Origin of the sequence: Lentibacillus sp. L22 (assembly GCF_040812445.1) — a bacterium.
In the GTDB taxonomy this organism is placed as follows: domain Bacteria; phylum Bacillota; class Bacilli; order Bacillales; family Amphibacillaceae; genus Lentibacillus_C; species Lentibacillus_C daqui.
In genome coordinates, this window is the sequence record NZ_JBFNXI010000016.1 from 1 (window position 1) to 57,671 (window position 57,671).

General features: G+C 42.1%; 49 protein-coding genes (1 of these 49 running past the window's edge). 41 read left to right on the forward strand and 8 right to left on the reverse strand.

Annotation, left to right across the window (positions count from 1 at the left end; translation table 11 throughout):
• Window positions 1-426: 426 nt before the first annotated feature.
• From ABRT01_RS09190 to ABRT01_RS09205, 4 genes are all read left to right on the forward strand, one after another.
• On the forward strand, window positions 427-2,151 hold the full coding sequence (locus tag ABRT01_RS09190; protein WP_269410592.1) for a phospho-sugar mutase: 1,725 nt from the start codon (window positions 427-429) through the stop codon (window positions 2,149-2,151).
• Between the two features lie 316 nt (window positions 2,152-2,467).
• On the forward strand, window positions 2,468-2,827 hold the full coding sequence (locus ABRT01_RS09195; RefSeq protein ID WP_269410591.1) for a DUF488 domain-containing protein: 360 nt from the start codon (window positions 2,468-2,470) through the stop codon (window positions 2,825-2,827).
• Window positions 2,828-2,866: 39 nt separating this feature from the next.
• Window positions 2,867-3,307, forward strand: coding sequence for an OsmC family protein (locus tag ABRT01_RS09200; protein WP_269410590.1), 441 nt, complete (start codon window positions 2,867-2,869; stop codon window positions 3,305-3,307).
• A 367-nt stretch (window positions 3,308-3,674) separates the two neighbouring features.
• The gene (locus ABRT01_RS09205; RefSeq protein WP_269410589.1) at window positions 3,675-5,069 is read left to right on the forward strand and encodes an L-cystine transporter; all 1,395 of its coding nucleotides are present in this window, start codon (window positions 3,675-3,677) and stop codon (window positions 5,067-5,069) included.
• A gap of 197 nt (window positions 5,070-5,266) precedes the next feature.
• Here ABRT01_RS09205 and ABRT01_RS09210 read toward each other — a convergent pair whose 3' ends face one another.
• A complete protein-coding gene (locus ABRT01_RS09210; RefSeq protein WP_367746872.1) occupies window positions 5,267-7,084 on the reverse strand; it encodes a DNA ligase D in 1,818 nt (605 codons plus the stop codon).
• Window positions 7,085-7,218: 134 nt separating this feature from the next.
• Between ABRT01_RS09210 and ku the strand changes: the two genes are divergently transcribed.
• The 3 genes from ku (at window position 7,219) to ABRT01_RS09225 (ending at window position 10,154) form a co-directional block, all read left to right on the forward strand.
• On the forward strand, window positions 7,219-8,070 hold the full coding sequence (gene ku / locus ABRT01_RS09215; RefSeq protein WP_269410587.1) for a non-homologous end joining protein Ku: 852 nt from the start codon (window positions 7,219-7,221) through the stop codon (window positions 8,068-8,070).
• A 208-nt stretch (window positions 8,071-8,278) separates the two neighbouring features.
• On the forward strand, window positions 8,279-9,289 hold the full coding sequence (locus ABRT01_RS09220) for an acyltransferase family protein (protein WP_269410586.1): 1,011 nt from the start codon (window positions 8,279-8,281) through the stop codon (window positions 9,287-9,289).
• A gap of 40 nt (window positions 9,290-9,329) precedes the next feature.
• Complete coding sequence (locus ABRT01_RS09225; RefSeq protein WP_269410585.1) at window positions 9,330-10,154, forward strand: sugar nucleotide-binding protein; 825 nt, start codon at window positions 9,330-9,332, stop codon at window positions 10,152-10,154.
• A 79-nt stretch (window positions 10,155-10,233) separates the two neighbouring features.
• On the opposite strand, the gene ABRT01_RS09230 is transcribed toward ABRT01_RS09225, so the two are convergent.
• Window positions 10,234-11,577 carry a YjiH family protein gene (locus tag ABRT01_RS09230; protein WP_269410584.1) on the reverse strand — a complete coding sequence of 448 codons (1,344 nt, stop codon included), beginning with the start codon at window positions 11,575-11,577 and terminating at the stop codon, window positions 10,234-10,236.
• Between the two features lie 243 nt (window positions 11,578-11,820).
• On the opposite strand from ABRT01_RS09230, the gene ABRT01_RS09235 reads away from it, so the two are divergent.
• The 5 genes from ABRT01_RS09235 to ABRT01_RS09255 all read left to right on the forward strand — a co-directional run bounded on the left by ABRT01_RS09235 (window position 11,821) and on the right by ABRT01_RS09255 (window position 15,241).
• On the forward strand, window positions 11,821-13,464 hold the full coding sequence (locus ABRT01_RS09235; RefSeq protein ID WP_269410583.1) for an ABC1 kinase family protein: 1,644 nt from the start codon (window positions 11,821-11,823) through the stop codon (window positions 13,462-13,464).
• A gap of 11 nt (window positions 13,465-13,475) precedes the next feature.
• Entirely contained in the window at window positions 13,476-13,772 is a 297-nt protein-coding gene (locus ABRT01_RS09240; protein WP_269410582.1) for a phasin family protein, read from the forward strand.
• 410 nt (window positions 13,773-14,182) lie between these two features.
• Entirely contained in the window at window positions 14,183-14,332 is a 150-nt protein-coding gene (locus tag ABRT01_RS09245; RefSeq protein ID WP_269410580.1) for a hypothetical protein, read from the forward strand.
• 195 nt (window positions 14,333-14,527) lie between these two features.
• A complete protein-coding gene (locus ABRT01_RS09250) occupies window positions 14,528-14,821 on the forward strand; it encodes a YwdI family protein (protein ID WP_367746873.1) in 294 nt (97 codons plus the stop codon).
• A 51-nt stretch (window positions 14,822-14,872) separates the two neighbouring features.
• Complete coding sequence (locus ABRT01_RS09255; protein WP_269410578.1) at window positions 14,873-15,241, forward strand: DUF423 domain-containing protein; 369 nt, start codon at window positions 14,873-14,875, stop codon at window positions 15,239-15,241.
• 232 nt (window positions 15,242-15,473) lie between these two features.
• On the opposite strand, the gene ABRT01_RS09260 is transcribed toward ABRT01_RS09255, so the two are convergent.
• The 3 genes from ABRT01_RS09260 to hemQ form a co-directional block, all read right to left on the reverse strand.
• Window positions 15,474-15,725: a hypothetical protein gene (locus tag ABRT01_RS09260; protein WP_269410577.1), complete on the reverse strand. Its 252-nt coding sequence runs from the start codon at window positions 15,723-15,725 to the stop codon at window positions 15,474-15,476.
• A 121-nt stretch (window positions 15,726-15,846) separates the two neighbouring features.
• Window positions 15,847-16,428 carry a spore coat protein GerQ gene (gene gerQ, locus ABRT01_RS09265; RefSeq protein WP_269410576.1) on the reverse strand — a complete coding sequence of 194 codons (582 nt, stop codon included), beginning with the start codon at window positions 16,426-16,428 and terminating at the stop codon, window positions 15,847-15,849.
• 334 nt (window positions 16,429-16,762) lie between these two features.
• A complete protein-coding gene (gene hemQ, locus ABRT01_RS09270) occupies window positions 16,763-17,512 on the reverse strand; it encodes a hydrogen peroxide-dependent heme synthase (RefSeq protein WP_269410575.1) in 750 nt (249 codons plus the stop codon).
• 246 nt (window positions 17,513-17,758) lie between these two features.
• Here hemQ and pta point away from each other — a divergent pair, with 246 nt between their 5' ends.
• The gene (gene pta / locus ABRT01_RS09275; protein WP_367746874.1) at window positions 17,759-18,727 is read left to right on the forward strand and encodes a phosphate acetyltransferase; all 969 of its coding nucleotides are present in this window, start codon (window positions 17,759-17,761) and stop codon (window positions 18,725-18,727) included.
• A 338-nt stretch (window positions 18,728-19,065) separates the two neighbouring features.
• Here the strand turns inward: pta and ABRT01_RS09280 are convergent, their stop codons facing one another.
• A complete protein-coding gene (locus tag ABRT01_RS09280; RefSeq protein WP_269410573.1) occupies window positions 19,066-19,917 on the reverse strand; it encodes a lipoate--protein ligase family protein in 852 nt (283 codons plus the stop codon).
• Between the two features lie 162 nt (window positions 19,918-20,079).
• Between ABRT01_RS09280 and ABRT01_RS09285 the strand changes: the two genes are divergently transcribed.
• The 5 genes from ABRT01_RS09285 to ABRT01_RS09305 all read left to right on the forward strand — a co-directional run bounded on the left by ABRT01_RS09285 (window position 20,080) and on the right by ABRT01_RS09305 (window position 23,918).
• Window positions 20,080-21,390 carry an HD domain-containing protein gene (locus ABRT01_RS09285; protein WP_269410572.1) on the forward strand — a complete coding sequence of 437 codons (1,311 nt, stop codon included), beginning with the start codon at window positions 20,080-20,082 and terminating at the stop codon, window positions 21,388-21,390.
• Window positions 21,380-21,886, forward strand: coding sequence for a YwgA family protein (locus ABRT01_RS09290; RefSeq protein WP_269410571.1), 507 nt, complete (start codon window positions 21,380-21,382; stop codon window positions 21,884-21,886). Before ABRT01_RS09285 ends, ABRT01_RS09290 begins: the two co-directional genes overlap by 11 nt.
• A 272-nt stretch (window positions 21,887-22,158) precedes the next feature.
• Window positions 22,159-22,446, forward strand: a complete 288-nt coding sequence (locus ABRT01_RS09295) for a DUF3784 domain-containing protein (RefSeq protein ID WP_367746896.1) — start codon at window positions 22,159-22,161, stop codon at window positions 22,444-22,446.
• Between the two features lie 33 nt (window positions 22,447-22,479).
• Window positions 22,480-23,268 (forward strand): YhfC family intramembrane metalloprotease, encoded by a 789-nt coding sequence (locus tag ABRT01_RS09300; RefSeq protein WP_269412635.1) that lies wholly within the window; start codon window positions 22,480-22,482, stop codon window positions 23,266-23,268.
• A gap of 122 nt (window positions 23,269-23,390) precedes the next feature.
• Window positions 23,391-23,918: a YwhD family protein gene (locus tag ABRT01_RS09305; protein WP_269410569.1), complete on the forward strand. Its 528-nt coding sequence runs from the start codon at window positions 23,391-23,393 to the stop codon at window positions 23,916-23,918.
• Window positions 23,919-24,091: 173 nt separating this feature from the next.
• Here ABRT01_RS09305 and ABRT01_RS09310 read toward each other — a convergent pair whose 3' ends face one another.
• Entirely contained in the window at window positions 24,092-26,137 is a 2,046-nt protein-coding gene (locus tag ABRT01_RS09310) for a transglycosylase domain-containing protein (protein WP_269410568.1), read from the reverse strand.
• A gap of 373 nt (window positions 26,138-26,510) precedes the next feature.
• On the opposite strand from ABRT01_RS09310, the gene ABRT01_RS09315 reads away from it, so the two are divergent.
• The 14 genes from ABRT01_RS09315 to ABRT01_RS09380 all read left to right on the forward strand — a co-directional run bounded on the left by ABRT01_RS09315 (window position 26,511) and on the right by ABRT01_RS09380 (window position 45,752).
• A complete protein-coding gene (locus ABRT01_RS09315; protein WP_269410567.1) occupies window positions 26,511-26,948 on the forward strand; it encodes a YwiB family protein in 438 nt (145 codons plus the stop codon).
• A gap of 51 nt (window positions 26,949-26,999) precedes the next feature.
• Window positions 27,000-28,667 carry an arginine--tRNA ligase gene (argS, locus tag ABRT01_RS09320; protein WP_269410566.1) on the forward strand — a complete coding sequence of 556 codons (1,668 nt, stop codon included), beginning with the start codon at window positions 27,000-27,002 and terminating at the stop codon, window positions 28,665-28,667.
• Between the two features lie 449 nt (window positions 28,668-29,116).
• A complete protein-coding gene (locus ABRT01_RS09325) occupies window positions 29,117-31,222 on the forward strand; it encodes a (Fe-S)-binding protein (protein ID WP_269410565.1) in 2,106 nt (701 codons plus the stop codon).
• A gap of 161 nt (window positions 31,223-31,383) precedes the next feature.
• Complete coding sequence (locus tag ABRT01_RS09330; protein WP_269410564.1) at window positions 31,384-32,562, forward strand: acetyl-CoA C-acetyltransferase; 1,179 nt, start codon at window positions 31,384-31,386, stop codon at window positions 32,560-32,562.
• Window positions 32,563-32,714: 152 nt separating this feature from the next.
• Entirely contained in the window at window positions 32,715-33,566 is an 852-nt protein-coding gene (locus ABRT01_RS09335) for a 3-hydroxybutyryl-CoA dehydrogenase (protein ID WP_269410563.1), read from the forward strand.
• 34 nt (window positions 33,567-33,600) lie between these two features.
• Window positions 33,601-34,743: an acyl-CoA dehydrogenase gene (locus ABRT01_RS09340; protein ID WP_367746875.1), complete on the forward strand. Its 1,143-nt coding sequence runs from the start codon at window positions 33,601-33,603 to the stop codon at window positions 34,741-34,743.
• Window positions 34,744-34,785: 42 nt separating this feature from the next.
• Entirely contained in the window at window positions 34,786-35,925 is a 1,140-nt protein-coding gene (locus ABRT01_RS09345) for an acyl-CoA dehydrogenase (protein ID WP_269410561.1), read from the forward strand.
• A 239-nt stretch (window positions 35,926-36,164) separates the two neighbouring features.
• A complete protein-coding gene (locus tag ABRT01_RS09350; protein ID WP_367746877.1) occupies window positions 36,165-36,809 on the forward strand; it encodes a TetR/AcrR family transcriptional regulator in 645 nt (214 codons plus the stop codon).
• 2 nt (window positions 36,810-36,811) lie between these two features.
• Window positions 36,812-40,057 (forward strand): fused isobutyryl-CoA mutase/GTPase IcmF, encoded by a 3,246-nt coding sequence (icmF, locus tag ABRT01_RS09355; RefSeq protein WP_367746879.1) that lies wholly within the window; start codon window positions 36,812-36,814, stop codon window positions 40,055-40,057.
• Window positions 40,058-40,527: 470 nt separating this feature from the next.
• Window positions 40,528-41,025 carry a DNA-directed RNA polymerase subunit delta gene (rpoE, locus tag ABRT01_RS09360; RefSeq protein ID WP_367746881.1) on the forward strand — a complete coding sequence of 166 codons (498 nt, stop codon included), beginning with the start codon at window positions 40,528-40,530 and terminating at the stop codon, window positions 41,023-41,025.
• Window positions 41,026-41,336: 311 nt separating this feature from the next.
• Window positions 41,337-42,944: a CTP synthase gene (locus tag ABRT01_RS09365; RefSeq protein WP_269410557.1), complete on the forward strand. Its 1,608-nt coding sequence runs from the start codon at window positions 41,337-41,339 to the stop codon at window positions 42,942-42,944.
• A gap of 186 nt (window positions 42,945-43,130) precedes the next feature.
• On the forward strand, window positions 43,131-43,499 hold the full coding sequence (locus ABRT01_RS09370; RefSeq protein ID WP_269410556.1) for a response regulator: 369 nt from the start codon (window positions 43,131-43,133) through the stop codon (window positions 43,497-43,499).
• 170 nt (window positions 43,500-43,669) lie between these two features.
• A complete protein-coding gene (gene fsa, locus ABRT01_RS09375) occupies window positions 43,670-44,311 on the forward strand; it encodes a fructose-6-phosphate aldolase (protein WP_269410555.1) in 642 nt (213 codons plus the stop codon).
• 154 nt (window positions 44,312-44,465) lie between these two features.
• Window positions 44,466-45,752: a UDP-N-acetylglucosamine 1-carboxyvinyltransferase gene (locus ABRT01_RS09380; RefSeq protein ID WP_269410554.1), complete on the forward strand. Its 1,287-nt coding sequence runs from the start codon at window positions 44,466-44,468 to the stop codon at window positions 45,750-45,752.
• Window positions 45,753-45,795: 43 nt separating this feature from the next.
• Here the strand turns inward: ABRT01_RS09380 and ABRT01_RS09385 are convergent, their stop codons facing one another.
• Entirely contained in the window at window positions 45,796-46,248 is a 453-nt protein-coding gene (locus tag ABRT01_RS09385; RefSeq protein ID WP_367746885.1) for a hypothetical protein, read from the reverse strand.
• 245 nt (window positions 46,249-46,493) lie between these two features.
• Between ABRT01_RS09385 and rho the strand changes: the two genes are divergently transcribed.
• From rho to essC, 9 genes are all read left to right on the forward strand, one after another.
• A complete protein-coding gene (gene rho / locus ABRT01_RS09390) occupies window positions 46,494-47,774 on the forward strand; it encodes a transcription termination factor Rho (protein ID WP_269410552.1) in 1,281 nt (426 codons plus the stop codon).
• A 200-nt stretch (window positions 47,775-47,974) separates the two neighbouring features.
• Complete coding sequence (locus ABRT01_RS09395; protein WP_269410551.1) at window positions 47,975-48,220, forward strand: type B 50S ribosomal protein L31; 246 nt, start codon at window positions 47,975-47,977, stop codon at window positions 48,218-48,220.
• A 187-nt stretch (window positions 48,221-48,407) separates the two neighbouring features.
• Window positions 48,408-49,028: a thymidine kinase gene (locus tag ABRT01_RS09400; RefSeq protein WP_269410550.1), complete on the forward strand. Its 621-nt coding sequence runs from the start codon at window positions 48,408-48,410 to the stop codon at window positions 49,026-49,028.
• A gap of 430 nt (window positions 49,029-49,458) precedes the next feature.
• Entirely contained in the window at window positions 49,459-49,755 is a 297-nt protein-coding gene (locus tag ABRT01_RS09405) for a WXG100 family type VII secretion target (RefSeq protein WP_269410549.1), read from the forward strand.
• A gap of 186 nt (window positions 49,756-49,941) precedes the next feature.
• The gene (gene esaA / locus ABRT01_RS09410) at window positions 49,942-53,529 is read left to right on the forward strand and encodes a type VII secretion protein EsaA (RefSeq protein ID WP_269410548.1); all 3,588 of its coding nucleotides are present in this window, start codon (window positions 49,942-49,944) and stop codon (window positions 53,527-53,529) included.
• A complete protein-coding gene (essA, locus tag ABRT01_RS09415) occupies window positions 53,510-54,001 on the forward strand; it encodes a type VII secretion protein EssA (protein ID WP_269410547.1) in 492 nt (163 codons plus the stop codon). Before esaA ends, essA begins: the two co-directional genes overlap by 20 nt.
• Window positions 54,002-54,013: 12 nt before the next feature.
• Window positions 54,014-54,268 carry an EsaB/YukD family protein gene (locus tag ABRT01_RS09420; protein WP_269410546.1) on the forward strand — a complete coding sequence of 85 codons (255 nt, stop codon included), beginning with the start codon at window positions 54,014-54,016 and terminating at the stop codon, window positions 54,266-54,268.
• A gap of 402 nt (window positions 54,269-54,670) precedes the next feature.
• Complete coding sequence (essB, locus tag ABRT01_RS09425; protein WP_269410545.1) at window positions 54,671-56,011, forward strand: type VII secretion protein EssB; 1,341 nt, start codon at window positions 54,671-54,673, stop codon at window positions 56,009-56,011.
• 48 nt (window positions 56,012-56,059) lie between these two features.
• Window positions 56,060-57,671 carry the 5' end (the start) of a type VII secretion protein EssC gene (essC, locus tag ABRT01_RS09430; RefSeq protein WP_269410544.1) on the forward strand. The gene runs 2,840 nt beyond the window's last position, so the window shows 1,612 of its 4,452 coding nt (coding positions 1-1,612); the start codon lies at window positions 56,060-56,062; the stop codon falls past the right edge of the window.

Consider the following 57,671-nt stretch of genomic DNA (forward strand, 5'->3'; position numbering starts at 1 on the left):
CCTGCAAAAGGGGTATGCCGACGCCTGAGCGCAAGCCCGTTTTTAGTCGGCCTTCCTTTGAAGAAGCTCGTTGGCTTGCTTTTCCGCTCCTCATGTACCTTTTATGTACACTCCGGTGCTCAAAGCTACGCCGCCTAGAACTTCTCGGTCCTTTTTATCCTCCTGTTGAACACGCACTTCTAATAAAAAGGAGGACGAAATTTTGAACATCCTCCAATATAGTATTATTTTATCTTCAAATGAATAAAATAGAAAGAGACACTTTCTTATTATTTCCGGAAATAATAGAAATTAAACAAATAAAGCTCTTCCGCAAATAGAATTCCGTTTAATAGTATGCTAAAATTTGAACAAATAGACTGGTGGGTCGGCTAATCGTTTGAAATAGGATAATGGCCCATTAAAAAGGGTAAAGGAGATGCTGCAATGAAGCAATGGGAAATTGTTTTTAACAAGTGGCAGTCATTTGAGGGTCTGGAACCAGTACTAAAAGCAGAGGTACTCGAAATGGAACATGATCAGGCTGAGGACGCTTTTTATAAGGAGTTAACCTTTGGTACAGGCGGAATGCGCGGGGTTTTAGGGGCAGGAATCAACCGGATGAATATTTATACCGTTCGTAAAGCGGTAAATGGACTAGCTAATTATTTACAAGCAACATTTACAAATGCTGATCAACGGGGAGTGGCTATCTCCTACGATTCCCGGCATATGTCACAGGAATTTGCTTTGGAAACGGCTAAAGTGTTGGGAGCTTATGGGATCAAAGCGTACGTATTTGCCTCTTTACACCCGACGCCATTATTATCATTTGCGGTCAGACATTTGGGAGCCTGTGCCGGGGTCATGATTACAGCCAGTCATAATCCACCTGAATATAACGGGTTCAAGGTATATAACGATGATGGCGGACAGGTCATTCCGGAAGAAGCAGACAAGATTATTACGTTTATCAACCAAACGGAAAATGAGCTGACCGTTCCAGTTCTTGATCAAAAGCAATTGGAGGAACATGAACTATTACATTGGATAGGTGATGAGATTGATCAGGCCTATCTGGATCAGTTAAAGCAAATCTCAAGGTTACCTGATGACGAAAAACAGGCATATAAGGATTTATCCATTGTTTTTACGCCGTTGCATGGGACAGCCTATGATCTAGTGTTAAAAGGGTTGAAGCAATTAAATTTCCCAAATGTCCATGTCGTTGAAGAACAGGCAAAACCAGATCCGGAATTTTCTACCGTTGCTTCTCCAAATCCTGAAGAGCATCAGGCATTTACGATGGCAATGGCTGATGGGGAACAGGTCGACGCAGACATTTTAATCGGTACGGATCCAGATGCGGATCGCCTTGGTGTCGCGGTAAAAGATGCAAATGAAACATACACAGTGTTAACGGGAAATCAGCTCGGTTCACTTATATTAGATTATATTTTGACGCAAAGTAATCGTTCGGATTTAAGGCATGCCCGGATGATTAAAACCATTGTCACTACTGAACTTGGCAGGGCAATCGCCAGCGACCACGATGTCAAAACGATTGATACATTAACCGGGTTTAAATATATTGGGGAAAAGATTCGCCAGTATGATACAACAGAGGAGACATTTATCTTCGGTTTTGAAGAGAGCTATGGTTATTTAATCTCCGGGATTGTCCGGGATAAAGATGCCGTACAAGCCGCGGTAATGGCCAGTGAATTGGCGTATTACTGGAAAAAGCAAGGGAAGACATTACTTGATGCATTAGACGTGTTATATGAAAAATATGGGTATTATCGGGAAGGCATGACATCACTGACGTTGAAAGGTAAAGAAGGGGCCGCACGAATCGAGGCAATGATGGAAGAAGTTCGTACCACCCCGCTATCGAAAATTGGTGGTCTGAAGGTGTTGCAAGTGGAAGATTATCTCACCAGTGAGCGGACATTGCTAAATGACGGAAACAAGGTAGAACAAATCACGTTACCAAAAGAAAATGTAGTCAAGTATTTGTTGGAACATGACAGTTGGGTATGTTTTAGGCCATCAGGAACAGAACCGAAAATAAAATGCTACTATGGTGTTTGCGAAAAATCCAGTGAAGCAAGTGCGGAAAAATTGGCTGCATTGCAACAAGAGATGGAAGCTATAATGAAGCGGAACTAACGAGAGCCCTCTATCGTTTGAAGGTAGGGGGCTTACTTTATCTAGACCTGGTAATTATAATTATTCATTTAACGGAAAATTACATCTGTTGCTTTTTGCTTCATAAACCCACTTCTATGTCGATATAAATATAGGGTTCACCTGCTTCCTTGAACTAGTGGGTCAATTTAAATTATAGAAAAGTATGAGCAAAAGGCTTTTGTTATTACGATGGACAGAAGCCTTTTTACTGTTTAAGTTCTTTTTTAAGCGATATGATTGATGCAAGAGCGATCCCATGTCACTAAAGCTGAATAGAATAAGGAGGGACCTGGCATTGGCAATCGCAATCAAACGAATCTATGAAGAGGCAGAACAAGACGACGGTATACGGATACTTGTTGATCGGGTATGGCCCAGAGGTATGTCAAAGGAAAAGGCGAAACTTGATTATTGGATCAAAGACGTAGGGCCATCCAATGAACTCAGAAAATGGTTTGGCCATGATCCGGGCAAGTATCCAGCGTTTAAGCAAAAGTATAAAGATGAGTTGGCTGAAGGATCACAGCATGAGGAATTAGAAAAGCTAAAAAAAATAACGAAAGAAAATAATGGACATGTAACATTGTTATTTTCTGCAAAAGATGAAACACATAATCAAGCAAATGTGTTAAAGGAAATATTGGAACAACAATAATTTTAACCAAAAGAAAAATTTAGGAACGAAGGTGAGCAAATGACTGAACATCATTTTCATTTACAGGCGGACTGGCCAGGTGGGCGAAACAGTGAAGGATTTATCAAAGCTGGCAACTTACAAACGAAGATTTCAATCCCGCCGGAAATGGACGGTCCAGGCATTGGTACAAACCCGGATGAAATGCTTCTGGGGGCTGCTGCAACATGCTATATTATTACACTGGCAGCAATGATCGAACGTGCCGGGTTGCCACTACAAAATATGGACCATGAATCGGAAGGAATTGTCGAAGTAAGGAAGGGTGTCATTACGTATAAAAAAATCATCCATAAACCAACTGTAACTTTAAAAAGCAGTGCAACTACCGAAGAAAAGGAAAAGTTAAAAACACTTGTGGAAAAGGCGGAAAAAAGCTGTATGATTTCCCGGGCTATACGCGGTAATGTGGAGATTGAATTGGAACCAACAATTGGGTAGGAATGCAAAACTGCCATAAAAGTACGCGAAATTTGGGAATCGCCGTATAATGAATGAAAAACGCCGTAAAAGTTGAATTTGGGCAGCCAGATGATGTTGTCTGGTTGCCTTTTGATTAAAATCACCTGGTTGGAACAATGTGGCTTGAAATTTTAATTTATCCCCTATGGCTTGGTCGTTACAGCTTTAAAGTTTTCATTTGTGGTTAACAGGAAAGATCACGTTAGCTCCGGTGTTTTTGTTATTAAATCGCCCATTTTCTTTTCTCTTGACACATAGTTGTATCTCCCTGTATAGTATTAAAGCATACTAACATTATCGGGATTATCTTATATCATTCCGATTAACATGACAGGGGGGAAAAACCGTGAATGCATTTTTAATTATCGTAAATATTGCGGTTTTACTAGCAATTATCGGTCTTCTTATTTGGATGCAGAAGAAACACTTTTCATTTACAAAACGCGTATTCACGGGGCTGGGCGTTGGCATTGTGCTCGGCGCTGTATTGCAGGTTATTTATGGCGCAGATTCAGATATATTAACCCAGACAACTGAATGGTATAATATTGTCGGCAGCGGTTATATCAATTTGCTTATGATGATTGTTGTACCACTTGTGATGGTATCGATTATCCAATCGATCATCAATCTGGAGAAATCATCAGAATTAGGGAAAATGTCTGCATGGATTATTGGAATTCTCGTGGTTACGGCAATGGTTGCGGCACTTGTCGGAATTGGCAGTGCGGCATTGTTTCATTTGAATGCTGATCAAATTGATGCTGGTCAAGCAGAAATGGAACGCAGTAGTGAGATGGAGCAAACAGTGGGTGAAGTTGAGGAGACATCGACACCAGAGAAGATTTTAGACTTTATTCCATCAAATATCTTTCTGGATATGACCCAACAACGCTCAACATCGGTAATTGCCGTTGTTATCTTTTCACTTATCGTTGGCATAGCGGTACTAGGGGTAAGAAGAAAGAATCCCGAGCAGGCTGAGATCTTTACAAAAATCATTAATTCGCTATATGCTGTTGTCATGCGGATTGTCACTTTGATTTTGCGTTTGACGCCATTTGGCATTTTAGCGTTGATGGCGAATACGGTTGCCAGCACTGATTTTGCTGGAATACTTGAGCTTGGTAAATTTGTCATCGCGTCGTATGTAGCGATTATTACGATGTTTATTATTCACTTAATCCTGGTCGGGGTCTTTGGTTTAAGCCCGATGATGTATTTGAAAAAAGTTTTGCCTGTGCTGACGTTTGCATTCACGTCGCGTTCAAGCGCGGGATCAATCCCATTAAATATCAATGCGCAAAAAAATTCGCTTGGTGTACATGAAGGTATTGCTAACATGTCCGCATCATTTGGTGCCACCATTGGTCAAAATGGTTGTGCAGGTTTATACCCGGCGATGCTGGCGATCATGATTGCACCATCTGCCGGCATTGATCCATTTACATTCGGATTCATTGCCAAGCTGGTCTTAATTGTTGGCATCAGTTCGTTTGGTGTAGCCGGTGTTGGCGGCGGTGCAACATTTGCAGCTATCATCGTGCTTTCTTCGATGGGGTTGCCAGTCGGACTCGCTGGGTTGTTAATTTCCATTGAAGCACTGATCGATATGGGCCGTACTGCACTAAACGTCAATGACTCGATATTATCAGGAACACTGACTTCACGTATTCTGGGAAAATTAAATCTAAAAACATTTAATGATAAAACAGCAATTGAAAAAGATATAGCTATTTAAGGAAATGGCCGCTTCTGAGAGGAAGCGGCCATTTTGTGATAGTTTAATGATTTGGGCTGATATCCCAGGCATACCGGTTGATAGTCAACTTGCTGCCGCTATCAGTTCACCTCACTGTACAATCGGAATCTAACACGTTATATTTCCTCGACATTTCCCGGGAAATATCGAGCATTTTCCATGATATTTTTAAACCATCATTCTTCAATTAATTGTTTCACCGGATCTAAATTCTGCCGTTCCTTCACAATAAAATAACCGGTAAATGGGTCGCCAAGTGATTTTACACGATCAACTGCATTGGCAATTGTAAATTCAACCGGTGATAAATCCTCCTTGAGTTCCTCCCAAAAAAGTGGCGTGGCAACTGTTCCTTCCGTAATTTTCCTTGGTGAATAAGGGGCAATGATCGTTTTATCCCGACCGTGCTGCATATAGTCAAGATACAGGCGTTCATGACGATTTTTCTTCATTCGCTCGGTTGTAAAATACTGTGGATATTCCTGCTCCAGCGTCCGGGCAATCGCTTGCGTAAAAATAGCTGTTTCATCATAAGTCATGCTATTTTCCGGAATAGGGATATGCACTTGTAATCCTTTATTACCTGATGTTTTTACAAAGGGAACAATTTCTAGATCATCAACTATTTGTTTTAATAATTGAGCTGCAAAAACAGCAAGTGAAAAACGCTCTCGGTCTGGTGGGTCAAGGTCGAATACAATTTCAGAAGGGGTTGCGCTTTTAGACCGTTGAAAAGGAATATGGTATTCCAATGCGCCATGATTACCGAACCAGACAAGTGTCTTCAAGTTATTACAGATCATCAACCGTTCGTTTTCTGCCATGATACTGTCAATATAGGAGGGGGCATAATCGGGTAGGTGTTTTTGGAAAAATGATTCCCCATCCACGCCGTCCGGACAACGAATTAATGTGAGTACATGATCTTGCAAAAATGGCAGCATATAGGGTGATATTTCTCTTAAATAAACAAGCAGATCGCCTTTTGTGAAATTTGCATTCGGCCATAACAGTTTATCCGGTTTGGTTAAATCCAGTTCTTCAGGTAGCATGGCTATGTCCAGTGCTAATTTTTCTGCTGTACAGTCTGTAGCAAGGGTGTTAACCAACAGCTTGGCAAACTCGGGTTCGCGGATTTCTTGCTCCAGTAAATCAAGGGTATGGATTTCTGCACAAATAGCTGGTGGGAGCAGGTAACCAGTTTCAACTTTTTCCCCTTTGGTGGCAAATAATTGCTTTAACGTCGCTTTTGGTTCCTGACCAAGCCCATGTTTGCATTTGCCGACTTCCTGCCAATCATGACCATTCCAAACAACGGCGGTAAAATAATCATTTTTCGGATCGTAATGGGTAAGAACACATTGGATGGTGCGCCAATTCTTCACTTTTAACCAGTCGCGATGGTTTTTTCCACCTGTGTAGTCGCTATTTTTCCGTTTGGCAATGATCCCTTCCGCCTTATATGTAAAAATACGATTCCAAAGTTCGGTTGCATCCTGCAGACAGGGCACGTAACTAATCCGATTTAATGGAGAAATATCAAAATCCCAGCCGCCTGCAATAAAAAAATCTTTTAATTGTTCTTTGCGTTGCTGGAATGATTTAGTCATTAAATCGATACCGTTTACCTGCAACATGTCAAATGCCAGTAATGTTGCCGGCCGTTTCCTTGCCGCTTGGTGGATTGTCGATGCCGTTTTTATTCTGCCGCGCGTATGCATCCATGAGAAATTAGCCTGGTACGTATGATTCAATACAGTTAACTCGCCATCTAATTGAACGGGTAGCAAGTGTTCAACCCTTTTCTGGTGGACATTGCAAAAATTTACAATTTCAGGGAACAAGGAAGTTAAATCTTTATTGTTTTTACTTGTTAATGTCGCCTGATCCTTCTCCCAGGAAAGCAAACAACGAAAACCATCATATTTCACCTCATATACCCACTCAGCGCCGGTCGGTATGGTTGTGCTGGCAATTGGCTTCATGATTTCCATTACTAAAACACCTCCTTTTAGTAATCACTTTATAATATGGCTCAAGAGAAGATAATTACCCATAAAGGATAAAGTGAAACAAGAACGGAACACTAAAACAGAGACATTTCATGTAAAAAAAGGAGGTATGTTTCATGCATACGATGTGGAAGGGGACTATTAGTTTTGGTTTGGTGAATATTCCGGTTAAAATGCATGCCGCTACGGAAAACAAAGATGTCAAGCTTAGGCAGCTTCATAAAGAATGCCAGACACCAATCAAATATGAACGCGTTTGTCCTGTATGTGACCGAAAAGTAGAAAATGATGAAATTGTAAAAGCCTATGAATATGCCAAAAATAAATTTGTTGTCCTGGACGATGAGGAATTGGCCGCTTTGAAGAAAGAACAAGCGGATAAAGCGGTGGAAATTGTTGATTTCGTCCAATTAGAGGAAATTGACCCGATTTACTTTGAAAAGAGCTATTATTTGTCACCTAATGAAGGCGGTAGTAAATCCTATGCCCTGCTGAGAGCGGCATTACAGGATACAGGTAAAATTGGTGTCGCCAAAATGATTATCCGCTCTAAGGAGCAGCTTGCTTGTATTCGGGTTTATCAAAATACATTGGTTGTCGAAACCATTCATTATCCTGATGAGGTTCGGCAAGTACAGGACGTGCCAAATGTGCCTGAGCAGGTAGAGACAACCGAAAAAGAACTGGATACAGCGAAAATGCTGATTGAACAATTGTCAACCGAATTTGATCCGGAAAAGTATAAAGATGACTACCGAACCGCTTTGCTTGATTTAATTGAGGATAAGAAAAATAATAAGGATCATGTAGTAGCAACGGGTGAAAAACAACCGACTCCAGATAATGTGACCAACCTGATGGATGCACTGCAGGCGTCACTGGATCGTGCCAAAAAGGACAAACCCAAACCGGCACAACCAAAACGAAAGAAAAAAGCAACAACTCAAAAGAAAAAGGTGGCGAAGTAGTCAGTTGTTTGGGTGTCGGGGCACCCAAACAACGCTGACCAAAAGTATGGCATTTTTATAGAAATTATTACATCGTGATATCTTCATTTCAGTTCAATTACACAGCTTTAACATCCTGATGAAAATAGGCCGTTATGGAGGTATTTCCGTGTGAAAACGGGTAAACTAGAAATTAAACAACATACTTTTTTTAAAAAGGATGAGCTTCATGGAAAGAAATGCGTTTTTTGATAATGCCAGACTAGCATTAATTTTTTTAGTGGTGTTTGGTCACATGCTTCAACCATTTGCAGACGACTCGCAGAAAATTAACACGCTATACATGTGGATTTATACATTTCATATGCCTGCATTTATCTTCTTATCCGGGTTTTTTGCAAAAGGGTCGGGCAAAAAAGACTATGTTCTAAAACTAGCAAAAAAATTGCTATTACCATATTTAATATTTCAGATGGTTTATACGATTTTTTATTTCATTATTGGCAAAGACAGCTGGCAAAACGGTCTGTTTGATCCGCAGTGGTCACTGTGGTTTTTGTTCAGTCTATTCAGCTGGCATATGCTGTTGTACTGGTTTAAAAAGATACCGCCCGTATTAGGTATGGCTATTGCTGTTGAAATTGGCTTGCTTGTTGGGTATTTCGGTGAGATTGGTCAAACATTTAGTTTATCACGTACCTTTGTGTTCTTTCCGTTCTTCCTGATTGGTTATTGGCTGAAAGAAGAACATGTCATGCTGTTAAAGACGAAAGCGGCAAGAATTATCTCGGTAATCGTCATGGTGTCGGTTGCCGGAGCAATTTATTTTGCGCCTGAAATAAACTCTGGCTGGCTATTGGCTTCCAAATCGTATAGTGATCTTGATATGCCGGATTTCGGTGGTGTTGCGCGTCTGCTTGTTTATATCACTTCGGCGCTAATGGCGATGAGCGTTTTAGCCTGGGTTCCGAAAAATAAAAATATGCTCACCCATTTGGGAACAAGAACGTTATATGTGTATCTCCTGCATGGATTCTTTATTCAAGTATTCCGGCATTATGATTTGTTTAAGGTCGATAATATTTTGGATTTGGCTGGATTGGCCGTCATTGCGGCAGTTATCGTCCTTCTATTGTCAAGCAAACCAATTCAGGTGGTTTCACAACCGGTCATTGAGGGGAAATTATCATCTATAAGAGGTGTCTTTAGTCAGGCAAGTAGGAAAACAGAGCACAGCTAGCAGAACAACCTCTAAATCCAATTTATAGAAGGTGGCAAAAATGAAAATATGTGTTTTCGGAGCTAATGGTTATTTGGGTGTATCTGTTTATAAACAATTAAAGGAATCGGAAACGGATGAAGTGATCGGAACATATTTACAGGAACCAGCCATGCTTGACGGACTCTATAAGTTGAATGTCAACGAACCGGAATCATTCTCCCGCTTTTTTAAGGAGGAGACCCCGGATGTGGTGGTATGGGCAGTGATGAGCGGGCCAAATGAGAACGAGTTAACCGATCAAGGTCTTATGCACTTGATTACGCATCTGACGCCGCAGATAAAATTGGTATATTTGTCATCCGATTTAGTTTTTTCTGATGGCAAAGGTCCATACGTGGAAGATGATCCAATATCCACTTTACCTGATGACCATAAATTTCATAACTATGTAAATGGGAAGGTAAAGGCGGAACATTTAATTACGAATGAACTGACGAATGCTGTGATTTTACGAGCGGGTCCAATTTATGGAGAAAATGTTATTGGTAAATTGGATGAACAAACAGATCGCTTGGCCTACCATTTGCGCGCGGGAAAACCAATTGGCTTTCGTGACGATCTGATTCGCTCCTTTGTGCATATTGACGATGTCACAATGGTTATTAATGAAATGGCCCATAATGACCTAACCGGCGTGTATCATGTCGGCCCGGCTAAAATAAGCAGTATCTATGAGTTTATGAAAGCAGTGGCAAAACAGCTGGGCTATGATGATGAACTAGTGGAAAAGGCCAGTGAAGATGAACACGTAGATCAAGAGTTACCAAAAAACACCTCGTTAATTGTTCAGAAAATAAAGCATGCTTTAGCTGTAAATAATTGACCATTTTCCAGCTAAATAATAAAGAGGCTGATCCCTTCATTCAGGAGGCAGCCTCTTTTGTTTTATATCCAATTTCTGTCTAAAAAAGAAAATGTGCTATTAAAGTAATGACCGGCAACGTAATGATAGTTCTTAGTATAAAAATGACAAATAAGTCGACAAAGGAGACCGGTATTTTGGTTCCCAGCAGCAGCCCGCCAACTTCGGACATGTAGATTAGCTGGGTAACGGATAGTGCCGCAACGATGAACCTGGTCATGTCCGATTCAATCGATGAGCCTACAATGGACGGAAGAAACATATCGGCAAACCCGATTAATATCGTTTCCGAAGCTTCGGCTGCAGATGGTATTTGCAACAGCTCAAGTAGTGGAATAAATGGTACACCCAACCACTGGAAGAACGGGGTGTACTCCGCAATAACCAGGGCAACCAAGCCAAACGTCATAACGATTGGGGCAACTCCCATCCACATATCCAGGATGTTTTGCACGCCTTCTTTGAGAAATTTTGTAAGGCTGGACTGCTTTTTGGCTTGTTCTAATGCCTTTTTATAGCCAAATGTGAGACTGTTATATCCTTCGGGAGTTTGTTCCTCGATATCTTCTGTCGTTTCATTAATGTAAGTGTCCGCTTTTCTCGATAACGGCGGAATGCGCGGCATAATGATGGCAGCAACGAGGCCCGCTATGAGTACTGTTAAATAAAAAGGAACAAACATATTTTCAAGTCCCACTTGACCAATGACTACCAACGTGAAGGTAATCGAAACAACGGAAAAAGTTGTACCAATAACGGCTGCTTCACGCTTGGTATAGTACCCATCTTCATACTGTTTACTTGTCAACAGTACACCGATCGTTCCATCGCCTACCCATGACGCCAGTGAATCAATTGATGCCCGACCCGGTAAACGGAACAATGGCCGCATAATTTTTGTCATTAGTGTACCAAATAAATCAAGCAGCCCAAAGTTCGTCAGCAAAGGCAAAAATAATCCGGCAAACAAAAAGACAGCAAACAATACGTGTAATAAGTCACCAAGGAGCATTTGCCCGGTATCCTCACTATAGATGGCTTCTGTTCCCAAATGGAAAAACACCATCACGGCAAATATGGCAGCTAACACGCGCGTTACGGCCCAAAAATTGCTGACATGGAACAGATTTTGAAAGAATGGTGATTTGGTGAATGTTTCTGGTCTGATTTTGGCAAGTACCGTCATGATAGCTGTAATGATAATAATGATCATCATAATAGCTGAAAGCTGATCAACCAGCAAATTCTCTACCCAATTGGCCAAAACGGCAATAGGAATAGTTAGTCCATCACTGCTTGGGATAGGTATCATAAATAGAAAAACACCGATGCATGACGGAATGATAAATTTCAGATGATCTATAAGTCTATATTTTTCATGCATAATTATTCCCCTTTGCGTATTTTTATACATTAATAACGAAATAAATATAATTTCTTTACTTATTCACCATTCTACCGTTAAAGATCAAAATAATCCAGCCCTAAATTTAATTTTTTTAAAAGCGAGTATAAATATAAGAGATGAATATGCTATACAGTGAAACTTGGTATTACAGCCCGATAATGCGTGAAAACAAGTTTAAGGCGCTTACAATTGCGGGTATAGTAAGTTGAGGTGCTAATCGTGCAAAAGCCACTAAAATACAATGTTATCTATCGTTGTACGGTTATCGTTTGGATGACAATAAAGTTTATCATCCAAATATACCTTTTTCATGTTAGGCATCGAATCTGGGATGATCGAACATGGCAAAAATGGAATGAATTACTAAGCAAAATAGCCAAAGAATACCGGATCAAAGCGGTGAAGCTTGGCGGCGTATTAATCAAGGTTGGGCAATTTTTAAGTACAAGGGCTGACCTGATGCCAGATGTGTTCATCAAGGAATTAACGGGTCTGGTTGATCGCGTTCCACCTGTATCCTTTTCTTATGCAAAACACGTCATGGAGCAGGAATGGGGAGGCAGTATTGACGACCATTTTAGTGAAATACTGGAAAAACCGATCGCATCCGCATCCATCGGGCAAGTGTATCAAGGGAGGCTGCTTGATGGCACGCTTGTCGCTATTAAAATCCGCAGGCGTCATGTGAAAGAAACGTTTCATATGGATTTTAAAGCATTAAAAATTGTGTTTTGGCTGATGCGCGTGTTTACCAGGCTTGGAAAAAAGACCGACTTGCATACCTTGTACCGCGAATTAATTTTTGTCATGGAGCGGGAATTGCATTTTAGGCAGGAACTTGATTTTGCGAAATATTTCAAGGAACGTTATGAAGGGTTTCCATCCATACATATTCCGGATTATTATGATGAGTTGTGTACCGATAAAATTCTCGTCATGGAATGGGTGAAAGGTGCCAAAATAGTCGATGTCGATTTCATGCATGAACATGAGATTAATATTAGGGAGACCGCGAAAACTTTATTTGATTTTTATTTCGATCAATTTTTTAACCCTGGCTATTTTCATGCGGATCCACATGCAGGGAATATTCTGATTCAGGAAGACGGAACCATTGTCATTATTGACTTTGGAATGATTGGTGAAATTCGCAAACAGGATACCCAATTATTTAAACGCCTCATTCAAGGGATAATTGTCGATGATTATGACAAGATATTAACAGCACTGGATGAGATGAAATTTCTCCTGCCAAATGCCGACCGTAACTCCCTTATCAAAATGTTTAAGCAGACAATTGAAATGTATGAAAACGGCTCGTTTAATAATATGGATAACCAGGTAATGGAACAAATCAAGGATGATATTCGTATTTTCATTCGGGAACAGCCCATCCAGCTTTCGGCCGATTATGCTTATTTAGGTCGGGCCGTATCAATTGTGCTTGGTATATTATTTGGCATTTACCCACAAATCGATCTGGGAAAATGGGCCAAGCCATTGATAAAGGAGTGGTTTGGTGGCAAGACCTTTATCGAATCAGTATATAAGGAAATTGCCAAAGATGCACTAAAGCCAGTCATCTCTTTTCCTAAAGCGATGTTAGATTTCTTGGAAAGAGGGGAAAAGGATAGAAAATGGCAAAAGAAGAAACAGTATAATCGATTACTGCATCAGTTCTATTTGCTCCTTGAAGTCATATCATTTATTATGGTTGCAGGTAGTGGTTTGACAGGTATTTATGCTTATCAAATGAGAATGTCGTTCTTGCTAATCGGATGCGTGATTGTTCTGGTTATCTTTTTCTTTATCCTGAATTTGTTGTTTTTACGACATTATCAAATGATACAATCAAACAAATAGGAGGTCATATCATGGGAGACTTATTACGTAAAGGATTTTTGTTGGGATTGGGTGCAGCTGTGAGTGGCAAGGAGAAATTGGAAGAGAAATTGAAAGATCTGGTTGATAAAAATGAGTTAACTCAGGAACAGGCACGTACTGTAATGAACAATTTTATTGAAAAAGGCGAATCCAAAAAAAGCGAATGGAGTACCAAGCAACAAAACCAGACTGAAAAAATGCTCAAAGACTTAGGCATTGCAACCAAAGAAGATATGGAGGTACTACGTTCAAGAATCAATGACCTGGAAGAAAAAATAGGTAAATAAGTTAAAGAAATAAACTTGTTCATTGAAAGGCCCCCTGTAAAAGGGGGCCTTTCAAGCCAAACTCGATCGATTTCAAGCCAAACTCGATCGATTTCAAGCCAAACTCGATCGATTTCAAGCCAAACTCGATCGATTTCAAGCCAAACTCGATCGATTTCAAGCCAAACTCGATCGATTTCAAGCCAAACTCGATCGATTAGCTTTTTTTCTGATGCACGAAAAAGTCAAATCCGGCATGTAAAATACCAGAAAGATTTTGGAAGTAAACAATAAGATAGATGTTATAAAGCAATAAGCATAGCCTTAAAGATGCACAAAAAACACATATTTGGTCAGATTGATATATGACTAGAATAAGGATACAATATAGAGAGTATTTTGACTGTCATTTTTTTGGGAGGGTCAATATCATGGGAAGTTTTTCGCAGGTATGTAAGGATACGCAAGAGAAGCTTGGCAGGCCATTGCAAAAACGTGAAATCAAGTTTCTGCAATGGGTTTTTGACCGCTATACAAAAGAAGAGCAGCAGAAGGAAAAAGAAAAAACTATCTTCAGTTAGAACGCCAAAGCCTTGGAACAGAACTAAGGCTTTTTGTACGCGCACGAAACCTGGGCTACTGAAATACCGCAAATGATCAACTAGTTAGTAAGGATACTCAACTAATTTGGCACATACCACCTTAATCCGTGATTTTACATAGATACCCTTTCACGTGTTATACTGTAGAAAGTTCAAATAAGGAGCGGTTAGACGATGTCAGTAACGGATCAAACGGTGCTTCAGCGAATCATCAGGGAAGCTCAACAAGCAAGGGAAAAACAAACAAGCCATAAAAAGATGATCGAGCACATCAAAAATGTGAAACTATTATGTGAGCTTCTTCTTGAGAATACAGATGAACCAACTGCAACGACCAATGATATTACAGCAAATGAAATGAAGGCAATGATGGGAAAAACGTATGACTCACCACGTAATGGGCAATTAGGAAAACAATCGGAGTTTGATGATGATGGTGCGAATGGGGAATCAATTTTTGACTTTTAGGTTTTCACATATTTCACTCGATACCTATTTTTCATGAAGGGATGAACGGAGATGAAATTATTTTTGGCGCTTGGTGCGCTTAATGGTTTTTTGGCAGTGGCTTTAGGTGCTTTTGGAGCGCACGGGCTAGAGGGGAAAGTTACGGAAAAGTCCCTGGGTATATGGGAGAAGGCTGTTCATTATGAAATGTTTCACACCATGGCCTTGCTCGTGACCGGCCTTTTGATGAGTAAAATTCAGACTGGCGGTATGCTTTGGGCTGGATGGCTGTTCTTTATTGGGATTGTCCTGTTTTCGGGGAGCCTGTATATTTATTCCACATCCGGAATTAAAACATTTGCCATGATTACCCCGCTCGGTGGTGTAGCATTTTTAATCGGCTGGATTTTGCTAGGGTATGCTGTCATGAAATATTTGTAAAGGATATACTTTTTATAAATGTGTGTTCAAAAAGGAGGGATAAAAAGGACCGAGAAGTTCTAGGCGGCGTAGCTTTGAGCACCGGAGTGTACATAGAAGATACATGAGGAGCGGAAAAGCAAGCCAACGAACTTCTTCAAAGGAAGGCCGACTAAAAACGGGCTTTGCGCCCAACGTCGGCATACCCCTTTTGAAGGGGCACGTCATTTTTACCGGACTTTTTGAACATCCTTTATAAATGGAAAATCATATAGGTCGTGAAAATAAATAACATTGCCGCCTGCAACAGATGTTTACCTGCTTGTTGTGTTTGACGTGTGTTCCATTCCACTATTGCGCCACTAAACATACTAAAGGACACCATATAAAGGGCAAGGATGACGACTAAAACAAAGCCTTTGATAAGAGCGATAATCCCGACAATAATCGCCCCGATAATGGCGAATAATTCCATCTTCATAAATTTTTCATATGGATGTCGCATAGATGTACGCTCCTTTTCGGCAAACACAATCTTCACAGGAATGGTAATGTTTAAGAAGGAAGATATTGTATGGGAGCATTCACCCTTAAAAGTGAACCTCCCATACTTTTTTAGGCAGCCTTTATCGCGGCGGATATGTTGCCAGACCAGGGCCCGCTGCACCGCCAAATGGATAAGCGTAATTAATTTCTTCGCTAAATGTGATGTAGTCCAAATAAACCATTAACAGTAAATAGCGCATACCTGTTTCTGGATCGCTTAAGATAATATGGTCCCGACCAGCGGCCTCGATTACTCCCTTGAATACTTGCTCCCTACCGCCACCGCCACTTTCACCACTTTCAAACGTCATATAAACAGTTACGGCTTTTCCTTTGTTCAGTCGTAATATGTTTTCAATATAGGATTGCTGTGGTGGCAGCATCCCGGTTTCGCCTGGTGTGCCAGTTGTTCCGGTTGTACCACCTTGTTCACCCGCTGCGCCTGTTGGGAACTGTGGGAATTGCTGCTGCGCTTGCGGAAATTGCTGGTCTGATTGCGGGAATTGTTGTGTTGTTTGTGGAAATTGCTGGCCACCCTGCGGCTCAGCTCGTGAAAATTGTTGTTGTGGATATAGCGCTCGATAGTCGTATACTGGATAATAGGATTGGTATGGGTAGTAGTAAGGATACATTGGGTTGGTATAATCTTGCTGTTCACTCATAAAGAAAACCTCCACCTAATAATTTAAACTACACTATAGAGTTAATACAAAGGGTATCGTTTCGACTCACATTCCATTGACTATTCAATTATCGATGGGACAGCACGTTTTAGGTCACAATGAAAAAAACTGACATGCATGGAAAATAGTCAAACGCACACCCCCATTTCTGTATATCCTTATGCTAGGCTCTTTAATGATGTGTATGAAATTTTTATATCAGGTATGACAAAACAACTAAGTAATCGTTATGCTGGAGGTATAAAAGAGAGACGTAACTCTAAATGACAAAAAGGCTTCCTGAAAAGTGGCAGGAAGCCTTTTAATAAACAGTTTACACGTGTAAAAATGCTGGTATATTTTCTTTTGGCAGGTGGTTGCCGACGAAGAATTCACCAAATTCGCCGAAACGGGCACTGACCTCATCAAAGCGCATTTCATAAACAATTTTCTTCAGCTGGATAGGATCATGGGCAAATAATGTAACGCCCCACTCCCAGTCATCAAAGCCAAACGATCCAGTAATGATTTGTTTCACCTTGCCACTGTATTTGCGGCCGGTTTTACTATGTTCATATAGCAGTTTTGCCCGGATATCCTTTTCTGTCGCATACCAATTGTCTTCCCCTTGCCGGCGCTTGTCCATTGGGTAGAAACACATATGCTCCCACTTTGGCAAAATTGGTTTGAGCCGTTCCTGGATTTTTGGATAAGTTTCTAATGCTGGCCCTTCTTTTGGCGCGGAATACTTGGAAATTTCAACGACAGATACATAGGAATAAGACGGCCTTAGATATTCAGCGAACTTTGATTTATTAAATTCTGTTTCCAATTCGTTCAACTCTTCCATGGTTGGACGGAGAAACATAAACATGAGATCCGCCTTTTGACCAATCACTGTGTAAAGTACATGACTGCCATTTTTAGCTTCTTCAACTGCCTCCCATTTAGCTAGTAATTGTTCGAATTCATGAATGGCAGCTTCTCGTTCCTCACTTGATGCCATCTTCCAGGAAGTCCAGTCGATACTTCTAAGATCATGCAAGGAATACCAACCGTCCGCTGTTTCAACTGCTTCGACCATTATATATCGCTCCTTTACATATCATCCATTTTCATTGCTCATGTTTTTACTATAACACAATTGGGGAATGATAATCATGGAGTACGGTTTCGAAATCAACTGCTATATCAACATTTTCAACAGATTTGTGAAAAACCCGGTTAATCGTAGTGGATTTCTTTTCATATTATCCTGAATCCATTATGATGTTGGTTGGACAGATGATAGCAATCACGAAAGAATTTTATTTGAGAGGAAGGGTTCGATGTGAGTAACCTTTTTGAAACAATTGAAAGCACCATTATTAATCAGGATAAACATATAGTCTTTCCAGAGGGGCAGGATGAACGAATATTGGAAGCTGCTGGTAAATTGGGAGCAGCAGGAATTTTAACCCCTGTGCTACTTGGAAATAAGACGAATATCAAGCATAAAGCGGAGGAAATTGGGGTCGATGTATCCGCAAGCAAAATTGTCGATCCGGCGGAATTTCCGGAATTTGAATTAATGGTTGAAACGTTTGTTGAACGGCGTAAAGGAAAAGCGACTGCAGAGGAAGCTCGTGAGTTGTTGCAGAATGAAAATTATTTTGGCACTATGCTTGTTTACATGAATCAAGCAGACGGGCTGGTAAGTGGGGCAGCACACGCAACAGCGAAGACAGTCCGGCCGGCGTTACAGATTATTAAAACAAAAGAAGGAATCAAGAAAACGTCGGGCGTATTCATTATGGTGCGCGGTGAAGAAAAATATGTATTTGCTGATTGTGCGATCAATATTGCTCCAGACAGTCAGGATTTAGCTGAAATTGCCGTGGAGAGTGGCGAAACTGCCAAATTATTTGATGTGGATCCACGGGTAGCTATGCTTAGTTTTTCTACCAAGGGTTCAGCCAAATCAGATGAGACGAATAAGGTCGTAGAAGCAGTCAAACTGGCAAAGGAAAAGAATCCTGACCTGGTGATTGATGGGGAATTCCAATTTGATGCAGCCTTTGTCCCAAGTGTAGCAAAGAAAAAAGCACCAGATTCAGTTCTGGAAGGTAAGGCAAATGTATTTATCTTCCCAAGTCTTGAGGCAGGCAATATCGGGTATAAAATTGCTCAACGCCTCGGTGGATTTCAAGCCGTTGGTCCGATTTTACAAGGATTAAATCAACCAGTGAATGACTTATCCCGCGGCTGCAATGCCGATGACGTGTATCACCTTGCGCTTATCACTGCCGCTCAATCGTAATCAGCCCGTGTTCCGGGGCGGCTTAATCGGATAGTACAGGGTATCACGCAAATTGGTAGGGAAAATATGGAATCGTAGAGTATTAGTTAAAGCGGGTGCGCAATCGACCAAAAGCACGCGGATATCAACTGGGTTACATGTAATATCGACCAGTGTGCAGTGGATATCAACCATATGCTGCAGGGCATCGACCCAATAACGCGTGATATCGACCAAACGATCCCAAATATCGACCTGCACACTGGAATCATCAACCCAAACGTGCGTGATATCAACCGCTTGCAGGTATCCCGCAGGCGTAAGAGCCACCATTCCTATAGAAGGTCTGGTGGCTCGAATTATTTCATCCTTAAAATGAATTCATTTCGTTTTTCCATTTGCCGGAGCCGTGTATAAAATGTTGCCAGCTCATCCTCTGAGAAATCCGTGCAAATGATTTCCTCACTTAATGTTTTTAAGGCGGCAAAAACTCGTTGTTTCATATCGGCTACGGTTATTTGCTCATGAAGCAGTTCAGACAGGGAGGCCATCGTTTCGGGATTCACCTCGGGATAGGCAAACGTTGCTTCTTCCCCCTGCAAGCTAACCGCATAAAAGTCGCGAATTAATGCGGCACGGTGATGGCTGTCTCCGTTTACATCCAAATAAATTTGAATAGCCGCGCCATCTTTGATTCGACGCTGGGAAATGCCGGCAAATTTGCGACCACCAATACTTAAGTCATAATCACCGGGGCAATAGGAGCCAACAATTTCGTAAGCTTCAATTGCGTCCGTCTTATCCCGCAGCATGAATTGAACAAAGCTGACCATCGCCTCATAACAGTCGTAAATTGATATATGTTTTACCCCGGGTAAGACGAGTGAGATATTTAACACGCCTGCATCAAGGGCAACGGCAAGCCCGCCTGAATTACGGACAATTACCTGATATCCCTGCTCCTGAAGCATCGTAATTCCCTGTTCAATAAAGGGGAGGCGGGCATCAGGAATACCAAGCACGATTGTTTCCGGATGTACCCATAATCGGAGGGTCGGTGGTGAGTTCCCCTCGCTGACTGATGTTGCCAGGGCATCATCAATGGCAAACGAGGCCATGGCCGAAATGGGTATCTGTTCGATATATGCTTGTTCTGATTGATCCACATAGCGAAATGTTGTATGTCGTATAATATCTTGCCAATTTTTCATATTTTACTCCTTGCAGTGCTTTGGAAACTGCATCATTGTCATGTTTTCCTCAATATGAGCAATGCGCCGGCAACAATGAATTTGCCAAAGCCTCTTTTTAACTTCGGGTTTCTATTATATAATATAACAAAACTATCGAAAAGAAACGGGTTGTGTAATGAAATGTATAAAGAAGAACAGTTGGATGAGGAAAAAGTATTTAAAGATCCTGTGCATCGATATGTTCATGTGAATGATCGGGTCATTTGGGATTTAATCGCAACACCGGAATTTCAACGTTTGCGGCGAATTAAACAACTGGGGACGAGCAACCTGACTTTTCATGGTGCTGAACATAGTCGTTTTAACCATTCATTGGGCGTGTATGAGATTGTCCGCCGAATCATATTCAACTTCCAGAATCAACCGCAATGGAACAATAATGAACGTTTGTTGTGCCTTTGTGCCGCATTATTGCATGATTTGGGACATGGTCCTTTTTCCCATTCCTTTGAAAAAGTCTTTAAACTCGATCATGAAGATTTTACCCAGAAAATTATCCTTGGTAATACGCAAATACATACGATTTTAGAACGGGTGGAACAGGGTTTTTCCCAAAAGGTTGCGGACGTGATTGCGAAAACATATGAAGATAAGCTGGTTGTCAGTCTTATCTCCAGTCAAATTGATGCCGACCGGATGGATTATTTGCAGCGGGATGCTTATTTTACTGGGGTCAGTTATGGCCATTTTGATATGGAGCGAATTCTGAGAGTGATGCGCCCGCTTGACGATCAGGTTGTTATTAAGTCGAGTGGGATGCATGCGGTGGAGGACTACATCATGAGCCGTTATCAAATGTATTGGCAGGTATACTTTCACCCGGTAACCCGCAGTGCTGAAGTGATTCTATCAAAGATTTTGCATCGGGCGAAGTATTTGTTTGATAATAACTATCAATTTAAGCTAAAGCCGACGCATTTTATTTCTTTTTTTAACGAAAAACCCGATCTTGATGAATACTTGAAACTGGATGAAGCAATTGTATTCTATTATTTCCAGCTTTGGCAGGAGGAAGACGATGCGATTCTACGTGACCTGTGCGAACGGTTTATGAATCGGCGGCTGTTTAAGTATGTGGAATTCAATCCAAACCTGCAAATGAAAGAATGGATGGAGCTGTACCGAATGTTTCAGGAAGCTGGAATCGATCCGGAATATTATCTGGTGGTTGACTCATCGTCAGACTTGCCATACGATTTTTACCGGCCTGGTGAGGAGGAAGAGCGTCTGCCGATTTTCTTGCTGATGCCAAATCATGAACTTCGCGAGCTTTCCCGCGAATCGGATATTGTTGAGTCCATTTCCGGGAAGAAACGTACCGATCATAAGCTATATTTTCCAGCTGATGTACTTCCGGAAATGGATGATGATAAAAGAAAACGGATACTAGAACTTTTGTATCATGAGGGAGCGAATCAACATGTTAACTGATCATGCCAAATTAATGCACTTCTTTTCTATTGCAAAAGAGGTACCAGGCCGCAAAAAGTTGCAGAAAATGATTTATATTTTACAAAAAAACCATGTACCGTTTGCAGAAAAGTTTCAGTTTCATTTTTATGGACCGTATTCAGAGGAACTGTCTCTGAGAGTAGAAGAGCTGACAAACTTGGGATTTGTTTCAGAAGAGAAAGAGGAAAAAAGTAATTATTATCAATACAATTATCAAATCACAAAGGATGGTCAGGAATTCCTGCGTCAGTTTTCCCTGGACATGCCTGATTTTGCTGATAAGGTAGCAGAATTGAAAACAAAAAGTTCCCGGTTTTTGGAACTTGTCGCAACGATGCTTTATTTTGATGATTTACCGAGAAAACAAGTGGTAGAGAAGGTCTACATGGTTAAACCCAAACAAAATTATTCGGAACAGGAAATTAAAGAAGCTTGGGTTTTGATCGATTCATTGAAAGAAAATCCGCCTGCATAAGGGCGGATTTTCTTTAAGGTAAGCAAATATACAAATCATCCAGCTCTATTCTGCCCTTGTCAGGATAAAGCCCACTCATCTCTCCCCTGGTTTCTCCCAAGGCAACGTGCCGATTTTTCGATCCGACATATCGACCAAATTATCTTTTGTCACCTCAAAAACCTTACCTATCTGTTATGAATAAATGAAACATTTATAAACGATTATCGTAAACCTTGGTAGGGAGAAATCATACAAGACTTTTGCGGGATTAAAGGATGTGAAACGTGGACATGGATTCACTGATTGGTATCATTATTGGTGCATGTTTCGTATGGATTGGATACGTTGTCCGGTCTAAAAAAACATTTTTCTTTTTTGCTGGTTTTTGGGAACCAGTGAATAGAGAGAAGCTAGCACGCAGAATAGGGGTTCTATTCATTGTCACTGGTATTATCGCTATTATAACATCATTCTTAGTCATTTGGTTTAGCTCCATTGGTGCAGTATCTGGAATTCTGGTGTTTATATTAATCATTATGATTCTCATATCGATCATTTTGGACCAGGTGGGTTATTAAAAATTTGAAAGGGATAAGGGGGATAAACAATTGGTGGGTACTTTATCCATTGTATTTATGGTGATCAGCGGGGTTTTGGCAATTGGGGTACCAGTGTTTTGTGCAATTTATTTTATAAGAAAATACCGGATTTCCTGGAAGCCGATTCTGATCGGGCTGCTCGTTTTTATTGTGTTTTCGCAAATCCTGGAGAAATTACTGCATCAATATGTGTTCGGGGTTAATCCATACACACAGGAGTGGTTAACAAATCCCTACCTTTACGCTCTTTACGGCTGTTTGGCTGCGGGGATATTTGAGGAAGTGGGACGATACATTGGATTTCGTTACTTTTTGAAAAATTATCGAGACTGGAAAGATGGGATTGCTTATGGGATTGGACATGGTGGTGTTGAAGCGTTTTTCATCGGAGGATTGGCAAGTATTTCATTAATCATCAATGCCTATATGGTCAATTCAGGAACCTTAGATACACTCATCCAGACAAACAGCGGGAGTGTTGCTGAAGGCTTGCAGGCTGGAAAAGAACAATTGGTAAACACACCTGCTTATGTGTATTTATTTACTGGCTTGGAAAGAATATTCGCCTTTACGCATCACTTAGGGTTTTCATTATTGGTTCTCTATGGAGTGAAAAGCCAGAAAATGAAATATCTGCTATACGCGATTTTAGCTCATGCTGCGGTTGACTTTGTTGCAACTTTATATCAAAAAATCCATTTTAACATTTTCATAGTAGAGAGTTTCAACTGTATTGTTGCAATTTTGGCCGTTGTTTTCATAGTAAAATCAAGGTCCTTGTTTACAAACAGAGAGATTTAAACTTATAAAATTCTTCCTCAACTGTTTTTTCTAATTCATTGAAGCAAGGGAACCCTCACTGAATGAAGTTTCGCTTTACCTGTGCTACAATAGGTACCATCAGTATGAAGGAGGTTCAAAGAATGAGTTCAGAACAGTCTTCCAACAATAAGAAGAGTAATCCATTCACTATTATAAAAGATGATCCGCTTGATGGAGATAGGGGCTTTGGTGCAGGTTCAATTAGTCTGGAAAATGTTTCACCGGTGATTGTCGATCCAAATGAAGATCGGGCATTTGTCGATATGGGCGCCATGCATGGACGGAGCCAGGTAGAACGTCGCGTGAAATTTTTGCCGGATAAAGATGCCGTTCCGAATGGTAAATTGTACTGGATTGTTTGGGTTACAGTTGATAAAGGAGAAAACGGCCCATATTTTTCCGGTGTTTGTGGCAGTGAGATTAGGGTTGACCGTTCGATAAAGCGCGCCTATAAATCCATGCCTGAACATGTTACCCATATGGAAAAATCCTTAAAAGGAAAAATTATCCTTGATCATATGGACGAACATTCCAAACAGCTGTTACGCGACTTCCTTGTTGATTTCAATGGCGGTGACATGTGGAATAATTCCGCCGACGAATTGAAGCAGGCACTTCCGAAATCGTGAACAATTTGTGAATGAATCGTGAACAATTGCAGAATATGTTGTACTTTACAAGATAAATTTGTAAAATATGATATACATGGGCTTACACATGTATTACTAGGACAAAAAAACGGCTGATCCGATTAACGGGTCAGCCGTTTTTTAGGGACAAGGGGGACAGCCTCCTTGTCCCGTCAAAACAGCGATTCAAATAGTTTTTTTAATGTACCTTTTTTCTTGTCTTTCTGTTGTTTATGACCGTCACCGTTTTTTGCTTTATCATTTGGTAAGTGAAGGCTGCAATATTCAGTTGGTTCAGTGCCTTTTTTAAAGTACATGACACGACTATGATTACAATAGCGTGTGGCACGTTTACCTGTTTCCGGATCAATGGACACTTTGACAACACCCGATGGGACGGCAAATTTACGTGGTGGCATATCCTTGTGGGCGGCCTCCATAAATCCTGCCCAAACCTCTTTGGCATAAGCTGTTTCGGCAACCTTTTCCATTTGGCGATTGTCGTCATAGCCGGTCCAGATGCCTGTTACCAAATCAGGACTATAGCCAATCATCCAGCTGTCTGAGTCGGTGGATCCGGATTTGCCAGCATAAGGCCGGGATAGTTTATCAGCAACAGTAGAACCGGTGACTGACATATAACCATTTAATGAACGGTCAAACATTCCCGTCATCAGTTGGGTCAACACAAATGTCGTTTGCGGGTCGAGAATTTGTTCTCCACTGTTATGGTCCCGTTTATAAAGTACCTTGCCACTCGGATCCATGATTTTCTCCACGGTATAAGCTTCAATATCGTGACCACCATTTGCCAGGATGCCGTACCCTGTTACCATCTCTTTTACAGACACAGTAGCGGTTCCAAGGGCGAGCGATGGTACTTTGGGCAATTGACTGGTAATACCTAGTTTCCTTGCTGTATGGATTAGCTTATCGACACCTAAAAATAGATTCGTTTTTACAGCATAAATGTTATCGGATAATGCCAGGGCCTGAGCTAGTGTAATTGGCTTATTGGCATAATAGCCATCAAAGTTGTTTGGTGTGTATTTTCCGCCACTTTCCAATTTGAAAACGGTTGGCTTGCTCATCAGCATGGTCGTTGGTGTGTACCCGTTTTGTAGTGCAGCATAGTATAAAAATGGCTTAAAGGCTGAGCCGGGCATGCGTTTTGCCTGAATCGCACGGTTGAACGAGCTGTCCTCGTAATCCTTGCCGCCGATGAGTGCCCGCATTGCACCATTATGGGGATCCATGGCGATCGCTCCAACCTGAATATCGCTACTATCCTGGAAGACTGTGTTCGTTTGTTTTTCCAACTTTGTTTGTTTATCCGTATCTAATGTCGTATAGATTTGATAACCGCCGGAACGCACTTTTTCCTTATCAAGTTCCAACAGGTTTGCTGCTTCATGTAAAACGGTGTCCTGAAAATAGGGAGCCTTGTCCGCCTTCTGTTGATCAACCGGTTTGGTAAAGGCAAGTTCGGTATGGATTGCCTGTTCATAATCCTGGGCACTGATGATATGGCGATTACGCAACAAACCCAATATCCACTTTTGCCTCTTTTTGGCATTTGCCAGATTATTGTAAGGCGAGTAATAGGTTGGCCCCTTGGGAATACCCGCGAGCATTGCCGCTTCAGCAAGGGATAATTCATTGGCCGATTTATTAAAGTAATATTTACTGGCATCTTCCACACCATATGCACCGTGTCCGTAGTAAATTGTGTTTAAATACCCTTCCAGAATCTTATCCTTTGAATAGAACATTTCCAGGCGAATCGTATAAAATGCTTCTTGCAGTTTCCGCGTCCAAGTTTTTTCAAAAGACAAATACAAGTTTCGGGCATACTGCTGGGTAAGTGTACTCGCACCCTGTTTTAATGACATCGTTTTCAAATCTGTCCAGACAGCACCCATGATTCGTGGAATATCAAACCCGTGATGATTGTAAAAGTGGCGATCTTCAGCAAGAAGCGTTGCCTGGATTAATTGGTCGGATATGTCGCTTAAATCCACCCAATCCTCACCACGGTTACCACGCTCTTCGCCAATCACTTTTCCATCCTGACTATAGTAAACCGTGTTTTGTTGAGGCACGAGATCAGGTGGACCAAGCAGATAGCTCGCCAAATAAACACCTGATAGAAGGACCAGGACAGATAAAAAAACTCCCAATATAAGTTTTATGTAAATACGTTTTTTAAACCATTTCATCTGATTAACTCCAATTTCGTTGTTTGAGCGGTTTGTTGGTTGAGTCGAGCAGATATCCCGCTTGGACAAGCAAGAGTACGGCTAATCTTGAGCAGTTGCGGCCTAATTACGAGCGGCCATATGCCAAACATGAGCGGTTATCCGGATTTTTTGAACGTGTACATTATACCCATTATAGGAAAAGATAAATGGAAATAAACACAGGTCACAAGTACGCAAACTATTCGGAATTGCGTAGGTGCCTGGTACGCAAATAGTTCTGAATAGTTTAGTTTAACCGGATCTTTGGTATAGAAACAATTAATATTGAAATTGATCCCCTTTTATCGCTATAATTAGTAGATATCCGACTGAATTGGCAGGAGCGATTAGTATGAAACAGGAACAAAGCCAGGTTGCAATTGAACTTCATATGTGGATTGAAGATAACGGGCAAGTAGAGGAAACGACAACGAAAGCAACCGGCTATTTATATAACCGAAATAAAATGGATGTTTTAACGTATCATGAGCAACTGGAAAACAGCGGGGATACGATTAAGAACTTATTGACAATCCAACGGGAAAAGGTGAGCATTAAACGCTCGGGTGCGGTTGCTATGCACCAGCAATTTAGCCCGGGTGAAACTTCCGAGACGCTGTTTCAACATATGCATGGGGCGATCCATATGGAAACTTATACCGAGGAAATTGTCTATCAACCACCAAGACGAACGAAACCAGGCGAATTATCGGTAGCCTATCAGGTGAAACTGAATGGACAGGATGCCCGAAGACACCAATTAACACTGACGATACAAAAAGCAGTTTAACGACGAAATATACGAAAAAATCTTAATGAAGCGAAATGAGGAGGCTTCCCAATGAACATACTAGCGCAAACCGAAGAAACATTGAAGCAGGAAATGATTAAGGCGGTAGTCCAGGCAAATTTGGCAACGGAACAAGAGCTGCCGGAAATAACGCTGGAAAAACCAAAAGATAAAGCACACGGTGATTTTGCATCCAATATTGCCATGCAGCTGGCTCGCATTGCCAAAAAAGCACCACGGCAAATTGCGGAAGACATTGTCGCAAACCTCGATCAAACCAAGGCGGCCATCGAAAAGGTCGAAATTGCCGGACCGGGATTTATTAACTTTTTTACCAAAGATGACCTGTTTAGTGAGATCGTGCCTGCTATTTTGCAAGCAGGGGATGCATACGGCAGAAGCAATGCCGGCCAAGGGGAAAAGGTTCAGGTTGAATTCGTTTCTGTTAACCCGACTGGTGACTTGCATCTTGGTCATGCACGCGGGGCAGCGTTTGGCGATGTGCTTTGCAATGTACTGGATACTGCGGGCTATCAAGTAGAACGAGAATACTATATGAACGATGCCGGTAACCAGATTGATAACCTGGCTTTGTCCGTGGAAGCACGTTATTTACAGGCACTAGGCATGGATGCAGAAATGCCCGCAGATGGCTATCACGGCCCTGATATTATTAGGATCGGTGAAGAACTGGCCAAAAAAGATGGCGATAAATGGGCGAATGCGGATAAGGAAAAACGTTTATCATTTTTTAAAGAATATGGGCTGGAATATGAAATGAACAAGATAAAAAAGGACTTAGCCGATTTTCGCGTTCATTTCGACAACTGGTTCTCGGAACGGTCGCTATATAAGGAAAATAAAATTGCCGATGCACTGGAAACGTTGAAACAGGGAGACTATATTTATGAACAAGATGGTGCGACCTGGTTCCGCTCGACAGCATTTGGCGATGACAAAGATCGTGTGTTAATTAAGAAAGATGGCAGTTATACGTATTTAACCCCGGACATTGCTTACCATCAAAATAAATTGGAACGCGGTTTTGATAAAATCATAAACGTCTGGGGTGCGGATCATCATGGATATATTCCGCGCATGCGAGCGGCTATCCGGGCACTTGGCTATGAAAAGGAAAAATTTGCGGTGAAAATTATCCAAATGGTCAACCTGTTTGAAAACGGGGAGAAAATTCGGATGAGTAAACGGACCGGAAACGCAGTAGCATTGCGGGAATTGATGGATGAGGTTGGTATTGATGCGGTACGTTATTTCTTCGTGATGCGTTCCAATGACTCACAGCTTGATTTTGACTTGAATTTGGCGCGTTCTGAGTCAAATGATAACCCTGTTTATTATGTGCAATACGCCCATGCTCGAATTTGTACCATGCTCAAACAGGCAGAAGAAAAAGGATTGGTTACAAAACAATATGATACGGGACTATTAACAGCGGAAAAGGAAATCGATCTGCTGAAAAAATTGGGGGATTTCCCACAGGTAATAGCCGACGCGGCCATGAAAGAAACGCCGCATAAGGTAACCCAATACATTTTTGAGTTGGCCTCTTTATTGCATAGCTTCTACAATGCTGAAAAAGTACTGGACACCGAAAATCCGGAACGTTCCAAAGCACGCGTTGCTCTTATGCAAGCCGTTCGCATTACTATCGCTAACGGTTTGAACCTAATCGGAGTCACCGCACCGGAAAAAATGTAGAGACAGCGTGGCAGTTAGTTTGGCCAAGGACAGAGGGTTGAATTCCTCTGTCTTATTTTTTGCGGGGAGGAAAAAAGGGGGGGCTAATCGCCGATAAAAGTGCAGAAACCGCTGATAAATCAGAGCAACTGCTACCCAGCCATTGCCAAAACCGCCCAATCTGCTATGAAAAATGATGGGATAGGAGAACCGCCCATTTCCCATCCGTTCATAATTCTCACATAAATTTTAAAAATGTATTGACTGAATGGTCATTCACATTTAAAGTAGGAGTAGAACCTTTTTATTATCTTTTAAATGCAATCGCTGTCATTTTAAAGGATAATTCAGAATAATGTATAGCTGGAGCTGGGGGAATTGTAGCTTACCATGGCTATGCTCTGTGTATTGGTTTTTGGCATCCATTTATTTATATATTTCTTACTACATAAAAAGGGGGAGCTCGGATTATGAACACGCTACTGCTGCTTAATGCGATTCTATTTACAGCCATTGTTATTTACGGTGTGTACTTGTTTGGCAGAGTCGTAGCAACACGGATAGCATATATCAAATTGGGGAAGAAGTCGGAATTTGATGGGGAAATCAAAGAACGGCTGCGAAGAATTGGCAAAATTGTTTTCGGACAATCCAAGCTGCTAAAGGATAAAAAGTCCGGGGTCATGCATGTCATGATGTTTTACGGATTTATCCTGGTTCAATTTGGTGCCATTGATATGTTCGTAAAAGGATTGGCACCTGGTAAACACTTGCCGTTTGGGGTGTTTTATCCCGGATTTACCTTTTTCCAGGAGCTCGTTACGTTAATGATCCTGGTTGCCGTTGCTATTGGTTTTCACCGGCGCTATGTAGAAAAGATTGTCCGATTAAAACGGGGCTTTAAAGCGGGACTTGTGTTGATTTTTATCGGAACATTAATGCTCTCGGTTTTAGTTGGTAATGGAATGGCGCAAATTTGGCATGGAACCGAAGCAACATGGACAGAGCCTGTTGCCAGTTTAATTGGAATGGCCTTTGGCTGGATGTCGCCAACTGCTGCATTAGTTGTATTTTATATCGCCTGGTGGGTGCATGCGATTACAATTTTAACTTTCTTAGTGTATGTACCACAATCGAAGCATGCGCACCTGATTGCCGCACCAATTAATGTATTTTTGAGCAAACGGGTTACAGGGAAGCTAAATAAAATAGATTTTGATCTCGATGAAGATGCTGCCGAAGATGAAGCGGACATTTCCTTTGGTGTTGGTAAAATTGAGGACTTTGAACAATTTCAAATGATTGATTTTTATGCCTGTGTAGAATGCGGACGTTGTACCGATGTTTGCCCGGCATCCGGGACCGGTAAAATGTTGTCACCGATGGATTTGATGATCAAAATGCGTGACCATTTAACAGAAAAAGGGGCGGCGGTGACCGGAAAAACACCATGGGTTCCAGCGTATGCGTTTTCCAATACGAAAGGGAATCAAATCGCTCGCCAGGAAGCGGCAGCAAGTATGGAGGATGTAAACCTGATTGGTGACGTAATTACTCAGGAAGAACTGTTTGCCTGTACAACTTGCCGGAATTGTGAGGATGCTTGTCCGGTGATGAACGAGCATGTCGATAAAATTATTGATCTGCGTCGTTACCTGGTGATGACAGAAGGAAAAATGGATCCGGATGCCCAGCGCGCAGTCATGAATATTGAACGTCAGGGTAACCCATGGGGATTATCGAAAAAAGACCGGATCAAATGGCGGGAACTGGATGAATCCGTTTATATCCCAACCGTTAAGGAATTGAAAAAAGAAGACAAATCATTTGAATATCTTTTCTGGGTAAGCTCGATGGGAGCATATGATAACCGCAGTCAAAAAATTGCGATTGCGTTTGCCAAATTGATGAATCAAGCAGGCATCAGCTTTGCGATTCTAGGGAATAAAGAAGCAAACTCTGGTGACACTGCCCGCCGGATTGGCAACGAATTCTTATTCCAGGAAATTGCCGAAAAAAATATCAAGGAGTTTGAGAAACATGGTGTGACCAAGATTGTGACCACTGATCCTCATGCATACAACATTTTCAAAAATGAATATCCGGACTTTGGTTTTGAAGCGGAGGTTTATCATCATACACAACTGCTGTTTGATTTGGTTATGAGTGGAAAGCTGGAACCAAAAGGGGAAATCAACGAACGGCTCACTTATCATGACTCTTGTTATCTTGGACGTTATAATGGCGTGTATGATCCGCCGAGAGAAATTCTCAAATCGATTCCGGGACTGGAACTGGTAGAAATGAAGCGTAATAGAGAGAACGCAATGTGTTGTGGAGCTGGTGGCGGATTAATGTGGAGTGAGGAAACAACCGGCAACAGAATCAATGTAGCTCGTACAGAACAGGCAATCGCCGTACAGCCAACCATGATATCCAGCGCCTGTCCATATTGCTTAACCATGCTTAGTGATGGTACGAAGGCAAAAGAAGTGGAAGACGATATTGGAACGATGGATGTTGCGGAAATACTGGCAATGTCTGTATTTACTGAGGAATATACGAAAACGGCTTAATGAATAGTTCATAACCATAGACTAACGTGATAAACTAATAGAGGGAGGTTGTTCTCCCTCTATATAGTACCTCTACAGTGAGCGAGCGTTCAATCAATTATAGAAAGCGTTAACAAAACTAGTAAACTTCGATAAACTCCGATAGAAAGGAATGGGTCATAATGAGAAAATCAGTTATTGTATCAGGAGCACGCACCCCCTTTGGTAAGTTTGGCGGCGTATTAACACCGTTTACAGCTGCCCAATTAGGAGGGAAGTCAATCAGTGCTGCATTGGATCGTGCAGGTTTACCGGGAACAGAGATCGATGAAGTGATAATGGGGACAGTGCTACAAGGTGGTCAAGGCCAAATCCCATCACGGCAGGCGGCTCGTGAAGCAGGGGTTCCATGGGATGTCAAAACAGAAACGATTAACAAAGTATGTGCCTCTGGATTGCGCAGTGTAACTCTGGCCGATCAGCTCATTCGCCTCGGTGATGAGGATACGATTGTTGCCGGGGGGATGGAGAGCATGAGCAATGCCCCTTATTATCTGCCTGATGCACGCTGGGGCAATCGGATGGGTGATAAAAAGGTAGTTGATATGATGGTTCATGATGGCCTGACATGTTCCTTTAGAGGCATTCATATGGGGAATTACGGCAATTCGACGGCAGAAAAATTCGGATTATCCAGAGAAGGGCAGGATGAATGGGCACTCCGCAGCCATCAGCGGGCGATTAAAGCAATCGAGGATGGCAAATTTGCTGAAGAAATTGTGCCATTGGAGGTGCCACAACGAAAGGGAGAATCAATTATTGTTGATACCGATGAAGCACCACGAAAGGATACCAGTCTGGATAAACTGGCGGCATTGTCTCCAGCGTTTGACCCGGATGGGACGGTGACAGCGGGGAATGCACCAGGCGTGAATGACGGGGCGTGTGCCTTTGTAGTAATGTCCGATGAAAAGGCAGCAAATTTGGGAAAAACACCAATGGCAACCATTCTTGGTCACGCCGAAGTAGCAGTTGAAGCGGAGAACTTCCCGGAAACTCCGGGACGTGTCATCAATAAATTACTGGAGAAGACGGGCTATTCCAAAGACGATATTGATTTGTACGAGATCAACGAAGCATTCGCTGTTGTTTCGCTGGCAAGTGGAAAAATAGCCGGGATTGACATGGAAAAAGTTAATGTAAATGGCGGGGCAGTTGCACTCGGCCATCCAATTGGTGCCAGCGGAGCCCGGATTATTTTAACCTTGATTCACGAATTGAAACGTCGCGGCGGCGGATTAGGAGTTGCGGCCATTTGCAGTGGCGGCGGGCAAGGCGATGCAATCCTGGTGGAGGTTTAATAGCGAAAAGCCGAAGTTCGACATATTTTCGCCGGAATTCGATACATTTTCGCCGAAGTTTGACAAAAATTCGCCGGAGTTCGGCATACTTTCGCCGCAGTTCACAAATAGGCAGGAATTCTTTCGTAGTAATAAAGAAAGGGGAAAAACGAATGGATATTACAAACGTCATGGTGATCGGGGCTGGGCAAATGGGGGCTGGGATTGCCCAGGTCTGTGCCCAGTCCGGATTTAACGTATATTTACATGATATGAGTGAGCAGGCATTGGATAAAGGATTAAGCACGATTGAAAAACTACTGACCAGGTCTGTCGACAAACAGCGGATCAGTGAAGCGGATAAAACAGAAACATTAAACCGGCTACACAAATCGGCGACACTAACTGATGCTGCTTCATGTGATTTGGTCATTGAAGCAGTTGTAGAAAATATGGATGTCAAAGCAAAAGTGTTTACGGAATTGGATCAAGTGACACCAGCCCACACGATTTTGGCGACGAATACATCATCACTGCCAATTACGGAAATTGCCGCTACAACAAACCGGCCTGACCAGGTGATCGGTATGCATTTTATGAATCCGGTTCCAGTTATGAAACTCGTGGAAATTATTCGTGGCCTGCAAACAAGTGATGCGACATACCGGCAAATTGCCAATATGGCTGAACAACTGGGGAAGACATCGGTGGAAGTAAGTGACCTTCCAGGGTTTGCAGCCAATCGTATTTTAATGCCAATGATAAATGAAGCAGTGTATGCCCTGCATGAAGGGGTAGCGTCTGTTGAAGATATTGATACCGTTATGAAACTTGGTATGAACCATCCGATGGGGCCGTTAACCTTGGCTGACTTTATTGGCCTGGATACTTGTCTATATATCATGGAGGTGCTTCATGAAGGGTTTGGTGATAGCAAATATCGTCCATGTCCATTGCTTCGGAAGTACGTCAATGCGGGCTGGTTAGGCAAAAAATCCGGTCGCGGCTTTTACCAATACAATTAAAACAACATGGCTTTACATACAAGGGGGAGCATGTATGAAAATGCACTTTTCTGAAGAACAGGAAATGATGCGTCAGATGGTTCGCGCCTTCGCACAGAAAGAAGTCGAAAGGGAAGTAGCCCGGATGGAGAAGGAGGACCGCTTTCCAAGAGAATTGGTGAAACGGATGGGAGAGCTTGGCCTGATGGGGATCCCGCTTCCGGAAAAATATGGTGGCAGTGGTATGGATTTTCCCGCTTACATTATCGCGATTCATGAGTTGTCAAAAGTAAGTGCAACACTTGGCGTTATCTTGTCGGTTCATACATCGGTTGGAACCAATCCAATCCGTTATTTTGGTAATGAAATGCAAAAAAACTACTACCTGCCTAAACTTGCAGCAGGTGAATATTTGGGTGCATTTGCTTTGACTGAACCCAGTTCCGGATCTGATGCGGCAAGTCTCAAGACAATGGCAAAAAAGGATGATGACCACTATATTTTAAACGGTTCCAAAATGTTTATTACCAATGGTGGCGAAGCAGATACATATATCACTTTTGCCAGAACAGGTGATGAACAAGGGAAAAAAGGGATTAGTGCATTTATTGTCGAAAAAGGTACACCAGGATTAATGATTGGTAAGCCGGAACGAAAAATGGGGCTGCATGGCTCAAACACGGTGGAGCTAACATTTGATCATTGTGCCGTGCCACAAGAACAATTGCTTGGCAAGGAAGGTGACGGTTTTAATATCGCTATGGCTAACCTGAATGTTGGCAGAATCGGGATTGCCGCACAGGCGTTGGGAATTGCTGATGCGGCACTTGAATTGGCGGTTTCCTATGCCAAAGAACGGGAACAATTTGGCCGCCCGATCGCCAGACAGCAAGGTGTTTCCTTTAAACTTGCCGACATGGCAACACAAGTGGAAGCGGCAAAACTATTAGTCTATCATGCTGCATCATTGGTCGAGCAAGATGTGCCTTGTGCCAAAGAAGTGTCCATGGCAAAAATGTATGCCTCCAAGACAGCCAGAAATACAGCAATTGAAGCGGTGCAGATTTATGGTGGGTACGGCTATACCGAGGATTATCCGGTTGAACGGCTGTTTCGGGATGCAAAAATCACCGAAATCTATGAAGGAACAAACGAAATTCAGCATATGGTCATTGCAAGAGAACTTTTACGCAAATAGCTGTCGAACGTGAAGGCTTACAATATGCAGGAGGGTAGAACGATGAACTTTCAATTAACAGAAGAACAAGAAATGCTCAGGAAAATGGTTCGCGATTTTGCAAAAAAGGACGTAGAACCAACTGCTGCTGAACGTGATGAGGAAGAACGATTTGACCGGGGGATTTTTGACAAGATGGCAGAACTTGGCTTGACCGGGATCCCGTGGCCAGAGGAATATGGCGGGATTGGTGCGGATTTTGTCAGCTATGTCATCGCGGTAGAAGAATTATCGCGAGTTTGTGCCTCTACAGGGGTAACGCTTTCCGCCCATCTATCACTTTGCAGCTGGCCGATTTACAAATATGGTAATGAGAAGCAAAAGCAGACATTTCTAACCCGGCTGGCAACTGGCGAATCGCTGGGCGCTTATGCCTTGTCCGAACCAGGTGCAGGCAGTGATGCGGCCTCGATGAAAACCGTTGCCAAAAGGGACGGAGACGATTATGTGCTAAACGGGAATAAGGTTTGGATTACCAATGGCGGAGTTGCTGATATTTATATCGTCTTTGCCAAAACCAATCCGGATGCCAAGCATAAGGGGGTCAGTGCCTTTATTGTGGAAAAAGGAACACCAGGCTTCACATTTGGCAAAAAGGAAAAGAAATTAGGCATTCGCTCATCGACTACAACGGAACTGATTTTTGAAAACTGCCGCATTCCTAAAGAAAACCTGCTTGGTGCAGAAGGTGAAGGGTTTAAAATTGCCATGTCCACACTTGATGGCGGACGTAATGGTATTGCTGCTCAAGCTGTTGGAATCGCACAAGGCGCACTTGATGCTGCGGTTGGCTATGCGAAGGAACGGGAGCAATTCGGTAAACCAATCGCCCGTAATCAAGGTATCTCATTTAAATTGGCGGATATGGCAACGGAGATAGAAGCCGCCCGTCTGTTAACCTATCAGGCTGCATGGCTGGAATCGCAGGGCCAACCGTATGGAAAAGCATCGGCTATGTCCAAATTGTTTGCCGGTGATACGGCCATGAACGTTACCGTAGAAGCTGTCCAAGTGTTTGGCGGCTATGGCTATACAAAAGATTACCCTGTTGAGCGATTTATGCGCGATGCAAAAATAACCCAAATCTATGAAGGAACCAACGAAGTACAACGCCTGGTCATTGGCAGAATGCTGACGAAATAACGGATTTCTTTGAATAGAGAAAAGGTTTTTAGAACACTGAGCGGCCCGAATACACGTAGACTCCTGTGGGAACAGTGGCCAGAGTGAGACCCCACAGCGAGGTACTTAAGGAAGGCCGACTAAAAACGGCCTTTGCGGCCAACGTCGGCATACCCCTTGCCGGGGCAAGGAGCACCCACGGAAAGCGAAGTGTATTTGGGCCGCGGGCAAGGGAGCCATCCAACGAAGGGAGGAGTTTTATGACCGATAAGCAAATTCTTTCCTCTGTAAAAGACCATGAATTGATCGAAAAACGGCGTAAGCAAATGATTCAAGGTGCAATTACACTGTTTAAAGAGAAAGGCTTTCACCGGACAACTACGAAGGAAATCGCCAAGGCATCCGGCTTTAGCATTGGGACGTTGTATGAATATATCCGGACAAAAGAAGATATTTTATTCCTTGTCGTCGATTCGATTCACCATCAGGTACGTCATCAGCTGGAGGCGATTATCGATTTGGCTTCCCCGTCAATAGAAAACTTTATTTCAATGATGCGTTCCTATTTTCGTTTGATGGATGATTTGCAGGAAGAGGTACTGATCCTGTATCAGGAGGTCAAATCGCTGAAAAAAGATTCCCGGGACTATGTTATTAAGAAGGAACGGGATATGGTAACTATTCTTGAACGTGCACTAACTGCATGTTTGCCCCAGGCTATATCTAAACAGGATGCCGAACTGCTGGCAAACAATATTTTTGTGCAGGGACAGATGTGGGGATTTAGACGATGGATCCTGCAAAAGCAATTTACCCTTGAGGAATATACGAACGGTCAAATTGAATATTTGTTAAGGAGCCTGCGTGTGGAAAACGAAACAAAACAATTAACAGGAGGCGCATAACCATGGAAAGTCCAGACGTGTATTATCCGAAAAATCCTGTCCGTATTGTATCTGCTTCCAGTCTGTTTGACGGTCATGATGCATCGATTAACATTATGCGGCGAATAATGCAATCCAGTGGTGCAGAAGTGATTCATTTGGGACATAACCGATCGGTGGAAGATGTGGTGCATGCGGCCATTCAGGAGGATGTTCAGGGAATTGCCATCTCCTCATACCAAGGCGGACATGTGGAATATTTCAAATACATGGTTGATTTATTGAAAGAGCTTGGTGCCGGACACATTAAAGTTGTCGGCGGCGGCGGTGGAACCATTCTGCCACGGGAAATCAAGGAGTTACACGAATATGGTGTCACCTGGATATTTTCCCCGGAGGACGGAAGAAAGTATGGACTGCAAGGCATGATTAACCGGATTTTGGAAAAGTGCGATTTTGTGCCGCCAATTCATGTGAAGAAAGATCAGGAGAAGCTGTTGCATGGAGACCGTGGAGCAATCGCGAAGTTTATTTCTTATGTGGAGAGCAAGGAAGTAGATGATCAGGAGAAACAGGCGGTGCTGAAGGAAATCAGAAAAAAAGCATCAGAATATGATACGCCAGTGCTTGGAATCACCGGTACAGGCGGGGCTGGTAAAAGTTCATTGACCGATGAATTAATTCGGCGTTTTATTCATGGCGTACCAGCTAAAAAAATGGCGATCATTTCGATTGATCCAACCAAGCGAAAAACCGGTGGAGCGTTGCTTGGGGACCGGATTCGTATGAATGCCATTTTTAACGAACGTGTTTACATGCGATCACTGGCGACAAGGGACTCCGGTACGGAATTATCAAAAGCGATTCAGGATGCGATTGATGTTGTCAAAGCGGCAGGCTATGATTTTATCATTGTCGAAACCAGTGGGATTGGGCAAGGTAATGCGGCCGTTACCGATGTGACGAACCTGTCGATGTATGTGATGACGGCCGAATTTGGCGCACCATCGCAATTGGAAAAGATTGATATGATTGATTACGCTGATTTCATTGTCATTAATAAATTTGAACAAAAAGGGTCAGAAGATGCACTGAATCAAGTCCGCAAACAGTATGAACGCAGCCATATGCTGTTTCATCAAGACCCAACCAAGTATCCAGTGTTCGGCACGATTGCCAGTCAATTCAATGACCAGGGTACCAATGCCCTATTTGCCTCGATCATCGATACATTAAATGAGAAGTATGATTGGAATGTTGAGGTTGATTTCGATCGGCATACGATTGCAGAAAAACAAAACATGATTATTACCAATGAACGACGCCATTATTTGCGGGAAATTGCCACACATGTACGGAATTATCATGCCAATGTCAAACGGCAAAGTGATGTTGCCCGCAAACTTTATCAACTTCACGGGGCCAAAGATATTCTTGACGAGAACGCAGACGTTTCCAAGATTGAGGAAAAAATTGGTTCCCTGGAAGAAGCACTTGATGCGAAGTCGAAAAAGCTGCTCGATAGTTGGGACGAAACGAAAGCAAGTTACAGTCAGGATAAAATGACATTTGCGGTTCGAGATAAAGAGATTGAAATGGATATTGTAACGGAATCACTATCGGGGTTAAAGATCCCCAAAATCGCTTTTCCCAAATATACCGATTGGGGTGAGCGGCTAACCTGGTTATTAAAAGAAAATGTTCCTGGTGCGTTTCCATTCACGGCGGGTGTTTTTCCATTCAAACGAAAAGGGGAAGATCCAACCCGACAGTTTGCCGGAGAAGGAACGCCGGAACGTACCAATCGTCGCTTTCATTACCTGTCCAAGAATTCGGAGGCAAAACGGTTATCGACCGCATTTGATTCTGTAACACTTTATGGAGAAGATCCTGCTTACCGGCCGGATATTTACGGAAAGGTTGGCGAAAGCGGGGTTAATATTTGTACATTGGAAGATATGAAGAAGCTGTATGCCGGATTTGATTTAACCGATCCATTAACATCAGTTTCGATGACCATTAACGGACCGGCACCGATTATTTTAGCTATGTATTTTAACACTGCGATTGACCAGCAGCTGGAAAAATTCAAAGAAGAAAATGGCCGGGAACCAAACAGGCAGGAATATGAACAATTGCGAGATGATACTTTGGCAGTTGTCCGCGGAACAGTTCAGGCGGATATTTTAAAAGAAGATCAGGGGCAAAACACGTGTATCTTTTCCACGGAATTTGCTTTACGAATGATGGGGGATATTCAGCAGTACTTCATTGATAAAAAAGTCCGGAATTATTACTCGGTGTCGATTTCCGGATATCATATTGCCGAAGCTGGAGCTAATCCAATCACCCAGCTGGCTTTTACACTGGCTAATGGGTTTACTTATGTGGAATATTATTTGAGCCGGGGAATGGATGTCAATAAGTTTGCCAAAAATCTGTCCTTCTTTTTCTCAAATGGACTGGATCCGGAATATACCGTCATTGGCCGGGTGGCGCGAAGGATTTGGGCAATCGCCATGCGGGAGAAGTACGGTGCCAACGAACGGAGTCAAAAATTGAAATACCATGTGCAAACATCCGGACGATCGCTGCATGCGCAGGAGATTCAGTTTAATGATATCCGCACCACATTGCAAGCGTTATTGGCGATTCAGGATAACTGTAATTCCTTGCACACGAATTCCTATGACGAAGCAATTACCACACCAACAGAAGAATCCGTACGACGGGCGATGGCGATTCAAATGATTATCAACAAGGAGTTCGGTCTGACAAAAAATGAAAATCCAATCCAGGGCTCTTTTATAGTCGAGGAATTAACCGATCTTGTGGAGGAAGCAGTGTTACAGGAATTTGAAAACATGAATGATCGCGGCGGTGTGCTTGGTGCAATGGAACGGCAATATCAGCGTGGTAAAATTCAATCGGAATCTCTTTACTATGAAGGCAAAAAACATTCTGGGGAATTACCGATCATCGGGGTCAATACGTATCTTAGTCCAAACCCGCCATCTGAGGAAGAAATCGATTCAATGGAACTTGCCCGTTCGTCAACGGAAGAAAAAGAGCATCAAATCAATGAGTTACAGCAGTTTCAGCAGGCACATCAAAATGAAGTAGATGCAGCTTTGAAACGGTTGAAACATGTTGCTTCATCCAATGGGAACATTTTTGCCGAGTTGATGGAAACAGTCAAAGTTGCCAGCCTTGGTCAAATTACTAATGCATTGTATGAAGTTGGCGGACAGTATCGGAGAAATATGTAAGGGCGGAGATGAGATGCCAGAGGTCGGAAACCGGATGACGTAGGGTCAAATAGGAAAAGTATGTTACACGCCAAATGGATTGTCGTTTGGCGTGTGTTTTTTGCGGGAAGTGGTTGTCGATGCTGGCGGTCGATATTCGTGCTCCCGCGGTTGATATCCAAGCAAACCTGGTCGATAATCGCATTTCGGGGTTGATACCCGGCAAAGCAGGCTGATACTTACTCGAATGAGGTTGATAGCTGCACTACTACAGTTGATATGAATGCATCATTGGTTGATAGACCTTTATTATAGCTGGATTTTCATTTTTTCCTAGCATATTCAGGCTCGATGTGTTTTAATAAAAGGTATGGTTTATATGTAAAGAGGTTAAAATGGAAGATTATGATTATAAATAATTGAATTGATTATAAATAGGATGCTTCGCTGGCTGAAGCCGTAAAATACTAGGAAAAAGGAAGTGCGTAACCGTGAGCTTGAACAGTTATAGCCGCGAACAATTAGCAGGTATGTCGATGATTGAGTTGGCAAATTTGATTTTGCTGGATGAAAAAAAAGCAACCAATTTTCGGGATGTTTTTGCAAAAATTGCGGAGATCAAAGGGTATACCGATGAACAAAAGAAACAATTTATTGCGCAGTTCTATACTGATTTAAATATTGATGGCCGGTTCATGACCCTTGGTTCCAACATGTGGGGGTTAAAACGCTGGTATCCGGTGGAACAAATTGATGAAGAAATCCCAACCGAGCCAAAGAAAAAGAAGAAGTCCAAGAAAAAGAAGAAAGTGGAACAAGAGCCATACGAATCAGAAGAGTTGGACGTTGTTGATGAAGATCTTGATGAAGTGATCGGTGATTTTGAATTGGATGAATCAGAAGAGGACTACGATGATTTTGATGATGAGTCTTTCGATGTTGAAGAAGAAGACGAAGAAGAGGAAGATACGGAAAAAGAAACGAAATAAGGTGCTACTTTAACGGCCAAAACCTTTTGCGAATGATGTCAGGTTCATGTTTCATATATTCGCAAACCCTGAAATGACAGCTTGACTTTTTCATGCGACATGAGTACAATGCTTATTGGGCTCTTTAATTTAATTTATAAAGCGTTCCTCCAACATGGGGGAGCGCTTTTCGTTTTTACTTAACCTTTTTACGCCCGGCGCCTCGCTTTTTTTGTTTTAAATGGCGCGGGTTTACGCACATTAATGAGTGGTAAGCAGCTTTCCAACAACCAAGCAATACGCTATACAGTATAGAAGAAAGAGGGATTGCAGTGACAAAGTACATTTTCGTAACGGGCGGTGTTGTATCATCGCTTGGTAAAGGAATTACAGCGGCATCATTAGGAAGGTTATTGAAAAATAGGGGACTTAAAGTAACAATCCAAAAGTTTGACCCATATATCAATGTTGATCCTGGCACGATGAGTCCTTATCAGCATGGAGAAGTGTTTGTTACTGAAGATGGTGCCGAGACCGATTTGGATTTGGGACATTATGAACGGTTTACCGACATTAATTTGAATAAATATAGCAATATTACAACAGGAAAGGTTTATTCCAGTGTAATCAGGAAAGAACGCCGAGGAGATTATTTGGGTGGCACCGTCCAGGTTATTCCACATATCACCGATGAAATCAAGGAACAGGTATTTCGTGCCGGACAAGCAACGAAGGCCGATGTTGTGATTACCGAAATTGGCGGGACAGTGGGAGACATTGAATCATTGCCATTCCTTGAGGCAATCCGCCAGATTAAAAGTGATATTGGTCGCGATCATGTCATGTATTTGCACTGTACCCTTGTTCCATACATCAAGGCTGCCGGAGAAATGAAGACCAAACCAACGCAGCATAGTGTGAAAGAATTGCGTTCATTAGGTATTCAGCCTGATGTGATTATTTTACGGACAGAATTTGCGATTAGTCAGGAAATGAAAGATAAGATTGCCTTGTTCTGCGATATTAAAAAAGAATCGGTTATTGAGATGCGTGACGCGGATACCCTTTACCAGGTGCCAATTGCCCTTCAAGAGCAGCATTTGGATCAAATAACCTGTGATCACTTCGGGTTGGATTGCCATCCGGCCGATATGCAAGAATGGAATCAATTGGTGGATAAGGTCCGTCATTTACAGAGGACAGTAACCATTGGTCTTGTCGGAAAATATGTTGAGCTGCCGGATGCATATATCTCGGTGGTAGAATCATTGAAGCATGCCGGATTCCTGTATGACACAGATATCGACATTCAATGGATCAACGCGGAGAAACTTGACCAGGAATCCATGCATCAAGAGCTTAATCAAGTAGATGGAATTTTAGTTCCCGGCGGTTTTGGCGATCGGGGAATTGATGGAAAGATGGAAGCCATTCGCTATGCCAGGGAAAATAACATTCCGTTTTTCGGTATTTGCTTAGGTATGCAGCTAGCTACGGTTGAATTTGCGCGACATGTTGCAGGGCTTCATGGGGCGCATTCTGCTGAAATTGACCCGGATACACCACACCCGATTATTGATTTACTGCCAGAGCAGAAGAATATTTCCGAGTTGGGTGGGACATTACGCTTGGGGAGCTATCCGTGCAAATTGCAGGACGGAACGCAAACAAAGGCCGACTATAACGGGGAAGATCTGGTCTATGAGCGACATCGTCACCGGTATGAATTTAACAATGAATATCGTAAAGTTATGGAAGAGAACGGCTTTGTCTTTTCCGGTACAAGCCCGGATGGTCGATTGGTCGAAACAATTGAGTTAAGCGATCACCCATGGTTTATTGCTTGTCAATTCCATCCGGAGTTTAAATCGCGTCCAACCAGACCACAGCCATTGTTTGCCGGATTTGTCGAGGCAGCAATTAAACAGCAATCAAAATAATTATATCTGGTGGGCTAGGATTGGTAAAAATTCGACTCAGGTTCCTGGATAATCGAGCGTGTTGAAACCTGAGATCTTTTACCGGCTCACCAGTTTTTTGTCTGTAAAAAGAGGATTCTCAAGCGTTTATAGCGAAATAACATAGTGAGAGATATAGAATTGTGCATATAAGGATGGTTGGAGTCTATGCAGAAGTCGATATTAGTTGTTGATGATCAACCTGGTATACGATTATTATTAGTGGAAGTTTTAAAAAATGAGGGTTATCGTGTTGCGACGGCAGAAACAGGGAAGGAAGCACTGGATCAATTATTTCAAAAAACATTTGATTTGCTTATGCTTGATTACAAATTGCCTGTGATCGATGGTTCGGAAGTGATTAGACGTCTCAAACAGGAAAACATAAGCGTTCCAGCAATTATTATGAGCGGTCTTGCAGAAGAGGTAACCAAAAAGTTTGCGGATTATCCGAATGTTAAAGAAGTTATTTCCAAGCCATTTAACATCACTGATATTTGTTCTATCACCAATGGTATTATTGGGCAAGGGAAATAAAAAAAACGATTGTTCCTGTCAAAAACCCTGTTTAACAGGCAATGGCTCCTGCTAAAATCATGTTTCATCTAATTTAATTTGTTGCCACGGAGGTCGTGAGTTGGTATTCTAATAGTATAGTTGAATCGGTACAGAAAGTTTTAATAAGTGAATACGGGAGGATGATTCTGGTGAAATTTTTTGTTGATACAGCCAACATTGAAGAAATTCGTGAGGCAAATGCGCTCGGCATCCTGGCAGGTGTTACAACAAACCCAAGTCTGGTTGCGAAAGAAGGTGTTTCGTTCCATGACCGTCTCAGGGAAATTACTGCAGAGGTTTCCGGTTCGGTAAGTGCTGAAGTTATTTCTGAGGATGCAGAAGGTATGATTAAAGAAGGGAAAGAACTGGCTGCGATCGCTCCAAATATTACGGTTAAGGTACCAATGACTTTGGAAGGTTTAAAAGCGGTCAAAGCATTTAGCGACTTGAATATTAAAACGAATGTAACCTTGATTTTTAATGCTAATCAGGCTTTGCTGGCGGCACGTGCCGGGGCTAGCTATGTTTCACCTTTCCTTGGCCGTTTGGATGATATTGGCCAGCAAGGGATGGATTTAGTGGCCACAATCGCGGAAATTTTCGATCGCCATGGCATTGCAACCGAAATTATTGCTGCATCAATCAGACACCCCATGCATGTGACAGACGCAGCGCTAAACGGTGCACATATCGCCACCATTCCATTCAAAGTATTATCACAGTTAGTTAAACATCCATTAACCGATCAAGGTATCCAAAAATTCCTTGATGACTGGAAAAATGCAAAATAACTGCATGAAACTGGAAAAACTGAGCAAGCTAAATACAAAGGCGGAAGCTGCTACTAATATGGTAGCTGCTTATCGCTTTCTTGTTTGACGATAATCAACAACATATGTGTGTTCAAAAGTGATTTTTGAACGACTCAAAAGGCGGGTTTTCCAATTGCAAAAAATGTTAGTCGAGGGCGGTCATCGGTTAAATGGCAAGGTGCGGATAAGCGGTGCAAAAAATAGCGCTGTAGCACTGTTGCCGGCCGCAATATTAGCTGATTCCGAAGTAACAATTGAAGGACTACCGAAGATTTCTGATGTTTACAATCTTGGTGAACTGCTCAAAGAAATTGGCGGTGAGGTATCATGGGATAACCAAACGATACATATTAAGCCTGAACATATGATATCCATGCCATTGCCCAATGGAAAAGTGAAGAAACTCAGGGCATCTTACTATTTTATGGGAGCCATGCTGGGTAAATTTAAACAGGCTGTAATCGGTCTTCCGGGTGGCTGCCATTTAGGTCCAAGACCAATTGATCAACATATTAAGGGGTTTGAGGCATTAGGTGCCAAAGTAACGAATGAACAGGGTGCCATCTATTTACGTGCAGAGGAATTAAGAGGGGCAAGAATTTATTTGGATGTTGTCAGTGTTGGGGCAACGATTAATATTATGCTTGCCGCAGTGAAGGCTAAAGGAAAAACGGTGATTGAAAATGCTGCAAAGGAACCGGAGATTATTGATGTAGCAACACTGTTGACGAACATGGGAGCCAAAATCAAAGGGGTAGGTACCGATGTCATCCGGATTGAAGGTGTTCCATCATTGCATGGCTGCCGGCATACGATTATCCCTGACCGTATTGAGGCAGGCACATATGCGATAGCTGCCGCGGCAGTTGGTGATGAGGTTATTATTGACAATGTCATTTCCCAACACTTGGAATCCTTACTTGCCAAATTGCGGGAAATGGGTGTGACTGTAGAAGAAGGGGAAGAACAGTTGCTGATAGCGTCCAAGCAGCCGTTGAAAAGTGTGGACATCAAAACGCTTGTATACCCTGGTTTTCCAACCGATCTGCAACAGCCGATTACCACATTATTGACAAAGGCCGTCAATACAGGGGTTGTAACTGATACAATTTATTCAGCCAGGCTAAAACATATAGATGAACTAAGGCGGATGAATGCGGTAATAAAAGTAGAAGGTGGATCGGCTATTGTTTCCGGTCCGGTACAATTGGAAAGTGCACGGGTAAAGGCAACTGATTTACGTGCTGGTGCCGCGCTGATTATAGCTGGTTTAATGGCCGAGGGAATTACCGAAATAACGGGTCTGGAGCACATTGACCGGGGATACCAGAGAATAACAGAAAAACTAACTAACCTAGGGGCAAATGTTTGGCGCGAAGAAATGAGCGCCCAGGAAATAGAACAGTTTCAGAATTCGTAACAACAAAGGCGCCGGAGCCGGACACAGGGCTATAGGTCGTAGGTCAGTTCGGCGTTGTGACAGGCCGTTTATCCCCCGCTTCAGAGTTTGTTGGTTTGATAACGCTTAGAAGTGGGGGATGATTCAGCCGGTCGCACATCCATTCTCTATAGTTTTCCAATCCATTTTTATCATGTGGCCGATCCCAAACAACGGCCAATATCTTAATGCGTGCTAAGTAAAGCGAGGCTGCAAGTACTTGCCATGTTAGCGGGTATGAATCTTGCGGGCTCCATCGATGCAATGATTTATTCCTGCCAGGTACTGCCTCTTGATGCCACTCTTTTTCTACCAGTTCCGTTGTTTTTTTAAAATAGAGTTGAATAATTCCGCTGAAAAAGGTAATATAGTAGATGTTTAATAAGGGTTCATATTGGTTAATATAATTTATAAAACTTCTATTAAGGCTGTTCAAATAAGGCTGTCCAAAGGCAAGGTTCATATCTTGGTGATTCATTAATTGGGCTTGTCTTGCCAGTGTTGAACATCCTCTATCATAGCTTCCGACAAATCTTCATTTCTTCAAAAGTATATACCTTCAAGTTAAGAAGTGGAAATCTCAAGTCATATGATCAGGTAAGCAGTTTCTTGGTGTCTGAACATAGTTGTTTTAATTGAAGAAATTTTATATAGATTGGGAATTTATTCAGATTTATTTTTAATAGCTAGACGACAAATAAATAGGCGTGGTGAAATAAAAGAATGGACACATTAACAATATCGCATTTAGAAACCCTTACACTGAAGGATATTTATGCTTTAGCAAAGGAGTATAAGGTTTCTTATTATGCGAAACTAACGAAAAAAGAATTGATTTTTGCGATTTTAAAAGCGCAGGCGGAAAAAGACGGATATTTATTTATGGACGGTATTTTAGAAATTATCCCATCAGAAGGGTTTGGCTTCCTGCGTCCGATCAATTATTCTCCTAGTGCCGAGGATATTTATATTTCCGCGTCACAGATAAGAAGGTTTGATCTTCGCAATGGGGACAAGGTTTCCGGAAAGGTTCGACCACCAAAGGAAAATGAACGATATTACGGATTATTGCATGTCGATGCCGTAAATGATGAAAATCCTGATTCAGCAAAAGAACGTGTGCACTTTCCGGCGTTAACTGCATTGTATCCGGATCGGTTAATGAATTTGGAAACAGATACGCGAAAAATCTCCACCCGGATTATTGATTTGATGACACCAGTTGGATTTGGACAACGCGGACTAATTGTTGCACCGCCAAAAGCGGGGAAAACGATGTTGTTGAAGGAAATTGCCAATAGCATTTCGAAAAATCACCCACATGCTAAACTGATTATTTTACTAGTGGACGAGCGTCCTGAGGAAGTTACCGATATTGAACGTTCCGTATATCCTGATGTTGACGTGGTCAGCTCTACATTTGATGAAGTACCAGAGAGTCATATCAAAGTATCTGAACTTGTTCTGGAACGTGCGATGCGACTGGTCGAGCATAAACGGGATGTCATCGTGTTAATGGACAGTATTACCAGATTGGCAAGAGCATATAATTTGGTGATTCCCCCAAGTGGCCGGACCCTTTCCGGTGGTATTGACCCGGCAGCATTTCACCGTCCAAAGCGTTTCTTTGGAGCAGCAAGAAATATTGAAGAGGGTGGCAGTTTTACTATATTGGCCACGGCACTGGTAGATACCGGCTCCAGGATGGACGATGTGATTTATGAGGAATTTAAAGGAACAGGAAATATGGAACTGCATTTGGATCGCAACCTGGCAGAACGGCGTATTTTCCCGGCAATTGATATTTTACGTTCTGGAACCCGAAAAGAAGAACTGCTGGTTGACAAAGGCCATTTGGACAAAATCTGGGCTATTCGCAAAACAATGCAGGATTCCAATGACTTCCTTGACCGTTTCATGAAACGATTACGTGCATCAAAAAGCAATGAAGAATTTCTTCAGCAGCTTGATGAGGATATGAAACGCCGTGGAACAAAACGTTAAAATGGTAGAGGTAGAGTCACATAAATAATCGACCGGTTTTCCTTTTTTTGCGATAATAACCACTGATGTATGCTTGCAATCAATGACGCACACTGGTATAATCTCTTTATGTGAGTTTAGATAAGGTATAAAAAGACCTATGACGGCTCTTGCAATAACTCTGTTTCTTCGGGATTCAGGGCAAAAAGGAGTGGAAGAACATGAAAAAAGACATTCATCCAGAGTACCGTAAAGTTGTATTTCTTGATACAAGCTCGGATTTTAAATTCTTGAGTGGTTCTACTCAAAACTCTGACGAAACAATCGAATGGGAAGATGGCAACACATATCCATTAATCCGTGTTGAAATCTCATCTGCTTCACACCCATTCTACACGGGCAAACAAAAAGCAGATAAAGTCGGCGGCCGTGTAGACCGATTTAAGAAAAAATATAATATGAAATAAAAAGTGGAGCCGACCGTTTCAGGCAACACATGATAGGGAATTACAATTGTTCCTTACATCCTAAAACAGGCAAAATGTATAAACGTTGCCTGTTTTTTTACTTTAAAATGCAAACAATAATTAATGAATGTTATGATATACATGGTACATTTACTACATACTTGAAACTGAGAAGGGAGTCCCACCGATGTATGTAATGAACCAAACTGGCTGGGTGGAGGTTATTTGCGGCAGCATGTTTTCCGGTAAATCAGAAGAACTGATTCGTCGAGTTCGTCGGGCAACATATGGCAATTTATCCGTCCGGGTATTTAAACCGGCTATCGATGACCGCTATGCTGGAGACGCGATCGTGTCACACAATGGTACTTCAACCATTGCCCGTCCAATTAATCACTCCAAGGAAATCATGGAAAACATCGATAAACACACCGATGTTGTCGGGATTGATGAAGCACAGTTTTTTGATGATAATATTGTTGCTGTTGTTGATGAACTTGCCAATAAAGGAATCTGGGTGATCGTAGCCGGCTTGGATACTGATTTTCGTGGGGAACCATTTGAGCCGATGCCAAAATTAATGGCCCTAAGTGAAACAGTCACCAAGCTGAACGCCATTTGTCCCATTTGTGGCTCGCCAGCAAGCAGAACCCAGCGACTGATTGATGGAAAGCCAGCCTCCTATGATGATCCGGTCATCTTGGTTGGCGCTTCGGAAACGTACGAGCCACGCTGCCGGCACCATCATGAGGTTCCCAATAAACCCGGCAATCAAATAGAGAATAGCTTTACCAAGATTGTAAAATGAAAAAGAGCGTGCGTATACGCTCTTTTTTTAATGGAAAAGGAAGTATTTTTATTTGCTGAAGTGAATGTCACTCATTTATGGCTTTTTTATCTAACCAATAGCGAATCTCACGGCCGATTCCATCCTCAATTGTTCCATATCTGCCAAGAAAACAAATCTCGCGCCAGATTGCAACACACAAGTGCTCCACTAGCTTTACTAATTAAAATGACCCGAAAATTGCAAGAGAGTAATCTGGGTATTTTTAATCATATTTATTAGAAAAGACCTGATTCACTACATATTCTGGGTATTTACTACTAATCTTCGTAAAAGTTATGAAAAACACAGTTGACAGCGGAAAATCCTATCATTAGGATTAAATTATGGAAAGGGCTTAGATTCTATTTAAGCTTAAGAGTTTTTATTATTTTTTGAGGGAGATGAAGAGATGGCAGGACAAATTCGTATGACACCAGATGAACTGCAGGCGAAGGCACAACGCTATGGCCAAGGTTCAGACAAAATTGATGAAGTCTTGAATGATCTGTCTAATTTACAAGAAGAATTAAGAGGCGAGTGGGAAGGACGTGCCTTTGAACGTTTCGATGATCAATTCAATGAATTGCGTCCAAAAGTAAAAGATTTCGCACAGCTAATGCAGGAAATTCAAGTTCAATTACAAAAAACTGCTGAAGCGGTTGCTGAACAAGACGAAGCATTATCACAAAACTTTGGCCTTCGCTAAGAACTTGGTGACAAGCTGAGTTTTTTTAAGAGTGGAAAAATGAATTCTGTCCATTCTTCACTATTTATGAGCTACACGACGACCATTGTTGTGTAGCTCATGTTCATTACAAATATGTTTTAGAACTCTCCCACTGAATGAATGTTTACTTTATTATCATATGGAACGAGCAGGAGATGTTGATCAATGAAAAAGGGATACAAACAGTTGGCATTGTTCCTGGTTTTAATGCTTGTCCTTGCTTCCGGATTGTCTTATTTATCGTTGCATCATGTGACGAAAAAGCAGGATCCGCAAGATGTACAGACCATGTCCATTGCTTTGGTAAATGAAGATCAAGGTACGATGTTTAATAACTACGAACTGAATTTTGGGGACGCGTTTGTTAAAGGTATGGACAAAAACAATGACCAGGATTGGTACGTTGTTAGCCGTGGTGTTGCGGAAAACGGGCTGGAAGAGAATACATACGATATGATGATTGTCATACCAAACGACTTTTCAAAAAAGGCATTATCGATCGATTCCGATTCACCTGAACAAGTCGAATTAAATTATAAGATTAATGCCTCCAAGAATGAGGATGTAAAAGCGCGGGCAGAAAAGACGGCCAGTTCTGTATTAAATGATTTTAACCGTCGCATTATTGATGTATATTTTGCCAGTGTGATTGGGCATCTGCAAAATGCGCAGGATAACATTGGCGGGATCATAGATAAGGAAGCGGAATATACATACACATACAACAATGACATCCATGATCCGCTCGCCAATTATACGAATCAGTTTCAAACAGTAAAAAACAGTACAAAAATCTCCAAAGATAGTTTCAGCGGATTTGAAAATACACTGGACTCCTTTAATAATAGTTTGTCAGACCGGGTAGATTCTGCTCAAGACTATTTATCTAGTATTAACGATACAGCACAATTACATCAGGCGAATAGTGCTCTATCGATGAATTTCCTTGATCAGTTAAATCAGTATCAAGGTCAGGTCAACAGTGCAGATATAGAAGAGCAGCTAAATCAATTGCAAGCTGCCAACCAAATGATTAGCCAGCAGTTTCAAAAACGACAAGATGATTCAAAACGTGATATGAGAAGTATTGTGACCGATACAAGGATGTTGCGGGCGCGTCTTCAGGATGCACTGGACACGGTCAATCAAGCACAGAAAAATGTCGATCAGATGCTGGAAACCGATATTCTTGATGATAAAGTGGGAAAAAAACTGTCGAAAATTATCGGGGACGCATTTAACAGTGAAAATGGCGATATGAGTGCCAATAAGTTTTTTGATTACGCGGATAACAACACTCGGGAATATATTGAAACACAAATTTCCAAGCTGCCTACCCTGGATGAAAATGTGATTGAGGGGTCGGGTCTTTCCCAAGGTACAGTTACCGAAATTAAAAACGTTTTGGCGATAACGAAGAAATATAAGGATGAGTTCGGCTCGGTAGAATCAGATACCGATGAAGACAAGATTTTAAATGTACAGGCATTGAAAGATTACTTGCACAAGACTGGGGTAACCATGACAGATTCCGTCATTCTTCCCGAGAACAAAAAGTCTGAGTCTGGGCAAATATTTGAGTTGCATGATATCCCTGATGAATTTACGGTCGAACGGTTAGCTTTACAGCTGCCAAATCAGCAAGAGGCCAACTATACCGATGCCTATTATCAAAATCATCAGATCAAATTGCCTGCAAATGTTAAAGGCAAGTTCAACGTTAAATTAACACTGCGGCTGAAGGATCCTGCCAGTGATATTGATGTCTACCAGCTGGCAAAATGGAGCTGGAGTCTGCATCAAAAGGACATTACCGATGCTGATGAGCCGGATGAATATACTTTAACAACTATGCCCAATACCCCGCTGGTTGCCAGTATGACGGAAGAAAAGGGCAACGACAACAAGGGAGAAGACAACAGTACCCAGCAACCAGATGCATCTGATAATAAAACGGATGAGGAACAACCAGATGACAAGGATACGGACGAAAAAAACGATGACACTGATCAACCAGCTGACAAGGATAATCAAGATAAAGACAAGGATAATCAAGATAAAGCAGACACAGATGATAATGAGGATAACCAGCCGGATGACAACGAAAAGGAATCTGAACAGCCGGGAAATCCTAAAGACGACAATGATACGGATGCCTATAAAGACAAAAATGAAGATCAAGACGAGAATAAGGAAGCGAACAAGGGAGATGAAGGTGATAAAGATGACGATGAGATTGAAAAAGTGGAAGTCATCAACAACACTATCCACCATGAAGTCGCATCACCTGTCATTGATGAAGCAACAAAGGATTTGATTCATGCAGTAACCAATACAATCGGTCCATACCAAAAATTGCTCGCTTCCTATGAGACCTATTTCGGGATTGATTTAACTTGTGACAACGCTGGTGGTCCTGGCGCGTGTTCTACGGTGGGGAATAATGGCAAAAGGTTGGAGGATATTGCTTCCAAGTCATCACTCTACTATCTGTTTAATAAAAAGGACACGGACGCAGTATTAGCTGATTATGTAATTGGTCGAATCAAAGCAGGTGTTACCGAGGAAGTTCGACAGCCACTGGAAAATTTACGGAATCGAATAACCGCGTATCAGGCATTTGTCGAAAAAACCGATGAAAATGCCGAACAGCTGGCCCAAAAAGTTTCCGATACAACGGATGCCGCCGCTTTGATGAATGAAAGCCTTGGAAAAACACTGGAGAGCATTACCAATTGGCGCGAACAAAGTATGGATCTGGTAGAAAATCATGCAGAAATTCAGCAAAACAATGATCAGGAACAAACTGCAGTGATGTCACTGGGCCAACAGTTTCAGCCATTATTAATGCAAAGTCAGGCCCTTGCCGATCAAGCGAGCGGGAATCTGCAATCGGCTTCCCGTGTGTATCAGACTTTTGATACGATCGATGACCAGGCAAGCGCCATTCAGGATAGCGGCGTTGCATTGGTGAATAAAGCGAAAGATCTTTCGACAAATATGACCAACAAAGTTTTGGATGACCAGGAATTTGCGGACAATTTTACGGGTGTGCTTGCCAACAGTCGAATTGGTGACCGGCAAAATGAGGATCTGTATGATTTCCTTTCCAACCCGGTAGAAACAAAAAATCAAGGAATTATTCTTGCCGGTGATACATTCACGCCATATTTCCTTGTGTTGATTTGTTTTATTGTCGCATTGTTTACAGCATATGTAATTTCCCTGAACAACCAGCGACGAACGGCAGGAGATCAGTTCGAACACGAGCAATCATTAATGGGCAAAAATGCGTTGATAACCGGAATCACCGCCAGTATTGGTATCGCCGAGGGATTAGTCATTGGACTCGTTTCCGGATACTTCCTGGGAATCAATAACGGGCAATTGATGATGTGGACCGGGTTAATAATCCTAATCATGCTCGCCATGCTGCTAGTGTCATCATACTTGCTGCGACAAATAAAAATGATTGGAATGTTTATCCTGCTTGCGATGTTAAGTGTCTATTTACTCTTAACCAAAGCATTGGGATCCGGACTCGGTGGTGTCGATACATTGCGAATGTATTCTCCTTTACAATATGTTGAAACCTTAATGACCAAGGTGACACAGGGGGACGATGGTTATTTCATGATAATGATGGTCATGATTGGGGTCATCCTGGTCGGTGCACTGGCTAATTTACTTGTCATACATCGCTCTGATAAAAGTAAATCGAAGGATGATGAACATGTTGCTGAGGCGAACTAAGCTCCTTTTTCTGTGTATATGTTGTTTTCTGCTGATGTTGCCTGTTACCGCATCAGCAGAAGACGATTCAAAAAACAAGGGTCAAATACAATGGAAGATTGATCGGATTATTCAAGGAGACAACGAGGGGCTCGAACGGAATACCGAAACAGAACAGGAAAAAAGGTTGCCAGATTTATTTAAAGAAGAAACCAAGAATAAGATAACATCGAAGCAAAAGGACCAGAAGGAATCGATGGAAGACTTGGAGCATTCGCTATTTACGATGGATATGGAGCCGGATACAACAGTAAAACAGGTCAAGCAATCATTGTTTACGGCGGACTATACGGCCCCAAAAGCAGAGAAACATAACGATCAGGAAGAGGAAAGTCAATCATGGTTCAATAACATGCTGTTCATCGTGCTGGCAGGTCTTGCTTGTATATTGTTTGGCGGTGTCTTTATCATGATGCGGAAATTGACAGATTAGGAGTGTGGGAAGATGTTACATGATACACATATTAATGTGACCATCGATTTTACCAGTTGTGGAAATGGCGGCATATATGATTTACGGATTCCCATCCAATTATCCGTCAAACAATTGCTGTTGGATGTGATCGATACCTTGAAACTGGACAAGTTGGATCGTTCCCGCTGTGCCGTAAAAGTGATTACCAAAGATTTGCTCTTGGCAGACGATGATATGTTAATCGATTTTCCCATAGCCGATGGAGACATTCTAACTGTTTTATAAAATCGGCTTATTGAACAAAGGCTGATGGAGGTACTTCTTCATCAGCATGTTTTACAAGAGAAGAAATAATAAAATTTATATCTGTATGAAATCTTTAACCAGAAAGGCCATGTCCAGCTTCAGCGCCCAACGGCTAGTGTGCTTCCTTCACCTCCGTACGATAAGTCAACATCGGTTCGGAGACAAAGGAAGGCCGACTAAGAACGGGCTTGCGCTCAGGCGTCGGCATACCCCTTTTGCAGGGGCATGTTTCCTTTATCTCCATGGTAGGAATGTTCGGTTAAAACCGCTGCTTTGCGCAGCAACACCGAACCACCCGTGTTGCGCGGGCGCAGCACATACGCTGCTGAACGGACCGCTTACGCCTTTCTTGATAGGAGCTTCAATGGAGGAGTCATAGGAATGAACGAAAAAACGATTGAATTTGATCGGCTCACACTGCAATTTTCAATAGAAGAGGGTATCTGGCAATTAGCACTGCCTAAGTCGCAAACCCGGGCAAAGGATATCCGGCAGCTAGCAATGATGCAACAGGCTCCTGAGGATGGATTTGTACCGGTGCAGGCAGAGGAAGAAGGGGATTCCTTTACGTTTTCATTTGCGGTCGGCCAGAATAACAAACATTGGGAAAAGGTCAAACAGCTGCGACGTAATGAAAAATTACGGCTGCTGTGTAATGTATCCCGGCTCAAAAAATATTTGTCAACAAGAATTACCTTTTTCCTCCATCCGGATAACTTGGTGTTCGATGATAACCTGATGCCTTTGATTGTCTACCGGGGGATTCGTGATATTGTTCCACCTTTTTCGATGAGTGAACAAGATTTTCTCAAACAATTAAAATGCCTAAGTATCGCCCTTATTTCCAATAAATATAGTTTTGACCAGCTGTACAATGGGGCGCTTGCCAACGCTAAGGAAACAGAATTTGAAAAACAGGTTAGCGGTATGGATGATCTTGCCGAACTGATAGCATTTTTGGAAGAAAGCTATCAGGCAGAGCAAAAGAAAACCCAGCGGCAGATGCAAGTTGTCCCCATTAAACGATTTCGTCTGTTTAAACAATTATCGATTATCATGATCATAGTTGCGGTCCTGTTGGCGGCACCACTTGCCTACTTCGGGTTTGTTACCATGCCATACCAGCACAAATTATTGGATGCCCATGATGCATATCTGGCTTCCGATTATGGAGAAGTGATTTCGACGCTCGAGAAAACAAATCCGGAAAAACTGCCCAAAGCGACCAAATACATTTTAGCTTATTCCTATATTACGGTAGAAAATTTATCGGATGAAAATAAGGAAGCCATCATGAAAAATGTTAGCCTAAAAAGTGATGATAATTACTTGCTCTATTGGATTTACAATGGACTTGGAGATCTGGAAACGGCAATGGATAAAGCCAAATATATCGATGATCCACAGTTGATTATGCACGGGATGATCCAACAGATTGAAGAAGCACAAAATGATCCGGATTTAAATGGGTCTGAACGAGATGAGAAGGTCAATGATTTAGAAGATGAATTGGACAAATACAAAGAAGAATATCTGGAGAACGATGACGATGAGGATGAAGCGGATAGCTCCGCGGCTGCCGGGGTAAAGGAGCAGGCAAAAGAACAAGCAAAGAAAGATAAGGAAGACAACAACAAGAAAAAAGCAGAAGACAAGAAACAAGATGAAGATAAGAAGAAAGACAAGCAAAAGAAAGATGAAAAGGATAAGAAAAAAGACTAGGTTCTGCTTAACAACTAGATGGACAGGTTTGGAGAGGAAGAAACAAAGATGGCTCAGAAAACATTGATGGTAAGCTATAGTGACCAACTGCATAAATGCCATTTACCCGATAACACGCCGAAAGAACTGACGGTGGGAAATGATTGGGCGGATACGGTGACATTTTTTACGCTGGATCGCTCCATCGCGGTTCATTGGGATGGGGAAGTATGTTATATTGCCGATCAGGTTTTACATAAAAATAAACAGTTGACCATTGCAGCGGATCAGCCGATACATTTTTATTTAATGGACAAGATGGAAGGTCAAATTTATGACGTAGCCGGTAAGCGCAGTATTACATTTGGCAATCACGATTATGATGATGTCATGATCAAAGACGTTCCGGTTGACTTTGTTCTTGTCCGGGAAACAGACAAACGGGGATTTTCTCTGGAGGTTCAGGAAGGGGATATTTACCATAACTTTACCCGGGCAAAGTTAAATATGCATCTTGAACCTGGGGATGAATTATTTTTTGCCGGAGTGTTTGTCCTGATTCGAACAGACGATATCCAGATTCATGCACCGGGGAAACAAGTAGCATCCAAGTTGATCCCGCTTGTAGAGGCTGACAATCATTTTAGCGTGGAATATCCCGATTACCATCGTTCACCAAGAATCATTTATCGGGAACCGGAGGAAAAGCGGGTCATTGCCAAGCCATCCAATAAACCGTCCAAACCAAGCGAACAATTGGCACGAACGATTGTCCCGCCACTGGTTATGATTGCCGCACTCGTGATTATTACGTTGATTCATCCGCGCGGGATCTATATTATTGTGATGCTGGCGATGACCGTGACAACGATTATCTTTTCCATCACATCATACGTAAAAAGTGTAAAAAAATATAAAAGAGACATGAAACACCGTGATAAAACATACCGTGAATATCTGCAACGAAAGATGAAAGAGCTCTACCATACCAGTGAAGAACAGCGTCATGCATTGGCGTATCATTATCCAAATGTGGAACAAATCCGGGATATGGCATTGCGTATTGATGCACGGACCTATGAGAAAACGATGTTCCACCATGACTTTTTACATTTTCGCACCGGACTTGGGCAAGTGGATTCCAGCTTTGAGATTGAATTTAAAGAGGAGGAGTTTACCCAGGAACAAGATGTACTAGTTGATATGGCACGTGAATTACGTTCCCAATACCAAGGGATAACCGATGTTCCAGTGGTCACCTCACTTACCAAGGGGCCGGTCGGTTATATCGGCCAGCGGGAACTTGTACTGGAACAACTACAATTATTAGTCATGCAAATCGCCTTGTTTCAAAGTTATCACGATGTGCAATTTATTACGATTTTTCCAGAAGAAGAAAAAACGGATTGGAACTGGATGCGCTGGCTGCCACATGCCAGTTTGCAAGATTTGAACGTTCGCGGATTTATCTATCATGAACGATCCCGTGACCAAGTCTTGCATTCGATATATCAAGTGTTGAAAGAACGCAAGCTGGTGTTGGATGAAAAAGCCAATCAAAACGAGAAAACCTATTTTTCACCGCATTATGTCGTGCTGATAACCGATGAGAAGCTGATTTTGGACCATACGATCATGGAATTCTTTAATGACGATCCAAGCGAGCTCGGTGTTTCCCTCG

Coding starts and splice junctions, on each gene's coding strand:
- ABRT01_RS09190 (WP_269410592.1), top strand. CDS start 427: ATGAAGCAATGGGAAATTGTTTTTAACAAGTGGCAGTCATTTGAGGGT.
- ABRT01_RS09200 (WP_269410590.1), top strand. CDS start 2,867: ATGACTGAACATCATTTTCATTTACAGGCGGACTGGCCAGGTGGGCGA.
- ABRT01_RS09210 (WP_367746872.1), bottom strand. CDS start 7,084: ATGGAAATCATGAAGCCAATTGCCAGCACAACCATACCGACCGGCGCT.
- ku (WP_269410587.1), top strand. CDS start 7,219: ATGCATACGATGTGGAAGGGGACTATTAGTTTTGGTTTGGTGAATATT.
- ABRT01_RS09220 (WP_269410586.1), top strand. CDS start 8,279: ATGGAAAGAAATGCGTTTTTTGATAATGCCAGACTAGCATTAATTTTT.
- ABRT01_RS09225 (WP_269410585.1), top strand. CDS start 9,330: ATGAAAATATGTGTTTTCGGAGCTAATGGTTATTTGGGTGTATCTGTT.
- ABRT01_RS09230 (WP_269410584.1), bottom strand. CDS start 11,577: ATGCATGAAAAATATAGACTTATAGATCATCTGAAATTTATCATTCCG.
- ABRT01_RS09240 (WP_269410582.1), top strand. CDS start 13,476: ATGGGAGACTTATTACGTAAAGGATTTTTGTTGGGATTGGGTGCAGCT.
- ABRT01_RS09245 (WP_269410580.1), top strand. CDS start 14,183: ATGGGAAGTTTTTCGCAGGTATGTAAGGATACGCAAGAGAAGCTTGGC.
- ABRT01_RS09250 (WP_367746873.1), top strand. CDS start 14,528: ATGTCAGTAACGGATCAAACGGTGCTTCAGCGAATCATCAGGGAAGCT.
- ABRT01_RS09255 (WP_269410578.1), top strand. CDS start 14,873: ATGAAATTATTTTTGGCGCTTGGTGCGCTTAATGGTTTTTTGGCAGTG.
- ABRT01_RS09260 (WP_269410577.1), bottom strand. CDS start 15,725: ATGCGACATCCATATGAAAAATTTATGAAGATGGAATTATTCGCCATT.
- gerQ (WP_269410576.1), bottom strand. CDS start 16,428: ATGAGTGAACAGCAAGATTATACCAACCCAATGTATCCTTACTACTAC.
- hemQ (WP_269410575.1), bottom strand. CDS start 17,512: ATGGTCGAAGCAGTTGAAACAGCGGACGGTTGGTATTCCTTGCATGAT.
- ABRT01_RS09280 (WP_269410573.1), bottom strand. CDS start 19,917: ATGAAAAATTGGCAAGATATTATACGACATACAACATTTCGCTATGTG.
- ABRT01_RS09285 (WP_269410572.1), top strand. CDS start 20,080: ATGTATAAAGAAGAACAGTTGGATGAGGAAAAAGTATTTAAAGATCCT.
- ABRT01_RS09290 (WP_269410571.1), top strand. CDS start 21,380: ATGTTAACTGATCATGCCAAATTAATGCACTTCTTTTCTATTGCAAAA.
- ABRT01_RS09295 (WP_367746896.1), top strand. CDS start 22,159: ATGGATTCACTGATTGGTATCATTATTGGTGCATGTTTCGTATGGATT.
- ABRT01_RS09305 (WP_269410569.1), top strand. CDS start 23,391: ATGAGTTCAGAACAGTCTTCCAACAATAAGAAGAGTAATCCATTCACT.
- ABRT01_RS09310 (WP_269410568.1), bottom strand. CDS start 26,137: ATGAAATGGTTTAAAAAACGTATTTACATAAAACTTATATTGGGAGTT.
- ABRT01_RS09315 (WP_269410567.1), top strand. CDS start 26,511: ATGAAACAGGAACAAAGCCAGGTTGCAATTGAACTTCATATGTGGATT.
- argS (WP_269410566.1), top strand. CDS start 27,000: ATGAACATACTAGCGCAAACCGAAGAAACATTGAAGCAGGAAATGATT.
- ABRT01_RS09325 (WP_269410565.1), top strand. CDS start 29,117: ATGAACACGCTACTGCTGCTTAATGCGATTCTATTTACAGCCATTGTT.
- ABRT01_RS09330 (WP_269410564.1), top strand. CDS start 31,384: ATGAGAAAATCAGTTATTGTATCAGGAGCACGCACCCCCTTTGGTAAG.
- ABRT01_RS09335 (WP_269410563.1), top strand. CDS start 32,715: ATGGATATTACAAACGTCATGGTGATCGGGGCTGGGCAAATGGGGGCT.
- ABRT01_RS09340 (WP_367746875.1), top strand. CDS start 33,601: ATGAAAATGCACTTTTCTGAAGAACAGGAAATGATGCGTCAGATGGTT.
- ABRT01_RS09345 (WP_269410561.1), top strand. CDS start 34,786: ATGAACTTTCAATTAACAGAAGAACAAGAAATGCTCAGGAAAATGGTT.
- ABRT01_RS09350 (WP_367746877.1), top strand. CDS start 36,165: ATGACCGATAAGCAAATTCTTTCCTCTGTAAAAGACCATGAATTGATC.
- icmF (WP_367746879.1), top strand. CDS start 36,812: ATGGAAAGTCCAGACGTGTATTATCCGAAAAATCCTGTCCGTATTGTA.
- ABRT01_RS09370 (WP_269410556.1), top strand. CDS start 43,131: ATGCAGAAGTCGATATTAGTTGTTGATGATCAACCTGGTATACGATTA.
- ABRT01_RS09385 (WP_367746885.1), bottom strand. CDS start 46,248: ATGAATCACCAAGATATGAACCTTGCCTTTGGACAGCCTTATTTGAAC.
- rho (WP_269410552.1), top strand. CDS start 46,494: ATGGACACATTAACAATATCGCATTTAGAAACCCTTACACTGAAGGAT.
- ABRT01_RS09395 (WP_269410551.1), top strand. CDS start 47,975: ATGAAAAAAGACATTCATCCAGAGTACCGTAAAGTTGTATTTCTTGAT.
- ABRT01_RS09400 (WP_269410550.1), top strand. CDS start 48,408: ATGTATGTAATGAACCAAACTGGCTGGGTGGAGGTTATTTGCGGCAGC.
- ABRT01_RS09405 (WP_269410549.1), top strand. CDS start 49,459: ATGGCAGGACAAATTCGTATGACACCAGATGAACTGCAGGCGAAGGCA.
- esaA (WP_269410548.1), top strand. CDS start 49,942: ATGAAAAAGGGATACAAACAGTTGGCATTGTTCCTGGTTTTAATGCTT.
- essA (WP_269410547.1), top strand. CDS start 53,510: ATGTTGCTGAGGCGAACTAAGCTCCTTTTTCTGTGTATATGTTGTTTT.
- ABRT01_RS09420 (WP_269410546.1), top strand. CDS start 54,014: ATGTTACATGATACACATATTAATGTGACCATCGATTTTACCAGTTGT.
- essB (WP_269410545.1), top strand. CDS start 54,671: ATGAACGAAAAAACGATTGAATTTGATCGGCTCACACTGCAATTTTCA.